Raw genomic sequence first — 57,671 nt, forward strand, 5'->3', positions numbered from 1 at the left:
CGTCGGGGTCTCTCGGTGCTCACCACGAGGGCCACCCCGGCGACGATGACCGCGCCGCCGAGCACCACCCGCGCGGTGACCGGCTCGGCGGCGAACAACGCGCCGAGCGCCACCGCGACCACCGGGTTGACGTAGGCGTACGTGGAGGCCAGCGAGATCGGGGCGTGGTGCAGCAGCCAGACGTACGCGGTGAAGGCGACCAGCGAGCCGGCCACCATCAGGTACGCGAGCGCGAGCCACGACCGGGTGGTCACCGCGCCCAGGTCGAAGCCGCGCAGCTCGCCCCGGCCCACCGAGAGGAGGGCCAACGCCGCCGCCCCGGCGAACATCTCGTAGACGGTGGCGACGAACGGATCGGCGGGCATCCGGATCCGCCCGGAGAGGAAGGAGCCGACCGACCAGCAGGTGGCCGCCGCGACCACGGTCAGCGCCCCGGCGAGCGGCACGGCGTCCGCCCCGCCGGTCGGCAGCACCAGCAGCACCAGGCCGACGAAGCCCAGCGTCACCCCCGCCAGCGTCCACGACCGGGGCCGGTCGCCGGTGACCGTACGCAGCAGCACCACCAGCAGCGGAACGGTCGCCACCAGCAGGGCGGCGACCCCGGACGGCACCGCCACCCCCACCGGACCGGACTCGGCGAGCACCACCAACCCGTTGCCGCAGGCCAGCAGGAGAATCCCGACCAGCGCGGCCGAGACGAGCTGTCGCCGGTCCACCCGCAGCGCGCCCCGCCCCCGCCGTGCCCGCAGCACGACCGCCAGCACCAGGCCGGCGGCGGCGAACCGGGCGGCCGCCGAGCCGAGCGGCGGCATGGACTCCACCACGATCTTGATGCCCAGGTAGGTGGAGCCCCACAGGACGTAGACCAGCAGCAGCGCGGTCCAGAGCAGGGCCGGCGTGGCAGCAGCCGGACGACCCGCCCCGGCGGCCGGGCCGGGCCGGGTACCTGCGTCGACGGGCGGCTGCGCACTCGGTGGAGGTGGGCTCATCGGTGGACACGCTACGGTGACGTCGGCGTCGGCGTCCCCGGTTGGTGGCCGGCCTCTCACCACTCGCACGGGAGGCGTGCATGGCGAACTACGGACCACCGGGTCGCGGCAACCCGGACCCGTGGCACGGGCGGTACCCCGACGAGTCGTACGGTCCGTCGGCCGGGTCTGCGGGGCAGGAGCCCTGGGCGGACGCGTACGGCCCGCCCACGCCGGGGCACGGCCCGGTGCCGTACGCCGCCCGGAGCGACGGCACCGCCGGCCCCTCCCCGTACGCGGAAGGTCCCGCCCCGCCACCGCGACGCCGGCGCGGGCGGGCGGCCCCGGTCGTCGCGGTGCTGGCCACGGTGACGTTGCTGGTGCTGGTCGGCGGGGCCGCGGTGCTCTACCTGCTCGACCAGGACGACAGGAAGCCCGTCGCCACGCCGAGCGGGCCCGCGCCCGCGGCCCGGACCGACCCGCCGGAATCCCCGGCGGGCGCGACGGCCGCCGCGCCGAGCACACCCGCCCCCGAGTCCTCCACCGATCCGCGCTTCGTCAAGGCCGGCCAGTGCGTCCGCAACGACGGGCCGGCCGGCGGCAAGCCCAAGCTGCTGATCAGCGAGTGCGCGCCGCAGACCTACGAGGTGCTGCGCCGGATCGACGGGGCGACCAGCGGCGAGAAGGACGCCGCGGCGAAGTGCGCCAAGGTTGACGGCTACACCAACTGGTACTTCTTCGACAGCGAGCTGGACACCCTCGACTTCGTGCTCTGCCTGAAGCAGCGCTGAGCCACCGCACCCCTGAGGAAGAGATGACGACCTACGGATCACCCGCACAGCCGGACGACCCCTACCAGCGCCCGCCCGGCACCCCGGGCGGCCCGCCCCCCATCGACCCGACCCTGCCGGAGTGGGGGCAGCCGCCGGCCGCCGCGCAGTGGGGCCAGCCGCAGCCCGGCGGCGAACCGCAGTGGGGCCAGCCGCCGTACGGGGGTGAAGCGCCGGCCACCCCGCAGTGGGGCCAGCAGGACCCGGCGTGGAACCAGCCCGCGCAGCCGCCGGCCCCGGAACCGGGCTACCCCCCGCCGCCCACGTCCGGGGCCGGGTACCCGCCGCCCACGTCCGGAGCCGGGTACCCGCCGCCGACCTCCGGGGCCGGATACCCGCCGCCCACGTCCGGAGCCGGATACCCGCCGCCCTCCTCCGGGGCCGGCTATCCGCCGCCGCCCGGGGTGCAGCCGCCGGCGGGCCAGGGTGGATACCCGCAGGCGGGTCCGTATCCGCCGGCCGGGCCGGCACCCACGCCGGGCAACCAGTGGGGCGCCCCGCCGCCGGGGCCCGGCGGGTACGCGATGCCGCCGGCCGCTCCGCCCGCGAACAAGAGCGGTGGCAAGGTCGCGCTGATCATCGGTCTGGTGGCGGTGCTCCTGCTCTGCCCGTGCCTCGGCCTCGCCGGCTGGGGATTCTGGCAGGCCGGCGACGACGACCCGGTCGCGGCCCCGACGGGGAACGCCCCCGCCGGCCCGACGGGCCAGCCGACGAGCCAGCCGACGGCCCAGCCGACGAGTGAGCCCACGGACGAGCCCAGCGCGGAGCCGACCACCGCCGCACCGAGCCCCAGCAGGAAGGAGTTCGCCAAGGGCGACTGCGTGGTCAACGACGGCACGGCCAGCAAGGCCGAGCTGCGTAAGGTGCCCTGCGGCCCCAACACGTACGAGGTGCTCCTGCGGATCCCGGGTACGGCGGACGGCGACCGGTGCAAGACCCGGGCCCCGGAGGCGACCGCGAACTACGTGCACGACAACTCGATCGACTTCCTCGACTACGTGCTCTGCCTGAAGAAGCGCTGATTGCCAAAACTAGGGCTGTCTAGCATGGACGCTAGACAGCCCTAGTTTTGTGTCGAGACCGATCCCGGTGACCCGACACGCCGGTTGCCCCATCTACGGATGTCTAGTCCCCCAGCTAGACGGCCCGATACTGTGCGATGCGTGGATCCGGTCCGCAACCCGTACGCCCCGGGCGCCGGTCAGCGTCCCCCCGAACTCGCCGGGCGGGGGCGCGAGCTGGACGTCTTCGACGTCGTGCTGGAGCGCATCGCCCGGGGCCGGCCGGAACGCAGCCTGATGCTCACCGGCCTGCGCGGGGTCGGCAAGACGGTGCTGCTCAACACCCTCCGCTCCCAGGCGATCAACCACCTCTGGGGCAGCGGCAAGATCGAGGCCCGACCGGACCAGTCGCTACGCCGCCCGATCGCCGCCGCGCTGCACATGGCCGTCCGGGAGCTGGCGCCCCGGCACCGCGCGCCCGACCGGATCGACGCCTTCCTCGGCGTGCTCAGGGCGTTCGCCCAGCGGACCGCGCCGACCGGCCGCGGCACCGCCGCCCCGAAGCTGCGCGACCGGTGGCAGCCGGGCATCGACGTGCCCGCCGCCACCGGCCGCGCCGACTCCGGCGACATCGAGATCGACCTGGTCGAGCTGCTCACCGACGCCGCCGCGGTGGCCGCCGACGTCGGCACCGGCATCGCGATCTTCATCGACGAGATGCAGGACCTCGGCCCGGAGGACGTCTCCGCGCTCTGCGCCGCCTGCCACGAGCTGTCCCAGCTCGGCGCGCCGCTGATCGTGGTGGGCGCCGGGCTGCCGCACCTGCCCGCCGTGCTCAGTGCGGCCAAGTCGTACTCGGAGCGGCTCTTCCGCTACCAGCGCATCGACCGGCTCGACCGGATCGCCGCCGACCAGGCGCTCTGCGCGCCGGCCGAGCGCGAGGAGGTCGAGTACGAGCAGAAGGCGCTCGACCTGCTCTACGAGAAGTCCGGCGGCTATCCCTACTTCGTCCAGGCGTACGGGAAGGCGACCTGGGACCACGCGCCCCGCTCGCCGATCACCGCCGCCGACGTACGGGTCGCCGCGCCCGAGGCCGAGGCCGAGCTGGCCGTGGGCTTCTTCGGCTCCCGCTTCGAACGGGCCACCCCGGCCGAACGCGAGTACATGCGGGCCATGGCCACGCTGTCCCTGGTGGAGGGCGAGGCGGACGGCGGGGGACGTGACGACATGGACGCCGCCGTGCCGACGGCGGAGATCGCCCGGGCCCTGGGGCGCAAGCCGGCCAGCCTCTCCCCGGCCCGGGACGCGCTGATCAAGAAGGGGCTGATCTACTCCGGTGAACGCGGCACGGTCGCCTTCACCGTCCCGCACTTCGGCCGCTACCTGCGTACCCAACCGGCCTGACCGGCCACCACGGACCGCGCCGGGCGTCAGACCTTGGACCAGGGCGGCGGGAAGAGCACCTCGCCGCGCGGCGGCGGACCCTCGCCGCTCGTGGTCGGCGGCAGCACCAGCGCCTGCCAGGGATCGCCGAGACCCGACCAGGGGCTGGTCAGGCCCATCCGGTCGGCCCGGCCGAAGCCGAACCGGTGGTAGTAGCCCGGGTCGCCGAGCACCACCACCAGCCGCTCGCCCAACTCCGTGGCCGCCTCGATGGCGGCCTGCACCACCGCCGTGCCGAGGCCGATCCGCCGCCGGTGCGGCGCGACCGCCACGGGGCCGAGCGCCAGCGCTGGCGCGGTGTGGTCGTCGGACTTCACCCGGACCCGGGTGAGCAGGGCGTAGCCGACGACCTCGCCGCCGTACTCGGCGACCATCGCCAGCTCCGGCAGCCAGGCGTCGCTGTCCCGCAGCTCCTGGACCAGCCCCACCTCGGGCGGCGCGGTCACGTCGGGGCGGGCGAACGCGCCGGCCAGCACCCGCCGGACCGCGCCGGTGTCGGCCGGGTCCTCGGGTCGCAGCCGTAGCGTCGTCACGCGGGGCACGTTACCCCTCACAGGCCGTCCATCAGCGACGGTCGCTCGAATCGGCGTGGCGCGAGGTGCACGTCCGCCGATCCGGATCGGCGGTTGCGGGGGTAGCCGGGCCGACGACGGGGTATGACTGACCCATGAAACCCGTACGTTCCCTCGCCCGCGCCATGCTGAGCGGCATCTTCGTGGTCAGCGGGTTCACCAACCTCCGGAACCCCGGGCGGCTGGTCCCGGCCGCGAAGCCCGTGACGGACCGGGTGACTCCGCTGCTGGAGAAGGCCGACCCCCGCATCCCCACCGACACCGAGACGCTGATCCGCGTCAACTCGGCGGTGCAGGTCGGCGCCGGGCTGATGCTCGCCACCGGACGGTTCGCCCGGCCGGCGGCGCTGGTCCTGGCCGGCACGCTGGTCCCGGTGACCCTCGCCGGGCATCCCTTCTGGAACAACGACGACCCGGCGGCGCGGCGCAACAACCAGATCCACTTCCTGAAGAACCTCGGCCTCTTCGGCGGGCTGCTGCTCGCCGCCGCCGACACCGGCGGCAGGCCGGGGCTGCGGTGGCGGACCGGTCACCGGATCGGCCACTCCCGACGTTCCGTGCAGCGAGCCGTCCGTACCGCCCGCAGGGAGGCCCGGATCGCCGTACGATCGGCAGCGACGGCCCGTCGACTGCCTGGCTGACCTGCGTCGATACCTCCCCCCGCCCGGGCCTTCACGTGTCAACGCCGCGAATCACCTGAACCACCCGACAGGCGTTAACGCGGTGGAAATGTCAAAAACATGTGTGGGATCGGACACGGTCGCATAACGCGGGAGGCATTAACGTGAGGCGCCGTTCTAGGCTCCGTGCAGGACCTGGACGGGTAGGACGACCTTGGTACGGGGGTGGCCACGCCATGCCGGCGACCGTCGGAAGACGGGTGGACCGCCTCGCCCCAGTCCGTCGCGTAACGCGTGGGATCGATCGTAGGACAGTCGTACGGGCTGGCATCGTGGCCGCCGTCGCCTATGCCGCATGGCTCGCCATCGGTGCTTTCGGGCGGCCGTACAACTTCTTCGACATGAAGATCTACCACGGCGCGGTGGTGTGGTGGGCGAGCGGTCACGAGCTCTACGAGTTCATCGCACCCGGCACCACCCTGGGCTTCACCTACCCGCCGTTCGGTGGTCTGGTGATGCTGCCGATGGCGCACCTGCCGGTCGAGCTGGCCGGGATGGTCAACGCGCTCGCCAGCATCGCCGCCCTGGCCGTCGTGCTGGCCGGGCTGCTCCGCCCGATCGTCGACCGGCTCGGCTGGCCCCTCTGGTTCACCGTGGGGATCGCGACGCCGCTGGCGGTCGCCGTCGAGCCGGCCCGGGAGACCCTCGGCTACGGCCAGGTGAACCTGCTCCTCTTCGCACTGATCATGGCCGACCTGATCGGCCTGCGCTGGCGGGCCCGCCGGGGCACCCACATCCCCCCGACCGACGGCCCGCTGCTGCGCTTCGTCTACAGCGGGGCGTGGGCCGGTGTGGGCATCGGCCTGGCCACCGCCGTCAAGCTGACCCCGGCGCTGTTCATCGCCTACCTGATGATCACGCGGCAGTGGCGTGCCGCGACCACCGCGATCGGCACGGTGATCGCGGTGACCGTCGGTTCCTTCGCGGTCGTCGGCACCGAGTCGCGGGCCTACTTCGGCGGCGTGCTCTGGCAGACCGAGCGCGTCGGGGCCGCCGACATGACGCCCAACCAGTCGCTGGCGGGGCTGCTGGCCCGGCTGTACGACTCGATCGAGACGCCCGGCCTGCTCTGGCTGGCGTTCTCGGTGCTGATGCTGGCGGTCGGTCTCTCCCGCGCCGTCAACGCCCGCGCCGACGGCGACGAGCTGACCGCGTTCACGCTGGTCGGCCTCACCGCCAACGTGATCAGCCCGATCTCCTGGACGCACCACCTGGTCTGGGTGATCCCGGCGATCATCGTGCTGGCCGACGCCGCCGTACGCCGCCGCGAGGCCAGCCGCGGGTTGGCGCAGCGGGCCGGCCAGGGCGGGTACGGCGGGCCGCCGGGGGTGACGGGGCTGCGCCCACCGATCTGGTACCCGACGCTGACCGGGCTCCGGCACGGCGTCGCCGCCGTCGGGCTCTACCTGCTCTTCCTGGTCTCCCCGATCTGGCCGTACGAGCACCAGCTCCCCGAGGTGTCGCACTACCAGGACGGCCTCTTCGGCGCCCTGATGGAGAACTCCCTGGCGCTGGCCCTGATCCTGCTGGTCGCCGCCCTGCCGTGGCGCCCCGGCGCCGAGCCGGCCTTCTACGCCGACCGGTTCGGCCGGCAGGCCGCGCCGAGCCTGCGCCGCTGACCGGATGGGCCGCCCCTCAGGGGCAGTTCACCCACTCCTCGGTGCCGTCGGCGAAGACCTGTCGCTTCCAGATCGGCAGCCGCGCCTTGACCTCGTCGACCAGTCGGGCGCAGGCCGCGAACGCGGCGGCCCGGTGGGCGGTGCTGACGGCCGCCACCAGGGCCGCGTCGCCGATGTCGAGCGGGCCCACCCGGTGCGACACGGCAACCGCGTACACGTCCGGGTCGGCGGCTATCTCGGCCGCGACCTCGCGCAGGATCCGCCCGGCGCTCGGGTGGCCCTCGTACTCCAGGCTGGTCACCGCCCGGCCGTGGTCGTGGTCGCGGACCACCCCCTGGAACGAGACCACCGCGCCGGCCCGGCGGTCGGCGACCGCCGCCTCGTGCGCGGCGAGGTCGAGCGGCCGGTCGGTGACCTCGCCGAACGTCGCGGGCCGGCCCGACGCGTCGGTCGTCGGCGTGGTCACCAGGCACGCTCCCCGGGCAGCAGCGGCAGCGGTACGAGCGGCACCCGGTCCCCCGGCTCGCCGGAGGTGCCGGGGCGGATGACGGCGAACCCGTCGGCGCCCGCCAGCCCGCGCAGCATCGCCGAGCCGACGTGCCGGACCGGGTGCGCGGTGCCGGCCGCCCGGTCCACCCGCACGAGCGCCAGATGGGTGTACGCGCCCCGGCCGCGCACCGGCTCGGCGAGCGTGACGTGCGGCAGCACCGGCATCGGGCGGCCCGCCAGGCCGGCCAGCAGCGGGGCGACCAGCGAGACCAGGGCGACGATGGCGGACTGCGGGTTGCCGGGCAGCCCGGCGACGAACCGGACCCGGCCGTCGGCGTCGACCAGCCGCGCCAGCAGCATCGGGAAACCGGGCCGCACCGCCACCGTGTTGACCACGTAGTCCGCGCCGAGCGCCTCCAGCGTGGGATGCAGGTGGTCGACCGGCCCGTGCATCGTGCCGCCGGTGGTGCACACGAGGTCGGCGGTGCTCAGCGCCGCGCGCAGGGCGGCCACGTGCGCGGGGAGCGTGTCCGCCACCGGTCCGACCACGTCCGACGGGCGGACCAGGCAGCCGTACCGGCGCAGCCAGGCCGGCACCGCCGGCCCGAGCGCGTCGCGCACCCGCCCGGCGCCGGGCGGGCCGGCGGTCAGCAGCTCGTCGCCGAAGACCAGCAGCGCGGCGCGGGGCTGCCGCCGCACCAGCAGGCTGTCGTGCCCGCAGGAGGCGGCCAGGCCGATCAGCGCCGGGTCCACCGGCGTGCCGGCGGGGACCAGTTCCTCCCCGGCGTACGCCTCCTCGCCCGGCTCGCGCCACTCCGGCGCCGGCCGCGGCGTGCCGTCGACGAGGCCCTCCGGCGTACGACGGGACTCCTCCACCCGCAGCACGGCCGTCGTGCCCTCCGGCACCATCGCGCCGGTGGCGATCTCGACGGTCGTCCCGTCGTCGGTCAGCGGGGCCGGGGTGCCGCCCGCCAGCACCCGCCCGACCGGCCGCCACGGCCCGGTGCCGCGCACGGCCCAGCCGTCGACGCTGGAGGTGGGGAAGGCGGGCAGGTCCGTACGGGTGGCCAGCGGCTCGGCGAGGGTGTGCCCGTCGATCTCGGCGAGCGGCCGGCTGACGGCGGGGAGCGCGGCGGCCAGGCCGACCGCGTACACCCGGGACCGGGCCTCCTCCCAGCCGGCGGGCGGGGGCGCGGTGGCCGGCTCGGCGGCCGGGGCGGTTTCCGTGCTCACCGGCCGAGCCTAACGGTGCGGCATGCCGGCCGCGCCGTCAGCGGCGCCGCGCCCACCGGTTGGTCGCGGCCCTCCCGCGTCGTCAGTGGTCGCCGCCGCGGAGCTGGTCGACGGCGTGGCGGAGGATCGGCCCGAGCACGGCGAGGCCGTCCCTGGCCCCGCCGGTCGACCCGGGCAGGTTGACCACCAGCATCCGGCCGACGACGCCGGCGAGCCCCCGGGAGAGCGCGGCGGCGGGAACCTTGTCGCGGCTGTGCGCCCGGATCGCCTCGGCGATGCCGGGGATCTCGTGATCGAGCAGCGCCCGGGTCACCTCGGGGGTGCAGTCGGAGGGGTTGATCCCCGTACCGCCGCTGGTCAGCACCACGTCGATCCCGTCGGCCAGGGCGGCGCGCAGCGCCTCGCCCACGGGCTCGCCGTCGGGCACCACCACGGGCCCGTCCACCTCGCAGCCGAGGTCGCGCAGGCCCGCGACGAGCAGGGGACCGCTGGTGTCCGCGTAGACCCCCGCCGCGGCCCGGTTGGACGCCACGACGACCCGGGCCCGGATCACGGCCGCTCCTGCGGGCGGACCCACAGGCCGGTCTTGCCGCCCTCCTTGCGCAGCACCCGGACCGCGTCGACGCTGGCCGCCGGGTCGACCGCCTTGACCATGTCGACGAGCGCCAGCCCGGCGACGGCCACCGCGGTCAGCGCCTCCATCTCCACGCCGGTGCGGTCCGCCGTCCGCGCGGTGGCGGTGATCTCGACGGTGTCGTCGGTGAGCGTCAGGTCGACCGTGACGCCGTGCAGGGCGATGGGATGGCAGAGCGGGATCAGGTCGGGGGTGCGCTTCGCGCCCATGATGCCGGCGAGGCGGCCGACCGCCAACGCGTCGCCCTTGGGCAGCCCGTCGCGGCGCAGCAGCTCGACGACCTCTGGCGTGGTGCGGAGCCGGCCGGCGGCGACGGCCAGGCGGCCGGTGACCGCCTTCGCGGAGACGTCGACCATGCGGGCCGCGCCCGCCGGATCGACGTGGGTGAGCTGCGCGGGATCGGTCACGCCCGCGAGCCTATCTTTCCGGTACGGGTGCAGGGGATCACCGGCGCGGGCACACGGCGTCGCGCGCCGGGCGACGGTCGGCCCCGCACCGGCTGAACCGACGTGCCTTTCGATCGCGCGACGGCCGCGACTCCGGGCGAGTGGGCCACCCCTGTCGCGAATTCGGAACGCGTTTCCGGCCCGTTGTCCCGCGGCCGTTTCCATCCCACTTCATGGACCGGGCCGATAGCCCTCCCTTCCCGGTGGACGGTGGCTCGGCATGCCGTCCTCGAACGACGGACGTCATTGACTCCGCAACGCCACGGAAGCGATCATCACCATCGGGAGAATCTTCCGGCCGTATCGATCGGGGCGGCAACGGGCAACATACGGAGTGCATCTTGCTCCGGTCGTTCCGTGACCTCGCCGGGAGCGGCGGCAGGCGGTGAGCGCTGACGGAACCACCCGGGCGGATGGGCGCACCGGCACGGAAGCGGTGGCCCCGACCACGCGATGTGCCCAGGACACGGGCCACGACCCGGTGCCACGCCGTCGGCCGCTGCAAACTGCACCGTCGTGTCCGATGCGCCGACGCCGCCACCGGTTCATTATCTAGCGTTAACCGGAAGTCGGCAGAAACACAGCACTGAGTTCCCGGCCAGAAGCAGAAAGTCACGTCGCAGGGCACGGTTCTCATCCATTGCCCATAGTCACATATATCCCTCCATAATTGGCCGAACCGCACTTAGGCTGTCGGCGTCGCGGAACACAGCCGCGCAAGGGCCAACGCGAAACCGGGGAGGGATAGCGATGTCGGCACACGAGTGGAACTGAGCATTGTGGCTGGCGCGTGACCGCGGGTAATCTTGGCGTGCTTTGCAGTCGGAAGCAGTCGGGATGCCGTGACACGACTGAACGTGGGCAAGACAGAGGCCGAGCGGCGGCTCACGCTGCACGTCGGCCTCGTCTGCGTTGCGGCCGCCATCGCGGCCGCCCTGTGTCTCCGCGAGCTGACCCAGCTGGGCTGGTCACGCAACCACCTGACGCTCTCGCTCACTCTGATCTGTCTGGCTTTCCTCGCCATGACGATCAAGTGGCGGATCCGGATTCGCGCGACGGTCCACGCGATCTCCTGGAGTGAGACAGCGATCATCCTGAGCCTGGCGGTTGCGCCAACTCCGCTGGTGATCCTGACCACCGGCATCGGGGTGGCGATAGCCCAGTACCTCGCCAAGCTCCCGCCCTTGAAGGCCGCCTTCGGCGTGGCCAAGACCATGCTGCTGGCGGTGGGCGGCGGAGCAGCCCTCCACGCGGCCGGAGGATCGCCACCGATCACCGACCTGTGGCCGGCCCTCGGCCCGATCGGGGTCGCCTACGCCGTCACGGTGGTCCTCGACGAAGTGCTGACCCTCCCGGTCATCGCACTCGCCACGGGCACCCGGCTCAGGCAACTCTTCCGCGAGGACCTCGGGCTGCGCCTGACGAGCGCGCTGGCGCGCTTCGTCCTCATCGTCACCACGTTGTTCATCCTCCATGGGGACCCCCGGCTCCTGCTGGCGGTGCCGCCCCTCGTACTCAGCCTCCACCTGCTCTACTCCAACCGGGTCAAGGCCCGCACCGAGCAGCAGGCGTGGCAGCGGCTGGCCCGCACCACCGACGCGCTCAACGTCGTCGACCTGGACAAGGTCCTCACCACCGCGGTCACCCAGGCCGCCGAGCTGTTCTCCGCCGACGAGGTGGAGATCGAGCTGCGCGACGGTGGCCGGACAGTACGCGGCGGTGCCGTCGCCATCACGTACGACGGGCCGGCCGGCGAACCGACCGCCGTGGACGGCACCGTGGTCCCCGCCGCCCTGGAGGGGCACGACCGGACGGTCGACGTGGGCGTACTGCGACTGCGGTTCCGGGGGCCCGTGCAGCTCTCCGAACGGGAGCAGTACACGCTGCGCACCTTCGCCTCGGCGCTCTGCACTGCGGTACGCAACGCGCAGGCGTACGCCGAGCTGGCCCGGGTCGCCGACGAGCACGCGTACGCCGCCACCCACGACGCGCTGACCGGGCTGGCCAACCGCCGGCACCTGCTCGACCAGGGCACCGAACAGCTCGACACCCGGCACGCCGACGGGGTGACCGCGCTGGTGCTGATCGACCTCAACCACTTCAAGGAGGTCAACGACACCCTCGGGCACGCCGCCGGGGACCACGTCCTGGTGCAGGTCGCCGAGCGGCTGCGCGACGCCGCCCAGGAGGGGGACCTGGTGGCCCGGCTCGGCGGCGACGAGTTCGCCGTACTCCTGCGGGGTCTGCCGGCCCCCGCGGTGGCCGCGCACCGCGCGGAGACCCTGCTCGCCACGCTGCACGAGCCGTTCGACCTCGACGGCATGCGGATCAGCGTCGAGGCGAGCGGCGGGATCGCCGCCGCACCCGCCACCGGCGGCATGCCGGAGCTGCTGCGCCGCGCGGACGTCGCGATGTACCAGGCCAAACGGGCCGGTCAGCGGACCTCGACGTACGCACCGACCCGCGACACCGCCGACCTCGGCCGGCTCACCCTCGGCGGCGAACTGCCGCGCGCCGTCGCCGACCACGAGTTCACCGTCAACTTCCAGCCCATCGTCGACCTGGGCAGCGGCCGGGTCACCGGCGCGGAGGCCCTCGCCCGCTGGCACCACCCCACCCACGGAATGATCGACCCGCTGCGCTTCCTGGAGGCGGTGGAACGCTCGGGCCTGCTCCCCGCCTTCGCCGAGGCGATCCTCGACCAGGCCCTGATCGCGGCGGGCAGCTGGCGGGACGCCGGCTTCGACGTGCCCGTGGCGGTCAACGTGTCGCCGCGCAGCCTCCTCGACGCCCGCTTCCCCGGCTCCGTGCTCGCCCGGCTGCGGGCCCACGACCTGCCCCCCGACCGGCTGGTGCTGGAGCTGACCGAGACGCTCACCCTCAGCCAGCTCGACGTGGTCGACCGGGTGCTCAGCCGGCTGCGCGACGAAGGGGTCCGGCTGGCGCTCGACGACTTCGGCACCGGCTACTCCTCCCTGTCGCTGCTCTCCCGCATCCCCGTGCACGAGCTGAAGATCGACCGCAGCTTCGTGACCGCCATGGAGACCTCCGCCGAGGCCGCCGCCGTCATCCGCTCCACCCTCGACCTGGGCCGCAGCCTCGGGCTCGACGTGGTGGCCGAGGGCGTGGAGAGCGAGCCGCAGCGCCGGGCCCTCTGGGAGCTGGGCTGCACGGCCGGCCAGGGGCACCTCTTCGCCCGGCCGGTGCCCGCCGGCACGCTCCTCGCGGCGTTCCGGCGCGGCTCCGGGGGCAGCCCCGGCACCCTCGCCCCTCCACTGCACGACGCTGGCGCCGTGATCCGGCTCGCCCCGGGCCGCCGGCCGGGCGGGCGTGGCCGCACCGACCGCCACCTGCCCGCCTGACGCGGCGGCAGGCGCCAACTGCCCGCCTGACGCGGCGACGCGCACCTGCTGCCAGACTGGCCCGCGTGACCGCCGCCCCGACCGCCCGCCGCCGTGGCTGGCAGCGCCTCGACTCCGCCGCCGGCGGCCTCGCCCTCGACCTCGGCCTGTACGCCGGGTCGGCGGCGTTCGCCGCGATCACCGCCGCCACGTCCACCCTGCTCCCGCACCGGGCCTGGGGCGCCGTCGCCGCCGTCGGATACCTCCTCGCGGCCCTCGCCGCGACCGGCCAGCTCCTGCTGCGGCGGCGCGACCCCGGCTCGTCGCTGACCGGGCTGCGGGCCCGCTGGGCGGTCACCGGGTTCGCCTGGTTCGCCACCGCCCTGCTGCCGCTGGCCTGGCAGAGCATCCAACGGGCCGGCGGACGCACCGACCGGGCGCAGGAGGAGGTGCTGGTCGTCGAGGAGTCCGGCCGGCGGCTCGTCGACACCGGCACGCCGTACCTCGGACACGACGCGATCGCCGCCCTGCCACCCGGCGAACAACTGCTCGGCTACACCCCCTACCAGCCGGGAATGGCACTGTTCGGGCTGCCCCGGGCGGCCGTCGACGCCTGGTGGACCGACGCCCGCGTCTGGTTCGCCGTCGGGACCGCGCTGGCGCTCGCCCTGGCCGTCCGCGCCGTCACCCGCGGCGCACGCCGGAGGGCGGACGACCACACCGGCGCCGCCCTGCTCCGGGGCGTACAGGCCGCCACCGTCCTCCCGATCTGCGCGCTCACCCTCGCCACCGGCGGCGACGACCTGCCCGTACTCGCGCTCTGCCTGCTCGCCCTCGCCCTCGCCGCCGCCGGCCGGCCGGGCCGGGCCGGTCTCGCGGTCGGCCTGGCCGGCGCGCTGAAGCTCTTCGCCTGGCCGGTCGCCCTCGTGCTGATCATCTGGGGGCTGACCCGGCGGGCCGGCCTGCGGGTCGCCGCGGGCGCGATCGGCGTGCCCGCCGCCGCGCTGCTGCCGGCCATGCTCGTCGACCGCGACGCGCTGGTCGAGAACGTGCTCCGCTTCCCGCTCGGGCACGGCCTGGTGACCAGCCCCGCCCAGTCGCCGTTCCCCGGTCACCTGATCGCCACCGCGCTGCCCGCCGGCCGCGCCGTCGCCGTCGCCCTCCTGCTCGCCGCCGGGCTGGCCATCGCCGTCCGGCTCGCCCGCCGCCCGCCCCGCACCGCCGCCGCCACCGCCCTGATCTGCGGGTACGGCCTGCTCGCCGCGATCCTGCTGATGCCCACGACCCGCTTCGGCTACCTGCTCTACCCGCTCGCCCTCCTCGCGTGGGCCCCCGCCCTGCACCCCCCGGTTTCCGCGAACCGGCGGGCGGAGGCCGGCGACACGGCGTAGACCTGAGGCATGACCACCTACCGCGACCGCGAAGAGGCGGGCCGGACGCTCGCCGAACGGCTCACCGCACTCATCGGCGCACCGGACGTCATCGTCCTCGGGCTGGTACGCGGCGGCGTGCCCGTGGCCCGGGTGGTCGCCGAGCGTCTCGGCGCACCCCTCGACGTGCTGGTCGTCCGGAAACTCGGCATGCCGTGGGCGCCCGAGGTGGCCTTCGGCGCGCTCGGCCCCGGCGGCGTGCGGGTCCTCAACGACGTCGTCGCCAGTCGACTCACGGAGGACGACGTCGCCGAGGTCGTCCGCCGCGAGGAGGCCGAGTTGGAACGGCGGGAACGGCTCTACCGCGCCGGTCGGCCGCCGCTCGACCTGACCGGGCGCACCGCCGTGATCGTCGACGACGGCCTGGCCACGGGGGCCACCGCCCGCGCCGCCGTCCAGGTCGCCCGTCACCTCGGCGCCCGCCGGGTCGTGGTGGCCGTCCCGGTCGGCTCCCAGGAGGCGTACGAGATGCTGGCCGCCGAGTCCGACCAGGTCGTCTGCGCCCAGCACCCGCCGGAGTTCATGGCGGTGAGCACCTACTACGAGGACTTCCACGAGGTCGCCGACTCCGAAGTCACGGAAGCGCTGACAGCGACTGCGTGACCTGACCGGGTACGGTCGGAGGATGAGCCTGACCTGTCCCAAGTGTCACGGAGAAATGCGCCAGTACGAGCGCAGCGGCGTCACCATCGACCAGTGCGGCGAATGCCGGGGGATCTTCCTCGATCGCGGTGAGCTGGAGAAGCTGTTCGAGGCGGAGGCCAACTGGAGTCGCCAGCAGGGCGCGGCCCCGGCACAGCCCGCCCACCAGCAGGGCGGCTACCCCGGCCAGCCGAGCCACCAGCAGGGCGGTTACCCGCCCCCGCCGCCCCCGCCGCCCGCACCCGCTCCGCACCAGCCGGGCTACGGCGCCGTCCCGCCGCCGCCCCCGCCGGTGCACGGCTACCCGCCGGCCCCCGCCTACGGCCAGCAGCACCACGGCTACCACGGCCACTACAAGCGCAAGAAGCACAAGAGCTTCCTGGACGAGATGTTCGGCTGAGCCACTCCGTCGACCGGGCCGGCTCCTCGACCGGCCCGGTCACCCGTGGTCTGGTGCCACGCCCCGTTCCGCCGCCGTTCGCCGTGCCGAGCGGCGGCGGCCGTGCGACGCTGCGCTCCATGACGCACCGCGGACGACACCTCGCGCTGGCGCAGGCGTACGACGGGATCACCCGCGTCGTCACCGACCTCGACGACGCGGACCTGCAACGGCCCACCCGGTGCCGGGGCTGGCTCGTCGCGGATCTGCTGTTCCACGTGCTCTGCGACGCCCAGCGTGCGCTGGTCGCGCTGGCCAGCCCCGCCGAGGGCCCGCCCGACGTGGACGACGTGACCTACTGGCGCGCGTTCCCGGCCGAGAGGGACGGTGACGGCGCGCGGCACGCCTGGTGGGCCCGCCGCTCCGCAGCCGCCTTCGACCGCCCCGGCGGGATCGTCCGGCTCTGGACCAACACCGCACCCGCCGCCGTACGCGCCGCGGGCGCGGCCGACCCCGACGGCCACGTGACCACCCAGGGGCACGTGCTGCGGGTGCCGGACCTGCTCGCCACGCTGACCACCGAGGCCGTCGTGCACCACCTGGACCTGGTCCTCGACCTGCCCGACGCGCCCCTGCCCGGAGTGCTGGCCACGCGGGTCGCCGTGACCACCATGGACGGCCTGCTCAGCGACGACGCCGTCCGACCGGCCGCGTGGAGCGACGCGGATTACCTGCTCAAGGCCACCGGCCGACTGCCGCTCACCGACCGCGACCAGCTCGAACTCGGCGAGGTCGCCGGCTGGTTCCCCCTGCTGGGCTGACCGGCGCGGCCGCCCTCAGACGATGGCCATGTCCACGAAGCGCGACAGGTGGAGCTGCGCGGCCACCGTCACCGTGTCGGTGGGGCCATTTCTGTGCTTGGCAACAATGAAATCCGCCTCCCCGGCACGCGGCGACTCCTTGTCGTAGTAGTCGTCGCGGTGCAACAGGATGACGACGTCGGCGTCCTGCTCGATCGAGCCCGATTCACGCAGGTCGGACAGCTGCGGTCGCTTGTCGGTGCGCTGCTCCGGGCCACGGTTCAGCTGACTGACCGCGATCACCGGGCACTCCACCTCCTTGGCGAGCAGCTTGAGGCCACGGGAGAGGTCCGCGACCTCCTGCTGCCGGCTCTCGGTGCGCTTCGGAGAGGTCATCAGCTGGAGATAGTCGACCACGATCAGCTTGAGGTCGTGCCGCTGCTTGAGCCGGCGCGCCTTGGCCCGGATCTCCATCAGGTTCATGCTCGGCGTGTCGTCGACGAAGAGCGGCGCCTCACTGATCTCGCCCATGCAGCGGGCGAGCTTGGTCCAGTCGTCGTCGGAGAGCTGGCCGCTGCGCAGGACGTGCAGGGGCACGCGCGCCTCGGCCGACAGCAACCGCATGACGATCTCGACCTTGCTCATTTCCAGCGAGAAGATGGCCGCCGCCTGGTTTGCCCTGATCGCGGCGTTGCGCGCGAAGTCCATGCTCGCCGTGCTGTTGTGTGTCGGGATCATCGCCCGACCCGCAAGGTAGAGGTGCTCGGGATTGTCCACCGTGACGCACCGGACCGGCACGCTCGCCACCGGTCGGACGTCGACGATGAAACGGCTGTCCGTCCGGGAGTTGCTCTCGCTACGGCGCCGCAGCCGGTGCGCCTCCCGCTTGCGGGTCAGGCGGAACACTTCGTCCCTCGTCGTGAAGTTCAAGTTGAAGGCGATCGAGCTTTCCGCGGTGCGCCCCTTGACGGTCTTCCGGCTGACCGAGCAGCGGTACCCGAGACTGACGACCAACTCGTGCACGTCCTCGGCGAGGCGGGGGGACGTCGTGGTGAACTGCACGTTCCCGCTGACGGTCACGGTGCCGTCGGTGTCGAGCAGCCCGGCCAGCAGCGCTCGCCGCTGCGCCTCCGAGGCCCGCAGGTACGCGGCGGGGACGTGCTTGTCGCCCAACACCCCGGCCGCCCGCAGGTAACCACGGAAGGAGCCGTAACGCTTGTGGCAGTCGCGGCACCTGCGACTTGCGTTCCAGGCGCTGGCGTCCACTCTCCCGCAGTGGGCGCAACCTTCGCGCCGCGCCGCAGGGACGAGTCCTTTCGACCGGCCCCCACACGACTGGCCGCAGGTATGGATCGCCGGGCCACGAGGCGTGAAGACGGCGTGGCAGACGACGCATTCACGGTCCGGGATCGCGGGCAGCCGCGGCGGACGAATGGTGTAGACCATCGGCCCCGAAGGTCTGACCTCGAAGCCGTCGGACTCGATTCCGGCCAGGATCTCCGGGTCGACGGTGGTGACCCTTCCTTCCGCCGTGTGGCCGTCGCCGAGCCAGACGCCGAGCGTGTACGGCGCAAGCGGGAGTTCGCGTTCCGGAAGGCGGAGTGCGGCGGCGTTTTCGACCGCATGATTGAGTCGTCGGTCGGCCGTGTTCGTACGCAGGGTCGCTCGTATCTGCTCCGTCGTCACCACGTCTTGCAGCTCCGCCGCCGCCAGGCTCTCCGACCACTGCTCGACACGCTCCAGCAACTGGCGGTAGAGACGGCGGGCCGGATAGGCCCTGGCCGGGCGCACACGCGGGCGCCTGCGCATGACGACGGGCGACTCGTCGGCGATGTCGCGCGTCACCCGGTGGGCGGTGTGCGTGAACTCCGGGCCGAGCACGGCGGCCAGCTCCGCGATCGTGACGTCGTCGCCGGGCGCCGCGCCGGCGGCTGCCCGGTGCAGCCGTTCGATGGCCTCGGGAGACCAGTGGTTGCGGCGGCGGGCGGGGGCAGCGCGGCGGCTTGCCCGCGTAGTGGTCTTCCACAGGTGTTCACCGTCGGCGACGATCACCGAGCCGTCGGAAAACTCGACCTCGTAGCACGGCCGGTCGTGCCGTACCTCGAACGCGGCGGTGACCTTCGTCGGCAGGCCGTCAGCGCTCAGCAACTCGTCGCCGACCTTCACGTCCCCCATGGTGGTCCAGCCCGTCGGCGTGGGAAGGGGGGTGTCCAGCGCGAGCGCCTTACCCAACCCGGGGCGTCCGGCGACGATCACGAGTTGCCCCGCGTGCAGGCCGTTGAGCAGGCGGTCCAGGTCGGTGAAGCCGGTGGGGACGCCGGTCATCATGCCGCCCTGGGCGCCCACCGCCTCGATCTCGTCCAGTGTCGGCTGGAGCATGTCGGCGAGTACGGCGAAGTCCTCGCTGACGCGGCGCTCGGTGATGTCGTAGACCGCCTGCTGGGCGAGGTCGACGACGTCGTCGACGTCGCGGCTGCCGCCCTGAGCCGTGCCGTAGCCCAGCTGCACGATCTTGGTGCCGGCCTCGACCAGACGCCGCAGGACCGCCCGCTCGCTGACAATGCGGGCGTAGTAGGCCGCGTTCGCGGCGGTCGGCACGCTGGCGATCAGCGTATGCAGGTAGGGGGCGCCGCCGATCCGGACGAGATCGCCGGAGTTGGCCAGGGCCGCCGCCACAGTGATGGAGTCGGCCGGCTCACCCCGGCCGTAGATCTCCAGGATGGTGTCGAAGATGGTGGCGTGCACCGGCCGGTAGAAGTCGTTGGTCTTGAGGATCTCCACGACGTCGGCGACGGCGTCCTTGGACAGCAGCATGCCGCCGAGGACGCACTGCTCGGCGGCGATGTCCTGGGGCGGGGTCTTGTCGAACTGGCCGTCGCGCTGCGGCGGCGGGGACGCGTGCCCCCCGCCCGATCGCGAGTCCGCCCGCATGTCGTCGGTGACCGACACGGGTCCCCCCTCCACTGCGTCGGATCTGGATCCAGCCCTGTCGCCGGGATGGACAACCTCGACCTGCCGGTCGATCGGGGGTCATCGCACGACCGGTCGGGGGCCAACCATACGGAACCCGAGGTCAGCCCCTCAACCACGTCGGTGGACGAGCCTCGGGACAACCTGTGGACGCCGGGGGACAAGCATGTGCGCAGGGTGTGCACAGCCTGTGGACAACGGCTGGGGAATTCTCCGCTGCAAGGTGCTGACCTGCGGAAACACAATCCCCAGCCTGTGGACGGCAAGTTTTCGGTCGAACTGCGCGGTCGAACGTCCCGTACTATCTCCAGCGAACGGCTACACCTGCACAGCGGATTGCGCAATCGGTTGAGAAGGGTCACGCTCCGGCCGTGAGTAACCGGGACTGGGGACGCGGAGAGGGCGGTCCGCGCGAGCCGGTCGCCTCCTGGGACGATCCCGCCGACCCGGCACCGGTCGATCCGTACGAGCACGCTCCCGCGCGGCACCGCACGCCGAGCCGGCGCCGGGCTGTCGAGCGCGGGCAGCAGGAGCCGGTCGACAGCTACCTGCCGCGTTGGGCCCTGGAATCGGGGATCCGCAGCGCCGACGGCGGTGGCCGTCACGCCGCGCCCGACGACGAGGTGGGGATCGAGGCCCACCAACCGCACTCCGGTGCCTGGCGGGCCACGGAGACCACGAACAGCTGGCACCGGGTCAGCGAGACGAGCTGGCGCGAGACCCCGGCGATCGACGCTGTTCCGCAGTCGGAGCACACCGGAGAGTGGACGTTCGGCGCTGCCCAGCAGTCGGAGCACACCGGGGAGTGGACGTTCGACCGTCCGCAGGAGCGGGGATACTCCGGGCGGCGGCGGGCCGAGGACGACCCCGTCTCGGGCTCGGCGCCGCCGAGCCGGCCGAGGCGCCTGCCGTCGCAACGCCCGCAGGTCGTCTGGTCCGGCCTGGAGGAGGCGGACGCGTCCGGGTCCGTACCGGATCGGGAGGCCGAGCGGCCGGCCCGCCGGGGCCGGCGGGCGGCGGAGGACCGCCCCGCCGTCGATCCCTGGGACCGGGAGTCGCACCTCGCCGCGTCCGAGAGCCCACCCTCCCCTCCGGCGGTGGACGCGTGGGACGCGTCGGGTGTGCACGCGTGGCACCCGGCCGGTGAGATCGACCGCTGGGACCACGCCGACACCGGCCGGTGGGACCGGGCCGACGACACCGGCAGCTGGGACCGAAGCGACGGCACGGGTCGGTGGGACCGGACCGACGGCACCGGTGAGTGGCGCCGGTCCGACGACACCGGCGCGTGGGAGCGATGTTCCGACGACGGCGGGTGGGACAGGACCGCGCCGGGCTCCGGCGGGGGCGCCGTGCAGGAATGGTCCTGGCCGGGGCAGGACGACCGGAGCGAGGGTTTCTGGTCGGGCACCCGGCTGGCGGGCGACGATCCCCGCTGGATGGACCCGCCGGCGTCGGCGCCCCGGTCACCCGTGGTGCCCTACTCCGCGCCGCGGCCGCGTCCCGCGCCGCGTCGGCGCGTAGCCGAGCCGGTCGGTGCCGCGACGGCGTCGGCCGTACGCCGTAGGGCCGGGACCGCCGGGGCGGGGGCGTGGGGCCGTCGTATCGAGGACGACCTGCTCGATCCCGATCCTGGCGGTCCGTGGCGGTCGCTGCTCTACACGGTCGCGTGCTATCTGGTGCCGGCGGCGCTGATCTTCGTCTGGTTGCTGACCCTGGACGGACAGGTGCCGGCGGGGTGTGTCACCGACATCAGCGGAGGGGGTTGCGACTCGCCTCGGGCGCGGGCGCTTGGCTCGCTGGCAGCGGGCCTGCCGCGCTTCGGGTTGGCGCTGGCCAGCAGCCTGGTCGTGGCGCTGCTGCTGCGCCGGGTCGGTACGACGTGGCGTTCGGCCAGCGTCGCGCTGGCGGCGGCCGTGGTCGGCGGCGGTCTCTCGACGGTGATGATCAGCGCGGTGACGGGCCAGCCGATCGGCTGACGATCAGCGCGACGACACGACCATGCTGCCGCTGCTAGCCGAAGGCACTGGCTGGTGATCAGCGTGGCCGGCCGGTGGCTGACGCACCGCCGCCCTGGTCGGCCCGCACCGCGACGAGCTGGCCGACCGCGCGAGCGGGAGCGTACGCCGCAGGCCGTACACGAACAGGGCCCGCACCGGTCGGTGCGGGCCCTGTCGTGGTGCTCGGGTGAGGTGTCAGCCCTGGACGACGTTGAGGTCGAACTTGGCGCTCACCTCGGGGTGCAGCTTGATCTGCACCGGGTAGGAGCCGGTCGACTTGATCGGACCGGACAGTTCCAGCCGACGACGGTCGAGGACCGGACCACCGGCGGCCTTGACGGCGTCGACGATCTCGGCCGGGGTGACCGAGCCGAAGAGCCGACCGCCGTCGCCGGCGCGGGCCTTCAGGCTGACCTTGAGGCCCTCGAGCTGGCCCTTGACCTCGTTGGCGTGGCCGAGGTCGCGGATCTCACGGGCCGAACGGGCCCGCTTGATGACCGTGACCTGCTTCTCCGCACCCTTGGTCCAGGCGATCGCGAAGCCCTGCGGCAGCAGGTAGTTACGGCCGTAGCCGTTCTTGACCTCGACGATGTCGCCCGGGGCACCGAGGCCGGACACCTCCTGAGTCAGGATGATCTTCATATCGGTGCCTCCTCTCAGCGGGCCGTGGCCGTGTACGGCAGGAGCGCCATCTCACGGGCGTTCTTGACCGCACGGGCGATCTGCCGCTGCTGCTGCGAGGTCACGCCGGTCACCCGCCGAGCGCGGATCTTGCCGCGGTCGGAGATGAACTTGCGCAGCAGCGCGGTGTCCTTGTAATCGATATAGGTGATCCCGTCCTTGTCGAGCGGGTTCACCTTCTTCTTCGGTTTGCGAAGTGCAGCGGCCTTGGCCATTGCTCGTGCTCCTGGTTTGCGATCGCGGGCGCTCGGCGCCATTAGAACGGGGGCTCCTCGTCGAAGTTGCCGCCACCCGAACCACCGCGCGAGGGTGCCGGTGCAGCCGAGGCCCAGGGGTCGTCGAAGTTGCCTCCGCCGCCGCCCTGGCCACCTCCACCACCACCGCCACCGAAGCCGCCGCCACCGCCGCCGGAGCGGGACATCTTCTGCACCTTCGCCGTGGCGTAGCGCAGCGACGGGCCGATCTCGTCGACCTCGAGCTCGATGACGGTGCGCTTCTCGCCCTCGCGCGTCTCGTACGACCGCTGACGCAGCCGGCCCGAGACGATCACGCGGGCGCCCCGCTGGAGCGACTCGGCGACGTGCTCCGCCGCCTGCCGCCACACGGTGCACGCCAGGAAGAGCGGCTCGCCGTCCTTCCATTCGCCGGAGGCCTTGTCCATGAACCGGGGCGTCGAAGCGACCCGGAACTTGGCGACCGCCGCACCGGACGGGGTGAACCGCAACTCGGGGTCATCGGTCAGGTTGCCGATGACCGTGATGGTGGTGTCTCCTGCCATGACCATCTCCTCGCGCACTCATCAGTTCTGCCGTACAGGCTCTCAGAGCCCTCCGACAGTGCCGATGAGGCTGATCCGGGTGGACCGGGGTTGAATGCTTTAGCGCATCTCCGGCCGGATGACCTTGGTGCGCAGCACGGACTCGTTGAGCCGCAGCTGACGGTCCAGCTCGGCCACCGCTGCGGGCGTCGCCTGCAGGTCGATGACGGCGTAGATGCCTTCGGCCTTCTTGTTGATCTCGTACGCGAGGCGCCGGCGGCCCCACACGTCCGTCTTCTCGACCGAGCCACCCGCAGTCCGGATCACGTTCAGGTACGTGTCGAGCGACGGGGCGACGGTGCGCTCCTCGAGGCTGGGGTCGAGGATCACCATGACTTCGTAATGACGCAAGACGTGCTCACCTCCTGTGGGCTAAGCGGCCACGGTCCTTCCGTGGCAGGAGGTCGTGCGTCGTGGCCCGCGCCGGTTCCGGGGGAACCCGGCCGTACGCGGACAACCGGACCAGGATACCCGGTCCCGACGATCATGCCCGGGGTGGTCGGCGGGGTCCTTCCACCGGGCGAGGCGACGGGGGCCCGCGTCGACGTCGCTGTCGATGCGAGCCCCCGTACACGAGGCCGCGGGGCGTCCCGTCCGCATTCCTTGGGTGGGACCTGGGGAGGAACGACCACACCGATGAGGTTGGACCGGGGACGCCCCGCGGAGCTTTATCGTGTTGTTACCTGACGTTACAACGGCTCTTGCCCCTTGTCGGGGGAAATGGCGGAATTCTCCGACAAATTTCCCGATGAGCCCGGTTCCGTCAGGGCGGGCCCCCGCCGCGCCGGGCCGCGCGACGGGGTGCCCCCGCTCTCGGGCGGTTCGACGCGCCTCCGGGACGGGCCGACCAGCGGCCGTTCCGGGCCGGCTGCGGCAACCGTGGATCCCACTCGCATCAACGACCGCCGCCGCTGGGAGGTGACGCGAGGAACGGCGAGTCCGCCACCGCCGTCATCCCGGCTGTCGGCGACGCGACGTAGGCTCCCGTGCATGCGTATCGGAGCCCACGTCGATTCGACCGACCCGGTGGCGGAGGCGACCGCCCGAGGGGCCGAGGCCGTGCAGTTCTTCCTCTCCGACCCCCAGGGGTGGAAGGCGCCGAAGCCGCGGGAGGACGCGGACCGGCTGCGGGCCGCGGGCGTCGACCTCTACGTGCACGCGCCGTACGTCATCAACGTCGCCACCCTGAACAACCGGATCCGGATCCCCAGCCGCAAGCTGCTGCTCGGGCACGCCCAGGCGGCCGCCGCCATCGGCGCCAAGGGGCTGATCGTGCACGGCGGGCACGTCAATGCCGGCGACGACCTGGCCGTCGGCTTCGACAACTGGCGCAAGACCTTCGCGTACGCGGCGGACTCCGGCGGCTTCGGCGTGCCCGTCCTGATCGAGAACACCGCCGGCGGTGACAACGCCTGCGCCCGGCGGCTCGACGCGCTCGCCCGCCTCTGGGACGCCGTCGGCGATCACGAGGTGGGCTTCTGCCTGGACACCTGCCACGCCCACGCCGGCGGCGAGGAGCTGCTCGGGCTCGTCGACCGGGTCAAGGCGATCACCGGCCGGATCGACCTGGTGCACGCCAACAACTCCAAGGGCGCGTTCAACTCCGGCCAGGACCGGCACGACAACCTCGACGGCGGCACGATCGACCCGGAGCTGGTGGTGGCGGTCATCCGCGCGGCCGGCGCACCGGTCATCGTCGAGACCCCGGGCGGGGTCGACGGTCAGGGGGCCGACATCGCCTTCCTACGCGACCGGCTGGGCACGGGGAGCCCGGCGGCATGACGACCGAGCAGTCCGCCTCCGGCAGCCCCCGTCCCGACTCCGCCGCCGAGAAGGCCGACGCCGCCGGGAAGACGGAAGCCGCCGGAAAGACCGACACGACCGGCGCCACGACCGGCCCGGCCGCCGCCAGGACCGGAGGGGCCCGATCCAAGGCTGGGGCGGCCGAGCCCAAGGCTGGAGCAGCCGAGCCCAAGGCTGGGGCGACCGAGCCCAAGGCCGGTGGAGCCCGGCCCGGTGCCGGCACGGCCCATGCCGAGGCCGGGGCACCCGCCGGGGCGGTCGGGTCCGACGGGACCGGCGCGACCGGCGTGACCGAGACGGAAAACGGTAAGACCGACGACACGGCGGGCGGGGCCGACAAGACCGCAACCAAGGCGGGCAGGGACGACGCCAGGGCGGGCGCAACCGACAAGGACGACGCCAAGGCCGGCGGAACCGACAAAGACGGCGCCAAGGCGGGTGCACCCAGCAAGACGGACGCCAAGGCGGGCAAGGACGGCGCCAAGGCGGCCGGCAAGAGCCAGGACGGGGGTAACAAGGAGGGCAAGCCGGACCGGTGGGAGGCCTTCGCGTCCGCCCCCGAACCGGTGCCCTCCCGGCTCGGGCGCGCCGTGCGGGCGGTGGGCCGCCGGCTGATCCACGAGTGGACGCTCGCGACGCTCGCCTCGCTGGCGTTGGCCGTGCTGCTGACCTGGCCCACGCTGCGCTACCCGCGACACACCCTGCCGCAGGACTACTGGGACCCCAGCCTCCAGGCGTGGCAGATGGCCTGGTCGGGGCACATCCTGCTGACCAACCCGGCGCAGATGTGGCAGTCGAACACCTTCTTTCCGGAGTCCTGGAGCTTCGCCTTCTCCGACACCCTGCTCGGCTACGCCCCGGCGGGCATGATCGGCACCGGTCCCGAAGCCGCCGTGCTCCGCTACAACATCATGTTCGTGCTGGCCCACGCGCTCGCCATGCTCGGGGCGTACGCGCTGGCCCGTCAGCTCGGCGCCGGCCGGATCGGCTCCGCGGTGGCCGGGGCGAGCTTCGCGTACGCGCCGTGGCTGCTGGCCCAGGCCGGGCACCTGCACGTGATCTCCAACGGCGGCATCCCGCTGGCGTTGGCGATGCTCGCCCGGGGGCACGGCTGGTCGTTGCGGCACGGGTACCGTCCCGAACGCCGGCACGACGGCTGGGTCTACGCCGGCTGGTTCGTGGCGGCCTGGCAACTCAGTCTCGGCTTCGGCATCGGGCTGCCGTTCGCGTACTTCCTCGCCGGGACCGTGCTGGTCGCGGCCGTCACCTGGTTCCTGCGGCGGTGGGTCGTCCGGCCGGTCAAGCGCCCGTTCGGCCGCCGGTTGCTGATCGCGGACCTGGTCGGCGGCCTGTTCTTCGCCGGTGTCGGCGGCCTGCTGGCCATCCCGTACTTCAAGGTGGCGGGGGCGCACCCGCAGGCGGAGCGTTCCATCGGCGACATCGGCGTCTACTCGCCGCCGGCGGCCGGCTTCTTCACGGCACCCGCCGAGTCGCGGGTCTGGGGCGCCCTGCACGAGGGCGCGCGGGCGGCGCTGCCCTGGCACCCGGAGATGACCCTGCTGCCCGGCTTCGTGCTCTACGCGCTCGCCGCCGGCGGGCTCTTCTTCTCGGTGTGGAAGCTGCGCCACCGGCTGCTGCTGCTCACCGGGGTGGTGGTGACGATGGTGCTCGCCATGGGCACCCGGTTCTTCGACGGCACCTTCACCTACGTGCCGCTGTTCGACCACCTGCCCGGCTGGAACGGCATCCGCACCCCGGGCCGGCTGATGCTCTGGACCACGCTGCTGCTCGGGCTGCTCGCGGCGGGCGCGGTCAGCGCGTTCGCCACCCGGGTACGGGAGGTCTACGCCGAGCGGATCCCCTCCTGGCCGAGCCCGTGGCTGCGGCTGGCCACTCTGCTGCCGCTGGTGCTGGTGCTCGGCGAGGGGCTGAACGCCACGCCGCACCCGGTCGTGCCGTCCCAGCCGGCCGCGATGCGCACCGTGGAGGGACCGCTGCTGGTGCTGCCGAGCAGCCAGAGCCTCGACCAGCCGGTGATGCTCTGGTCCACCAGCAAGTTCCAGGACCTGGTCAACGGGGGCAGCGGCTTCACCCCGCGCCAACTCGACGACGTACGCCGGGTGACGCTGGCCTTCCCCGATCAGACCAGCGTCGACTACCTGCGCGTCCTCGGCGTACGCAACGTGCTGCTGATGCGGGACCACATCGTCGGCACGCCGTGGGAGGTCACGGTGGACGCACCGGTCGACGGGCTCGGCATCACCCGCGAGGAAGTAGGGAACATCGTGATCTACCGCCTGTGACCCTCATCACCCTCACGTTGACCTCGCAGCAGCCTCCCGGTCGTCCGATCCCCCGAAGAGCTTGCGGGCACCGGAGAGGATCGCCAACACCGCGACCGTGAACAGACCGAACAGCCCGTTCAACCACCAGTCGACCATGTTGGCGGAGAAACACAGGTTCCCCGGTGTGCAGTCGGTGTCGCCGAGCTCGAACCTGCCAGCGATGATTCCGGCAGGAAAGCAGAGCAGCGCGACACAGCCGCCCAGGCCGAAGAACCACCCGGACGCCCGCCGGACGAGGGCCAGGCCGAGCCAGACCGTGACGAGCAGCGCGGGCAGGATCGCGTCGACGGCGCTCACACCGGTCGACGGGGAAGGGACCCCCGACAGGGCGCCATCAGGACGTCACTCGCCGGCCACCGTCCGCCCGCCCCCGCCCCCGCCGCCGGCCGCGGCCGAGCTGGCCGCCAACTCCGTCGGTTGCGGCGAGGCCGGGGCTGGTCGACGCCAGCGAGCCACCCAGGATGCGTCCCTGGTGCCGTTGAACACGCCACCGTCTGGATCGTCCGGATAGGTCTTGCGGACCGCGTCCAGTTCGGGGTTCAGGATCTCCCGGACGACCAGCACGCAGAGCACCACGACGGTGGCCAGGCGCAGCGTCGACGCCAGCACGAAGACGCCCTCCGGGAAGACCGGCTTGCTGGTCGCCGCGCCGAGCAGCTCGCCGTAGAACGCCACGAAGTAGCAGACCTCGGCCACCTGCCAGGCGAGGAAGGCGCCCCATTTCGGGCGGGCAAGCACCACCAGCGGCAGCAGCCAGAGCACGAACTGCTGCGACCACACCTTGCTGAAGATCAGGAAGGCGGCGACCACCAGGAACGCGAGCTGGGCGAGCCGGGGCCGGCGCGGGGCCAGCAGCCCCAGCGCGGCCACCCCGAGGCAGGCCAGCCCGAAGAGGGCGTACGACAGGGTGTTCAGCGTCGGGATGTTGGCGTTGAGCCACTCGAACGGCCCGAGGTCGGCGGGGTTGGCGTTGCCGAACTTTCCGTCCAGGTAGCGGCCGATGTACCAGAGGGTGCCCCAGTCGATGGGCCGGGTCGAGTTCAGCTCGAAGAAGCGGTCCCAGTTCTCCCGGTAGGGAATGGCGACCGGAAGGTTCACGAGGACCAGGGAGACGAGGGCCGCGCCGAGGGCGGTGAGGGCGGCGCGGAGCCGCCCGGCGCGCAGTCCCAGCACCAGGATCGGGCCGAGGATGAACAGCGGCCACATCTTGGCCGCCCCGGCGAGACCGAGCAGGACGCCGGCCGCCAGTGGTCGGCTGCGGGCCCAGGCGAAGAGGCCGAACGCGGCCAGGCCGATGGCGAGCAGGTCCCAGTTGACCGTGGCGGTGAGCATCAGCGCGGGGGCGAGCGCGAAGAGCGCGGCGTCCCATGGTCGCCGGCGGCGTAGGGCGAGGAGCATCGCCACGGTGGCGACCGCCAGCGCGCCGAGCACCAGCGCGTTCAGGTTGTAGAACCACATGCCCTGGTTGAGCCCCGGGTCGTTCTGGCCGAGGGCGTGCACGGGCAGGCCGAGGGCGCCCATGAAGTAGCCGGTGAGCACCGGGTACTCGACGGGGTGGTCCTGGTAGGGCACCGCACCCTCGTTGAGCCGCTCGGCGTAGTAGAGCGCCAGCACGTCGGTGTAGCAGAACCGGGTGTACTGCACGTTGTTCTGCCAGGCGCCGTCCTGGCAGGGCGACTTCTGCACCCAGTGCAACGCCAGGGTCAGGCAGACCAGGGCCAGGACGATGCGGGTCGCGGTCCAGAACCGGTTCTCCCGCCCGGCGGGCCGGTCCAGGGCGACGGCGTGGTCGCCCAGCGGGCCGCCGATGGCGCCGGAGAGGCCCCGGACGAAGCCGTCGGAGCGGGACGGATGGTCAGGGGCACCGGCGTCGTCGATGCCTCGCGTCGACTGCGTGCTCATGAAGGTGCATCCTGCCGTACATCGGGCCTCCGCGTCCCCTCCCTCTCACGACACGTCGATACGCGAAACGCCGCCGGCGGCCGGAGAGGTGCTCCGGCCGCCGGCGGCGTTCGTCGATCAGTCGTTGTCCGGTCTGGGTGTCAGGCTCGGTAGCAGCCCGCCGCCGCCACCGTCCCGGCCGGGGCGCGGATCGGTCGGGGTGGTGGGCGCGGTGGGCCCGCCGGGGCCACCGGGGCCACCGGGGCCACCGGGGCCACCGGGGCCACCGGGGGGATTGCCACCGCCGTTGTTGCCGCCGGGCGGGCAGAGCAGCTCCAGCGGACCGCAGTTCGGCGGGCCCGTCGGAGGCGGCGGGGGCGGGGGCGCCTCACCGTTGCCGGTGTTCGGATTGCCGACGTTCGCCGCAGGCGGGAAGTCCTTCTTCTCCCATTTCTTGACCTTGTGTGCCTCGTCCATGAACCGTTCCCAGATGGTGCCCGGCAGGTTGCCGCCACTGATCTTGTTGCCGTTCTTCAGCTTGAGCGGCTTGCGGTCCTTGACGTTGCCGACCCAGACGGCGGTGGCGATCTGCGGGGTGTAGCCGATCATCCAGGCGTCGCCGTTGTCGTCGCTGTCCGCCTTGAGTTCCCAGGTGCCGGTCTTGGAAGCGGCCTTCCGGCCGTCGTCGAGCTTGTGGTCGACCCGCGCCGGGTACTGCTCCAGCACCGAGGTCACGTCCGCCACGACGTCCTTGTCGATGCGCTGCTCACCCTTGAGGGAACCCTCGTCGGCGATCTTCTTCCACTTGCCGGTGGCCTCGTCCCTCTTCTCGACGGAGTAGAGGAAGTGGGCCTTGTGGTAGCGGCCCTGGTTGGCGAAGGTGGCGACGCCGTTGGCGTGGTCCAGGACGGTGATCGGGTACTGGCCGTAGCCGATGACGTGGAAGAACGGGTTCGGCGCGATGTCCTTCGGGTCGGTCTTGGTGAGGTCGTAGCCCTTCGGCGGGTCGGTGTCCGACCGCCACATCATGCTGACCCCGGCCTTGGCCGCCATGTCGACGACCTTGTCCGGGCCGATCGCCTCGGTGACGTGGTAGAACGGCACGTTCAGCGACTTGAGGGTGGAGACCGTCAGGGTGCAGGAGTTGCCGCACTCCGGGTTGTCGACGCCGGCGTTGCTGACCTTGAACTTGGTGTCCTTCGGGGTGAAGGCCTTGCCCTTCCAGCGCGACTCGAGGGCCTTGCCCTCCTTGAGCGCCGCCGCCAGCGTGTAGATCTTGAAACTCGAGCCCGGCGGGTGACCGCCGTAGGGGTTGCCGGAGGAGTCGATGTTCCTGCCGGCGTAGTCGGTGCCGGTGCCGTTGTCGCCGCCGTAGTAGGCGAGCACGCGACCGTTCTTCGGCTCGATGGCGACCACCGCCGCCATCAGGTTCGGCGGCTGGCCGGCGAGTTCAGATCCCTTGGTCCTGCGCTGGGCGGTCTCGACCGCCGCCTCCTGGATCTTCGTGTCGATCGTGGTGCGGATCTTGTAGCCACCCGACATGAGCGCCTGGGAACAGAGCGGCTTGGCGTCGGTGATCTGCTCCTCCTTGTCGACGCAGATGCCCTTGTCCCGCATCTCCTGCTTGACGTAGTTGATCACGTTGCCGTACGGGGTGTTGACGCCGAAGTCGATGCCGGCGCCGCCCTGGTTCGGCTTCTTGGGCATCGGGTACTCGGCCAGGGTGGGCGCCGCCGGCTTGCCCGGGGCGTTCAGCCAGCCCTCGGCGACCATGCCGCCGATCACGTACTCCCAGCGGGACTTGGCTTCGGCAAGGTTCACCGCCGGGTCGTAGCCCTTGTGGCCCATGCCGGCCTCCGGCTGCTTGATCAGCGCGGCGAGGACCGCGCCCTCGGCCACGCTCAGCTTGTTCGCCGGCTTGCCGTAGTACGTCTGCGCCGCCGCCTCGATGCCGTGCGCGCCCCGCCCGAAGTAGATGATGTTCAGGTAGTGCTGCATGATCTGCGGCTTGGTGTACTCGTCGTTGAGCTTGGAGGCGAGAATCGCCTCCTTGACCTTCCGGGCGTAGGTGTCGTCCTTCAGGTTGTCGAACGCGTTGCGCGCGTACTGCTGGGTGATCGTCGAGGCGCCCTGCTTGCTGCCGCCGGAGACGTTGTTCCACGCGGCCCGGACGATGCCCTTGTAGTCCACACCCGAGTGCTCGTAGAAGTTGCGGTCCTCGGCCGCGGCGACGGCGTCCTGCACCCACTTCGGGATCTGGTCGATGGTGACCAGGGTCCGGTTCTGCGTGCCGACCTTCGCGATGATCGTCTTGTTGTCGGACGCGTAGAGGGTGGTCGCCTGCGGCGGCGTGGTGTCCTCCGGAAGGACCACGTTGGTCGAGTAGTAGGTGAAGCCGACGACGCCGAGCCCGGCGAGCATGATGAACACGGCGAAGGCGGCGATCAGCATGTTGACCCGCTTGCGCTTCTTCGCCCGCGACGCACCGGCCGGGTTGCCCGCGCCGCGCCCGCGCCGACCGGGGCCGGTCGGCCCGCCGGGCCCACCCGGGCCGCCTGCGGCCGGCGAGACGCTCGCCCGGGCCGAGGCGCGGCCGCTGACGCCGCCGACCGCCGCCGATCCGACGCTGGCCCGTCCGGCCGGGGCGGCGCCGACGGCGGCGGAGCCCACCGAGGCGCGACCTGCCGGCCCGCCGGCCGGGGAGACCGGCACCGAAGCGCGACCCGAGCCCGCCGCCCGGCCGACGCCGGGCGCAGGCGAGACCGGCACGGCCCGGCCGGGCGCCGCCCGACCGACCGAGGCCGAACCCACCGAGGCGGAGCCCACCGAGGCTGTTCCGGCGCGCGGCGGAACGGCTGCGGACGCCGAACCGGGAACGGAACCGCCGCGCGGCGGAACGGCGGCCGAGCCGCCGACCGAGGCCCGCCCGCCGGCGGCGCGGGGCGCGACCGAGGCGCGGCCCGCGGGTGCCGTACCGTCCTGTGCAGCCGACCAGCCGCCCCCGGAGGCGTCACCGCCGGGGTCGCCGTGCTGGCCCGGAATCTGGGCCCGCCCGCGCGGGGAACTGGAATCGCCGTACGAGTTCATTCCTCACACCCTGCCGTCGCGGTGGGACGCGACTGCGCCGCCACCGGTTTGCCGTGAGATGGGACACCTGTCGAGGGCGGCACGTGCGTGCCGGTCGACAGGTGCCACTTGCGAATCAATCGGGCCAATCAGACCAACGATCCGTCGGTCTCCCCAGGCGTGCGTGCGCTGGCCGGGGTCGGCCGATCGAGCGAAGATCACCGTTGCGCCTCTCGCCTCCGTCGACTGCCCGCACCGTTACCCGAGGCGGCCGCGCCGCCCACCGCGTCCTGCTCCTGCCCACCCTCCGGACTCCCGGTCAGGCCGTCCCGGCCGAGCAGGTACTGCTCGACGAGATGGTTCCAGTCACAGCCGAGGCACACCTCCACCACGAAGACCTGGAACTCACGCACCGTCATCGCCAGCACCGGCAACTCGGCCAGTGTCCGGGCCTGGCCGGCTGACTGCTTGAGTTCGTCGCCGTAAATGTAGTGGACGTGGGTCAGGTTCTCGCTCCGGCAGATCGGACACCGCTCGTCGGTCGGCTCCCCGTGGAAGCGGGCGGCGTTCTTCAGGTAGGGCGAGGCGTCGCAGACGTCGTACGTGCCGACCCGGCCCGCGAGGAGCTCACGCAGCACCGCTCGCTTCCGGAGCGAGTAGTCGACTACCTGGCGCTGCGTACGCATGCGGAGAAGGGTACGCGGTCTCGTCGGACGGGGCGACCACGGTGACGATGCGTGACCGGAGAACCTCGGAGCGGGGGTTTGCCCTGATCACGGCGATCCGCTAGCGTGCGATGTATCGGTCCGATACATCGCGGCGGTTACCGCTCCGCGTAGAGGGTACAGAGAGGATGGCCCGTGCTCGAGCTCGCCATCCTCGGCCTCCTGCAGGAGTCTCCGATGCACGGCTACGAGCTGCGCAAGGAGCTGACCGCCAAGCTCGGTGCGATCAGGGCGGCGATCAGCTACGGCTCGCTCTATCCCACGCTGCGCAGGTTGCAGGCGGCGGGATGGATCACCGAGGCCGCGGAGGCACCCGCCACGGTCGAGGAGGTTCCCGCGCTGACCAGCCGACGAGGTCGGGTGGTCTACGAGATCACGGCGGAGGGCAAGGAACGCTTCGCCCAACTGATCGCGCAGACCGGGCCGGAGACGTACGACGACACGGGTTTCGGCGTGCACTTCGCGTTCTTCGCCCGGACCGACCAGGCGACCCGGCTCCGCATCCTCGAGGGTCGCCGGCGAAAGATCGAGGAACGCCGTGAAGGGCTTCGCGACGTGCTCGGCAGGGCGGCCGAGCGGCTCGACGCCTACACGCTGGAACTGCAGCGCCACGGCCTGGACGCCTGTGAGCGCGAGGTCCGCTGGCTGGAGGAGCTCATCGCCAACGAGCGCTCCGGCCGTGCCCCGACGGTCCCGTCAACCGGGACGGCCGGCGGCCGACGAGAAGACAACAGCCCGCCTCCGCCTGGAGAGTCCAGGAAAGAGCGGCCGTGATGAAGAAGAAGGAGGCAGACGCTATGGGCTCCGTCCGCGTCGCCATCGTCGGTGTGGGTAACTGCGCCTCGTCCCTCGTACAGGGCGTGGAGTACTACCGGAACGCCGACCCGAACGACCGCGTCCCGGGTCTCATGCACGTCACCTTCGGCGATTACCACGTTTCGGACGTGCAGTTCGTCGCGGCGTTCGACGTGGACGCCAAGAAGGTGGGCATGGACCTCGCCGAGGCGATCGTCGCCAGCGAGAACAACACCATCAAGCTCTGCGACGTGCCGCCGACCGGCGTCACCGTGCAGCGCGGTCCGACCTTCGACGGTCTGGGCCAGTACTACCGCGAGATCGTCGAGGAGTCCGACGCCAAGCCGGTCGACGTCGCCCAGGCGCTGCGCGACGCGCAGGTCGACGTCGTGGTCTCGTACCTGCCGGTCGGTTCCGAGCAGGCCGACAAGTTCTACGCCCAGGCCGCGATCGACGCCGGTTGCGCGTTCGTCAACGCGCTCCCGGTCTTCATCGCCTCCGACCCGGAGTGGGCCAAGAAGTTCGAGGACGCGGGCCTGCCGATCGTCGGCGACGACATCAAGAGCCAGGTCGGCGCCACCATCGTGCACCGCGCGCTGGCGAAGCTGTTCGAGGACCGGGGCGTCGAGCTGCTGCGCACGTACCAGCTCAACTTCGGCGGCAACATGGACTTCATGAACATGCTGGAGCGCAACCGCCTGGTCTCGAAGAAGATCTCGAAGACCCAGTCGGTCACCTCGCAGATCCCGCACGAGATGAGCAAGAGCGACGTGCACATCGGCCCGTCGGACCACGTGCCGTGGCTGGACGACCGCAAGTGGGCGTACATCCGCCTGGAGGGCCGCTCCTTCGGCGACACCCCGCTGAACGCCGAGCTCAAGCTCGAGGTGTGGGACTCGCCGAACTCGGCCGGTGTCATCATCGACGCCGTCCGCGCCGCGAAGATCGCGCTGGACCGGAAGATCGGCGGCCCGATCCTGTCGGCCTCGTCGTACTTCATGAAGTCCCCGCCGGTGCAGTACGCCGACCACGACGCGCACGCCGCCGTCGAGGCGTTCATCGCCGGTGACGCCGAGCGCTGACGCGCCGACACCAGCACCATCGAGGGCCGGGTCCGCACGGACCCGGCCCTCGCCGCGTCCAGCCCTTCCGCAGCCGTACGCGCAACGGCCACCGGCCGCACACGGGGTCGAAGGGACGGCGACGCGCCGTTACGCTGACCGACGTGACGTCCCTCCCTCATGGCGGCGCGCGACGGGTCGTCGGGGCTTTCGCCGTCGCGGTGCTCCTTCCGGTCCTCGTCGGCTGCGCGGCACCGGGATCCGACCCGACCAGCGCGCCGGCCGGCGGCGTGGCACCGGCCGACGGCACCACGACAGCCGGTGGCACGGCACCGGCAGCCAGCACGGCACCGGACGGCGGCGTCGGCTCGGCCCGCCCAGTCACCTCCCCAGCGCCGCCCGAGGCCGACTGCGTCAGGGCGGGCACGCCGGTCGCGCGCCCCGGGCAGGTCGCCCCGTCCGGTGGCGGGGTCCCGGCCGTCACGTCGCGTCCACCCGGCACCCGACAGCCGCTGACCGACGAGCAGCGCCGCGCGGAGGAGTTCCGCCGCCAGCAGGCGGCCAACGACGCCTTCCGGCAGCGTGGGACGCTCGGCGAGGAGGCGGCCAGCGGCGCCCGGGCCTGCGCTGCGGACGTCAGGAAGAGCCTCAAGCTGCTGACCGCCGGCGGCCGGGACGAGCCCGGGCAGGAGGCCGTCCGGCGGGCGATCGTGGCGACGGGGCTGACCGGGGTCACCGTGCGGCCACCGGGTCGGCTCGACCTCGGCCCCGTCGACGGGCTGGTCTTCGCGGGCTGGACCGGCCGGGCGTGCGTCTTCGGCAGCGTCCGGGCGGGCGACGTCACGGTGGAGATCGGCACCCGCATCGCCGACGGCGGCTGTCTGCCCGCCCCGAGCTGAACCGGGCGGGTGCGGGCGGGACCGCGTCAGGACCAGGCGCGGCGCAGGGCGACCCCGGCCTCCAGCTCCAGCAGCTTCACCTTCCGGTCCAGGCCGCCGCCGAAACCGACCAGCTTGCCGCCGGCACCGACGATCCGGTGGCACGGCACGAGCACCGGGATCGGGTTGCGGTTGCAGGCCACCCCGACCGCGCGGGCGGCACCCGGGTCGCCGAGCCGGCGGGCCACCTCGCCGTAGGTGAGCGTCTCCCCGTACGGGATGCGGGTCATCTCCCGCCAGACGCCCCGTTCGAAGTCGGACCCGCCCGGCGCGGCCAGCGGCACCGCGAACCCGGTCAGCTCGCCCGCAAAGTACGCCCGCAGCTCCGCCAGCGCCTGTCGGGCCGCCTCGTCGCCCGGCTCCTCGGTCGCTGCGTCGACCCGGCCGAAGTGGGCCCGGCACACGTGGGTGCCGTCGGTGGCGACGGAGAACTCGCCGATCGGGGAGTCGAGCACGGTCCAGCGCATCTCCCCATTGTCCCCGGTGCCCCGACAGTGCCTCCCGCCCGAGCCGCCGGACGGGCCGCCGGGCATCCGGGTCGCCGACGAGAGGCGGCCGGGCCGGTCAGCTGCCGACGGTGGTCAGGGGTTGCCGAGGACAAGGGTGGCTCCTTCTCGTCGATGTCGAGATCGGCGCCCGATCCGGATCTTGTCAACATCTGGATTGCGGGCGACGGCAAAGTTCGGACGCCGGGGAGCGTCAGAGCTACCGGAGGTGGGCGGTGACCGAAGGGACCGACGGGGAGTTCACCGCGTTCGTCAACGAACGGGGAAACGTCCTGCTGCGCATCGCATACGCCCTGGCCGGCGACCAGCGCGGCGCCGAGGACCTGCTGCAGAACGCGCTGGCCAAGGCGTACGCCCGGTGGCCCCGGATCCGCGGCGACGCCGAGCCGTACGTGCGGCGGATCCTCTACCACGACCAGGTCTCCGGATGGCGGCGCCGGTCCCGGCGGCCCGAGGTGCCGGTCGCGGTGCTGCCCGAGCGGGTGGGCAGCCGGGACAGCGGTCAGGACGCCGACCTGCGGATGCTGCTGCGCGACGCGTTGCTGTCGCTGCCGCCCCGGCAACGCGCCGTGCTGACCCTGCGCTACCTGGAGGACCTCAGCGTCGAGCAGACCGCCGCGCTGCTCGGCTGCCGGGCCGGCACGGTCGCCAGCCAGACCTCGAAGGCACTGGCCAGGCTGCGGCAACTGGTACCCGTCCTCGACGACAGCGTCACGGAGGAGGTCCGATGAACGGCTCCGGGGAGGACGTCCTGCGTTCCGCCGTACGGGAGATCGCGGCCGAGGCCCGGGCGGCGCCCGACCTCGCCGACCGGGCCCTGCGCCGGGGCCGACGGCTGCGTCGCCGTCGCCGCACGACCGCCGCCGGAGGCGCCCTAGCGGCGCTGGTCGCCCTCGTCGGGCCGTACGCCTGGCTGCGACCCGGCGCACCCCCGGACACCGCCACCTGGGCACCGGTCGTCACCCCGGTGGCGACGGTGTCGGCCGCCCCGCGCACGATGTCCGTCGTCCCCGCGCCGACCGGCGACTGGACGCGGGTGGTCGTGACGCTGCCCGGCGGCTGGGTGCTGACCGGCGCCACCTCCACCGGCACTCCCGCCGTGCAGGGGTACGCCCTGGACCGCGAGAGCGGCCGGTACGTCGCCGCCGACCGCCGGTACGAGGAGACGTGGGCCGCGCCCCGTGGCGGGACCGCCGCCGTCGTCGACTACGAACGCGCCGGCCGGATCGGCCTGCTCGACCTGGGCCAGGGGACGGTCCGCTGGATCCGCACCGGCAGCCACATCATGACCCCGCACTGGTCGCCGGACGGGCGGCGGTTGGCGCTGACCCTGCTGGACAAGGAGAGCGCCAGCTTCTCCCTCGGCGTGCTCGACGCGGCCACCGGCGCCTACCGCACCTTCCCGGTGGACACCGACCGGTACTTCTGCACCGACCGCTGCTTCTTCACCTGGAGCCGGGACGGCCGGGAGGTCGCGCTCCAGCAGACCGATCCCGGTGCCCCGCGCTCCGAGTCCCGGCCGCACGCGCGCCGGGGCGTGCAGTTCTTCTCCGCCACGAACGGCCGGCCGACCCGGTTCGTGCCCGTCCCGGGCGACCCCGCCGGCCCCTGGTCGTGGTCGCCGGACGGGCGGCTCGTGGTCGTCAAGGGCCAGGACGGCCCGAAGCTGGCGGAGGTGGCGACCGGGCGGGTGATCGGCCCGGCTCCCGCCGAGGACGCCGTCTGGGTCGCCGACGACCGGCTGCTGCACCGCGCCGGCTGGACGGCCGAGATGGTGCTGGTCGACCTCGACGGTCGGGAACTGGCGCGGCAGGCCCTCCCCGCGTCGCTGGAGGTCAACCTGACCCTCGCGATCGCGCCCCGCTGAGCGGCCCCACGTCGCGCCCGGCTGAACGGCCCACGTCGCGGCCCTGCTGAGCCGCCGGCGTCCCGGCCGACGTTGCGGGGCACCGATACCGTGCAGGCCGTGGCCACGGGGACGCTGATCTTCCTCATCATCGGCGGCGCGGGCGTCGCGGTACTGGCGCTCGCCCTGCTCGGCGGCGAGCTGCTCCACTTCGGCAACCCGGACTTCGACGGTCCGGTGTCGGTGGAGGCGGTCGCCGGGTTCACCGGAGCGCTCGGCTTCGGCGCCGCGATCGTCAACGAGCTGGTCGGTGGGCGTACGCCCGGCATGATCGCCGTGGCCCTGGCCGGCGGCGTCGTCGCGGCCGTGCCCACCGCCTGGGCCGCGGCCCGGCTGAGCCGGGCGGCCCGCGACATGCGCACCGACCCCACCCCCACCCGCCACCACCTGGTCGGCGCGCTCGGCCTGGTGGTCACCCCCGTGCCCGCCGACGGCTACGGCGAGGTCCGGGTCCGGGTGGCCGGCCAGCCGGTCAAGCTCAACGCCCGCGCCGACCGGCCGATCCCGGTCGGCGCCCAGATCTTCGTGGTCGAGGCGCTCAGCGAGACCAGCGTGCACGTCGAGACCTACTGAACCCCCTCATAGAAAACAGGACGGTCACATGCCCCTTCTCATCGCCATCGGCGGCGCGGTCCTCCTCGTCCTCGTGCTCGTGCTCTTCGTGCTCTCCCGCATCAAGGTGGCCGGGCCGAACGAGGCGTTCATCGTCACCGGCCGCAAGGGCCGCACCACGCAGACCGCCGACGGCGGCCGGTCGACCGACAACTCCGGGCAGAAGGTCGTGCTCGGCGCGTCCGTCTTCGTCCTGCCCGTGGTGCAGAAGCTCCAGTCGCTCGACCTGTCCAGCCGGCGGATCGACGTCGGCATCAAGGGCGCGGTCAGCAAGCAGGGCATCCGTGCCGACCTGCACGGCGTCGCGATCGTCAAGGTCGGCGGCACCGAGGACGCCATCCGCGCCGCCGCGCAGCGCTTCCTGCACCAGCAGGACGAGATCGAGGACTTCACCCGCGAGGTGCTGGCCGGCGCGCTGCGCTCGATCGTCGGCCGGCTCACCGTCGAGGAGGTCATCCGGGACCGGGCGGCGTTCGCCAGCGCGGTCGCCGAGGAGGCCGAGCACTCGATGACCAACCAGGGCCTGGTGCTGGACACCTTCCAGCTCCAGGACATCCTGGCCGAGGGCTCCTACCTCCAGGACCTGGGTCGGCCGGAGGCGGCCCGGGTGCTCAAGGACGCGGCCATCGCCGAGGCGCGGGCCCGGCAGCAGGCCGAGCAGGAGCGGCTGCTCGCCGAGGAGGCCATCGCCGAGGCCAACCGGAACCTGTCGCTGAAGCAGGCCGCCATCCAGGCGGAGATCGACGCGGCCAAGGCGAAGTCCGCCGCCGCCGGGCCGCTCGCCCAGGCCGAGCGGGACCAGGCGATCCTCTCCGAGCAGCAGAAGGTCGCCGAGCGCAACGCCGAGCTCAAGCAGCGTCAGCTCGACACGGAGGTGCGCAAGCCGGCCGACGCCGCCCGGTACAAGGTGGAGCAGGAGGCCGAGGCGTCCCGCAACGCGGCCGTACTGAACGCCGACGCGCAGCGCCAGGCCGTCATCGCCGCCGCCCAGGCCGCCGCCGAGCAGGCCCGGCTCACCGGTGAGGGCGAGCGGGCCCGCCGGGCCGCGCTGGCCGAGGCCAACGCCATCGAAGGCGCCAAGGAGGGTGAGGCCGAGCAGCGCCGCCGCTCCGCAATCGCCGAGGCGGTCGAGCGGGAGGGTGCGGCCGAGGCCGCGGCCATCCTGGCCAAGGGGCAGGCCGAGGCCGACGCGATGGCCCGCAAGGCCGAGGCCTTCGCGGCGTACGGCGAAGCCGCCGTGCTGGACCTGCTGGTCAAGGTGCTGCCGCAGGTCGTCGAGGCGGCCAGCGCCCCGATCGGCGCGATCGACAAGATGACCGTCATCTCCACCGACGGCGCCTCGTCGCTGACCAAGTCGGTGGCGGGCAACGTGGCCCAGGGGCTCCAGCTCGGCAGCGACCTGACCGGCATCGACCTGGCCGGCCTGCTTGGCAAGCTCGGCTCAGCGGCGGCGACCACCGGCAACGGCAAGCCGCCCGTCGACGGCACGGCGGTCGAGACCCGCTGACGCGATCCGGCAGCGGTCGGATCCGCTGAGCGCGACAGGGCGCCGTCCCCGGCCGGGAGCGGCGCCCTTCTCGTGTCGTCCGGGCGTGGCCCGCGTCGGACCGGCTCCCTGAAGGCCGACAGATCCGTGGCGCCCTGGCCGGGCTACTCGACGATGCCCTCGTCGCGGGCCCAGCGCAGCAGCTCCGCCTCGGCCTCGTCGCGGTCCAGCGGGCCGCGCTCCAGGCGCAGCTCCTTGAGGTGTTTCCAGGCCTGTCCGACGACGGGTCCCGGCGGTACGCCCAGCAGCTCCATGATGGCGTTGCCGTCCAGGTCGGGCCGGACCCGCGCCAGGTCCTCCTCGGCGGCGATCCGGGCGATCCGCTCCTCCAGCGCGTCGTAGTCGGCGGCGAGCTGGGCCGCCTTGCGGCGGTTGCGGGTGGTGCAGTCCGACCGGGTCAGCTTGTGCAGCCGCGGCAGCAGGTCACCGGCGTCGGCGACGTATCGGCGCACCGCCGAGTCGGTCCACTCGCCCCGGCCGTAGCCGTAGAAGCGCAGGTGCAGCGCCACCAGCGCGGTCACCTTGGAGGTGATCTCCTTCGGGTAGCGCAGCGCCTTCAGCCGGGCCTTGGTGAGCCGGGCGCCGACCACCTCGTGGTGGTGGAAGCTGACCCGGCCGTCCGAGCCCACCGCCTTCGTCGCCGGCTTACCGACGTCGTGCATCAGCGCGGCCATCCGCAGGACGAAGTCCGGCCCCTCCGTCTCGTACGAGACGGCGTTGCTCACCACGGTCAGGGTGTGCTCGTAGACGTCCTTGTGCTGGGCGTGCTCGTCGATCTCCAGCTTGAGCCCGGTCAGCTCCGGCAGGAAGCGCTCGGCGAGCCCGGTGTCGACCAGCAGCCGCAGCCCGGTGATCGGGTCCGCGCCGCAGAGCAGCTTGGTGAACTCGTCGCGGATCCGCTCGGCCGTGATCCGGTCCAGGTCGCCGGCCATCCGGGTCATCGCCGCGTACGCGTCGGGGTGCACCGCGAAGCGCAGCTGCGCGGCGAAGCGGGCCGCGCGCAGCATCCGCAGCGGGTCGTCGCCGAACGACTCCGCCGGGGTGCCCGGGGTGCGGATCACCTTGGCGGCCAGGTCGTCCAGCCCACCGTGCGGGTCGGTGAACCGGTGCTCGGGCAGGCTGACCGCCATCGCGTTGATGGTGAAGTCGCGCCGCCGCAGGTCCTCGGCGAGGTCGGTGCCGTACTCGACGATCGGGTTGCGGCTGACCTGGTCGTAGGACTCGGCACGGAAGGTGGTGATCTCCAGCCGCAGCCCGTCGCGCTGGCACCCGATGGTGCCGAACTCCCGGCCGGTCTCCCAGATCGACTCGGCCCAGCCGCGCACGATGCGCAGGGTCTCGTCGGGGTGCGCGTCGGTGCAGAAGTCGAGGTCGTCGCCGAGGCGGCCGAGCAGGGCGTCGCGTACCGAACCGCCCACCAGGTGCAGCTCGTGGCCGGCCCGCGCGAACCGGCGGCCCAACTCGTCGGCGACCGGGGAGACCCGGAGCAGTTCGGCAACGGCGTTGCGCTGTGCGGCGGTGAGTTCGCGGCGGTCGGCGGCGTGGGGAGCGGAGGCTTCGGACATGGGAGCGCCAGACTATCGGTCCCGACGGGGATGCGGTCCGCCGGGCGCGGGTAACGGGTGGCCGTTGACTATCGTCTGTGACGTGCGGGCCCGGGCCCGGCTCCGACGTTCCCCTGCCTTGGAGGCGACAAGATGAGCGGCGGTCTCTACCGCAGCGCGAACGCCGCACAGGGCGGCGCACCCGGCGGCGCGACGCCCGGCGGGCCGTCGGACGGCGCCACGTTCATCTCCGCCGAGCCGCTCAACCAGCCGGCCATGGAGTCGACCGCGCCGCCACAGGAGCAGGTGGCCGAGGCCAGCGCCGCGACCAACAGCGCGGTGATGGCCATGGGCAGCCTGGTCAGCCGCGGTACGGGCTTCCTGCGCAACCTGGTGATCGCGGCGGCGCTCGGCGGCGCGCTGGTCGGTGACGCGTACACCACCGCGCAGATCCTGCCCGGGATGGTCTACGAGTTCCTGCTCGGCGGCGTACTCACCAGCGTGCTGATCCCGGTGCTGGTACGGCGGCGCAAGTCGGACGCGGACGGCGGCCAGGCGTACGCCCAGCGGCTGCTCACCCTGGCGGTGCTGGCGCTCGGCGTGGCCGCGTTGTTGGCAGTGCTGTCGGCATCGTGGTTGACCATGCTCTACGGCAGCGGTGAGTCGGCCGGCGAATATTCGAAGCTGGTCACGGGGCTGGCCCGCCTGATGCTGCCGATGATCTTCTTCTCCGGGTTGAGCGCGCTGATCAGCGCGGTGCTCAACACCCGGGGCCACTTCGCCGCCCCGATGTGGGCGCCGATCCTGAACAACCTGGTGGTGATCGCCACCGCCGGCCTCTACATCGCGATCTTCGGCGCGGACATCATCAAGCCGGACGAGATGACGACCGGGCGGATCCTGCTGATCGGCGGCGGCACCCTGCTCGGCGTCGCCATCCAGGCCGCCGGCCTGCTGCCGGCGCTGCGCAAGGTCGGCTTCCGCTGGAAGCTGCGCTTCGACTTCCGCAAGCTCGGCCTGCGCGAGCTGGGCCGGCTCGGGGCGTGGATGTTCTGCTACGTCGCGGTCAGCCAGATCGGCCTGATCGTGCTGTTCAACCTGCTGAACCGGGCGGGCAGGGAGAACGCCGCCGGCCCGCTAATCTACAACAACGTCTTCCTGCTGCTGATGACGGCGCACGGCATCATCGCCGTCTCGATCATCACCGCGCTGATGCCCCGGATGAGCGCGGCCGCCGCCGACGGCCGGTACGCCGACGTGGCGGCCGACCTGTCCCGGGGCACCCGGACGGTCACCGCGGTGCTCGCCCCGATCGCGGTCTGCTACGCCGTGCTCGCCTCCCCGATCTCGTTCACCCTGTTCCGCTGGGGCGCCTTCGACGAGGGCAACGCCACCGCCACCTCGGTGGTGCTGCTGGCCGCCGCGCTCGCCCTGGTGCCGTTCGCGGTCAGCCAGCTCTTCACGTTCGCCTTCTACGCCCTGCCGGACACCCGCACCCCGGCGCTGATCAACATTCCGGTGGTGGCGCTGCGCATCGGGGTGCAGATCGTGCTCTTCGCGGTCTTCTCGGCAAGCTTCGCCGGCGCCGGCATGATGATCGGCAACGCCGTCTCCTACCTGGCCGCCGCGATCGCCTCCGCCTGGCTGCTACGTCCCCGGGTGGGTCGGATCGGCCTCGGCGAGATCATGCGCACCAGCGCGCGGGTCGCGGTCGCGGCGCTCGGCGCGGCGGTGGTCGGCCTGATCGTGGTCAAGCTGCTGCCCGGCGACGACACGCCGAGCCGCCTGGAGGCCGTCGTCCAGCTCGTGGTCGGTGGGGCGGTGATCGGCGGGACGTACCTCGGGCTGGCCATGGTCCTGCGGATCGGCGAGATCACCGAGGTCGTGGGCATGGTCCGCCGCCGGCTGGGCCGCTGACCGAAACCCGTCTCTCGGGGCGGGCGACACGCTGCGGGCGGACTGCACTCTCTGTGAACGAGGATCACCAGCCTGGGGATGCGCCTGTGGATAACTCCGTGATTCGCCGCTCAGGCACCGAAAGGGCCTGTGGATAACCAGCCGTACGGCTGAGCATGGCGGTCCGGTCGGGGGGAACCCGGCTGCGTCGGCGCGATCGCCGCAACGGCCGGCCCCTCCCTGCGGACGCTTGCGGCCAACCTCTAGATTGGCCAGTACATGTGCCAGCAACGTGGCTGACAACGGGAGCAACCGGACAAGTCGGCCGCCTGCCGGCAGCTCGGCCCGGGAGCGGCGCGAAGATGACATGTCGGGGAGACGGCCAACCCGGGTAAGGTCGCTCTCGACGGGTACGGCAGGCGCCGGCGCTCCGCGTCGACACCGGTCGGCCGGTTCCTTCGAAGGCAGAGCGGGAAGCCACATGCCCAGCAGCGCGGGTCCATCGATCGACACGATCACCGAGGGAGGACGGGTGACCCAGGTCGGCGAAGGTCAGGAGGCGGAGGAGAGCGCTCCTCAGGTCATGACCTTCGGTGCTCCCACGGCCGGTGAGATCCTCGCCGAGCGTTACGAGCTGGTCGAGCACATCAACAACGACAGCGCGGGTCGGCTGGTCTGGCGCGGGGTCGACGTCATCCTGCGCCGTCCCGTCGCGGTCGTGCTGCGCTACCCGGGTGGCGACTCGGCCACCGAGATGCTCCAGGGCGCCGTCGCGGCCAGCCGTGTCATCCACCCCAACCTGGTCGGCGTCTACGACGCGATCGACGAGGCCGAGCGGGCGTACGTGGTGCGGGAGTGGGTCGACGGGCAGTCGCTGCGCGAGCTGGTCACCGACGGGCCGATGGACCCGGCGCGCGCCACCACCATCGGCAACGCGGTCGCCAGCGCCCTCGCCGCCGTGCACGCCACCGGCATGGTGCACGGCAACGTCCACCCCGGCACGGTGATGATCAGTGACGACGGCCGGGTGGTGCTGGCCGACGCGCGCACCGACGGCGCCGACAGCCAGCAGAGCGACGTCCGCGCGATCGGCGGGGTCCTCTACTTCGCCCTGACCGGGCACTGGCCGCACGCCGAGGCCCCGCTGCGTGGCGCCACCGCCGGCCACGGCCGGGCCGCCATCCCCGACGCCGTACGCGACGCGGCCGGCGCGATCGCCGCCCCCCGGCAGGTGCGGGCGGGCGTGCCGGCGTACCTCGACGACCTCACCATGGACCTGCTGGACGCCGAGATCGAGCCGCCCTCGTCGGACGTGCTCGCGGCCGAGCTGGCCCGGCTGGACGTGCCGGCCGACGAGCAGTTCCTCGACAGCGCCGGCCCGCTGCGCTTCGCGGCCGACACCGGCGAGGAGCCGTCGCCGCTCGCCGCCGCCGGCGGACGCAAGGTCGCGATCGGCATCGCCAGCCTGCTGGCGGTCGCGCTGGTCGGCCTGCTGATCGGCATCACCGCCCTGGGCGGCGGTGACGACGACCCACAGACCAACCCGGTCGCGGCGCCCTCGTCGAACGCGCCCGCCGGCGACGCCACCCCGGCCGCCATCACGGCCGGGCCGCTGAAGATCAGCACCGCCCGGATCATCGACCCGGAGGGCGACCGGACCGAGGTCCGCAACGCCGACAAGGTGTACGACGGGGACGAGGACGAGGGCTGGGAGACCCAGACCTACCGGGGGCGCGCCAACTTCGGCAACCTCAAGAAGGGCATGGGCGTCTGGATCGACCTCGGCGGCGAGCACACGGTCAAGTCCGTGCAGGTGCTCCTGTCCGCCCGGGGCGCCTCCGCCCAGCTCTACGCCGGCACCACCGACCGGCCGTCGTCGTCCTCCGGGGACGCCCAGCTCTTCGCGGACTACAGGAAGACCGCGATCGGCCAGCCGTTCGAGGAGCACGAGGGCACCAAGATGACCTTCAACGGCTTCAACGCCGACCAGAAGTACCGCTACCTGCTGTTCTGGATCACCGAGCTGCCGTCGAGCGACGGCGGCTACAAGCTCGGCGTCCAGGAGATCACGGTCCAGGGGTCGTGAGGCGGCCACCGCGCTCCGGGCACCGCATCCGCCGGACGTGGTGATGGGCGTACGCGGCGAACGGGTGACCGGTGGACCGGCGGGTCCGCCGGTCTCGTCGTCGGTGCCACCGTCCGGGCCGGCGGACCTCGATCTCCTGCACGCCCACGTGGCCGGCGACCCGCACGCCTTCGCCGAGCTCTTCCACCGGCACCGGGACCGGCTCTGGGCGGTGGCCCTTCGCACACTTGGCGACCGCGAGGAGGCCGCCGATGCCCTCCAGGACGCCCTGCTCTCCGCCCACCGCGCCGCCGGGCGGTTCCGGGGCGACTCGGCGGTCACCACCTGGCTGCACCGGATCGTGGTGAACGCGTGCCTGGACCGGATCCGCCGCCGCCAGGCGCACCCGACGGTGCCGCTGCCGGACGGCGTCCGGGACACCGATTCCGGCACCGGGGGCGTCGAGCCGGCGGCACCCGTCCAGGACCACGACACGGCGCTCGTGGTCCGGCAGGCACTCGCCGATCTGCCGCCCGAGCAGCGGGCGGCGCTGATCCTGGTCGACGTGCAGGGTTACCCCGTGGCCGAGGTGGCCCGGATCCTCGACGTGGCCGAGGGGACGGTCAAGAGCCGGTGCGCCCGGGGCCGGGCCCGCCTGGCGACACAGCTCGGGCACCTGCGCCCCGCCAGGCAGAAGACGGAGCCGCAGGCCACCCCGCAGCGGGCGGAGCCGGCCCCGGCGACGGGCCCGAACGTGCCGGCCGTCACCCGAGGGAACCCGCGGTCGCCCGAGGGCGTCCGATCGGGGTCGGGACGGTCCCGGCGGGATCTCCACCAGGAGGACGCGTGACTGCCGGGGGGTACAGGGAGGTCGACCACGACCTGCTCGCCGACTACCTCGGCGGGGCGCTGGACGGCACCCCGGACGAGGATCTCGTCGCCCGACTGGTCGACGAGGACCCCGGCTGGGCGCAGGCGTACGCGCTGCTGGCTCCGGCCGTGGCGGACGTCCACGCGGACCTGGCCACCTGGGGCGCGTCCGCACCCGAGATGCCGGCCGACGTCACCGACCGGATCGTTGCCGCCCTGGCCCACGCCACGGCGTCCGACCCCGGCACCGCGTCCGACCTCGCCATTGCGGACTCCGCAGGTCCGGGCCGATCCGAGCCGGGCCGGTCGGGGCCCGGCCGGGTTGAGCCGGGCGGCCGGGGGGCGGGGGACGACGCGACGTCCGCCGAGGAACGGCCGGCGGAGGGTCAACCAACGGTCAGAACAGGCATCGGGGCGGTGCCGGCACAGCCGCTCGGCGGGTCCGGGAGACGTCCTGCCGGCGTACCCCGGTCGGAGCCGGGCCGCAGCGGGGCCACCGGGCCCGGGCGACGACGGCGCCGCTGGTCCCGGCTGGCCGGGCCGGTCGCGCTGGCCGCCGTGTCGATCGCGGCGGTCGGGCTCGGCGTCGACCAGCTCACCAGGGACCAGCAGATGGGCGGTGCCGCGGACACGGCGTTGCCCGCGACGACGAACCGTGAGGACGCCGCCCCCGCCGCCACGCCCTTCCGGATCGCCGGCGAGCCGTCGGTGCGCAGCGGAACGGACTACACGCAGGAGTCCCTGGCCGCCCTTCCGTCGTCGCCGAAGGCACGGCCGTTCACCGGCGGCCCGCCCGGGGAGCAGCCCGGCGTCCAGGCGGAGGGCGGGCGGCTGCCCGGCTCCGTCACCGGGCTCGACCGGCTCACCGACCCCGCCGCGCTGGGCGCCTGCATCGCTGAGATCAAGGCCGAGCACGGCAACGGTCCGCTGGTGGTCGACGTGGTCGACTACGCCCGGTTCCAGGGGCGTCCGGCGCTGATCGTGCGCTTCACCGACGCCACGGGAGCGCACTGGGCCTGGGCGAGCGGGCCGGAATGCGGTGTGCCCGGGTCCGGCTCGGACAGCCGCTACCGCACGCGGGTAGGGTGAATTCGCGGTCACCGGCCGTTTGGCCGTCCACGTGACCTGACCCACCGGATGACCGGCTCGGGAATCCCCGGTTCGTACGATGACGTTCTGCACATCGAAGTGCCGGCACCGAGCGGCGTCGGCATCGGATCGGCATCGGTGCGCGCCGATGGCGAACAACACAATCGGGAGACGGCAGTGGACGAGGTCCGCAACCTGATCATCATCGGCTCCGGGCCAGCCGGTTACACGGCGGCGGTCTACGCGGCGCGCGCCAACCTCAAGCCGCTCATCATCGAGGGCGTGCAGTCCGGCGGTGCGCTGATGACCACCACCGAGGTGGAGAACTTCCCCGGTTTCGCCGACGGCATCCTCGGCCCCGAGCTGATGGACAACATGCGCAAGCAGGCCGAGCGGTTCGGCGCGGAGTTCCTCACCGACGACGTGACGCGGGTCGAGCTGAAGGACACCGGCAGCGTGGGTTCCGACGCCGTCAGCACCGTCTGGGTGGGCCAGACCGCCTACCGGGCCAGGGCGGTCATCCTCTCCACCGGCTCCGCGTGGCGTCCGCTCGGCGTGCCCGGCGAGCAGGAGTACCTGGGCCACGGCGTCTCGTCCTGCGCGACCTGTGACGGCTTCTTCTTCCGCAACCAGCACATCGTGGTCGTGGGCGGCGGTGACTCGGCGATGGAGGAGGCCAGCTTCCTCACCCGGTTCGCCGACTCGGTCACCATCATCCACCGCCGGGACTCCTTCCGGGCCAGCAAGATCATGGCCGAGCGGGCACTGAGCAACGACAAGATCAAGGTCGAGTGGAACACCACGGTCGAGGAGATCCTCGGCGACGACGGCAAGGTCTCCGGGGTGCGGGTACGCAACACGCACACCGGCGAGTCCAAGGTCCTCGACGTCACCGGCGTCTTCGTGGCCATCGGTCACGACCCGCGCAGCGAGCTCTTCCGGGGGCAGGTGGAGATGGACGACGAGGGCTACGTGAAGGTCCAGGCGCCCAGCACCCGGACCAGCGTGCCCGGCGTCTTCGCCGCCGGCGACCTGGTGGACCACACGTACCGGCAGGCGATCACCGCCGCCGGCACCGGCTGCGCCGCCGCGCTGGACGCCGAGCGCTTCATCGCCACGCTGCAGGGCTGAACAACCGAAACACATCCCGGAGGAGGGTCATAGTGGGAGCAACGAGGTCGGTCACCGACGCGAGTTTCGCCGCCGACGTGCTGAAGTCCGACAAGCCGGTTCTGGTGGATTTCTGGGCCGAGTGGTGCGGCCCGTGCCGCAAGGTGTCGCCGCTGCTGGAGGAGATCGCCGGCGAGATGGGCGACCAGGTCACCATCGTCAAGCTCAACATCGACGAGAACCCGGAGACCGCCCGCACCTACCGGGTGATGTCGGTCCCCACCCTCACCGTCTTCAAGAACGGCGAGCCGGTGCAGTCGATCGCCGGCGCCAAGCCGAAGGGCGAGCTCGTCAGGCTCATCGAATCGGCGCTCTGAGCAGCACCGACGCGCGTCGACCCCGTACCCGGTCCGCCGGGCACGGGGTCGACGCGTTTTTCCCGACGTGGGGCACCCGGAGCCCCCGGAACGCATAGCCTCAAGCGGGGGCCGCCCGGCCAGCAACCGTCCGTGCAGAGGGGGTCGTGCGTGCGTCCGATCCGACCCGGTGACCGTGGACCCGCGGTGACCGAGATCCGTACGGTGCTGACCGGCCTCGACCTGCTCGTCCCGACGGCACCGGGCGCGGACGAGTTCGACACGCACACCGAACGGGCCGTGCGGGCCTTCCAGCAGTCGCGTGGGCTCAGCGTGGACGGCCGGGTCGGTGCGGAGACCTGGCGGGCCCTGGACGCCGCCCGCTGGCGGCTGGGCGCCCGCACGCTCTACCACGCGGTTCCGGAGCCGCTCACCGGTGAGGACGTCCGCTCGCTCCAGGAGCGGCTGCTGGAGATGGGGTACGACGTCGGGCGCGCGGACGCCATCTACGGCGTACGGACCTCCAGGGCGGTCGCCCAGTTCCAGCGCGAGGTCGGGCTGACGCCCGACGGCTCGTGCGGTCCGCACACCATGAACGCGCTGCGCCGACTCGGCCGCAAGGTCGTCGGCGGGCGGCCGCAGTGGCTGCGCGAGTCCGACGCCATCCGGCAGTCCGGCCCGGCGCTGGTGGGCCGGACCGTCGTCATCGACCCCGGGCACGGGGGCACCGACCCGGGCGTGGTGGTGCCGGACGGATCGCTGCGGTGGACCGAGGCGGATCTCGTGTACGACCTGGCCAGCCGGTTGGAGGGCAGGCTCGCCGCCGCGGGCGTCCGGGTGCAGCTCACCCGTGGGCCGGCCCAGGAGGACTGCCTGCCCGACGTCGACCGGGCGGAGCTGGCCAACTCGCTCGGCGCCGACGTGTTCATCTCGCTGCACGTAGACGAGCACGTCAACCCGGAGGCCGAGGGGGTGGCGACCTACCACTACGGCACCGACAACGGGGTGACCTCGGCGACCGGGGAGCGGCTGGCCGGGCTGGTGCAGCGGGAGATCGTCGCCCGCACCGGGCTGCGCGACTGCCGTACGCACGCGAAGGCGTGGGACCTGCTCCGGCTGACCCGGATGCCGGCCGTACGCGTCGAGGTCGGCTACCTCACCTCGCCCACCGACCGGGCCCGACTGGTCGGCCCCCGGTTCCGGGACAGGGTGGTGGAGGCCGTCGTCGCCGCCGTGCAGCGCATGTACTTCCCCGTCGAGCGCGACGTCCCCACCGGCTCGATCGACGTGAGCGCACTGCGGGCGGTGGTGGCCGCCGGCACGGTCGTCGACTGAGCCGCCTGCCGACTCCCGACCGGACTCCGCCGCCGGGGCCGGACGCGCCGGCGCGGGATCAGCCGGCCGTTGAGCGGGTGGCCGGGGCCGGACGGACCGGGCGGAGCAGCGTCTCGGGGCTCATCGAGCCGAGCAGCTTCTCCAGCGCGTACTCGACGTCGGACTTCCAGCTCAACGCGGTACGCAACTCCAGCCGCAGGCGGGGGAAGCGCGGATGCGGGCGGACCGTCTTGAAGCCCACGGAGAGGAAGAAGTCGGCCGGGGCGACGCAGGCGCCGGCGGGGTCGGCCGCGTCGCCGAACTTGGCGTCGCCGAAGGCCTCGATCGCCTTGATGCCGCGCTTGGTGAGGTCCCGGGCGACGCCCTGGACCAGCATCCGGCCCAGCCCGCCGCCGACGAAGGCGGGCACCACGTTGGCCGTCATCAGCAGCGCGGCGTCGGCGGAGACCGGGGAGGTGGGGAAGGCCATCGAGCGGGGCACGTAGGCCGGCGGGGCGTACAGGACGAAGCCGGCCGGCATGCCGTCGACGTAGACGAGCTTGCCGCAGGAGCCCCACTCCAGCAGCGTCTGCGAGACCCAGGCCTCCTTCTCCAGCCCCGGGTCGCCCGCGGCACAGGCCCGGTCCGCCGAGACCGGATCAAGCTCCCAGTAGACGCACTGCCGGCACGGGCGGGGCAGGTCCTCCAGGGTGTCGAGGGTCAAGCTGACCAGACGTCGCGACATTGGTGTATCCCCACATTAGGCTCGGAGGTGAGACCGGCACGGAACGACAACACCGCCTACCTGCCCCCGACGAGCGATCGTACGCCGCAAACGGACGCTGCGGGAGGGGACTCGCGAATGCCTCTCCTTCCGGGGCGCCGGCCGGGGTCCGCGATGTGGACGCCGGTCACTTCGCGGTTACGCCCCTGGCAGACGGCGACTAGGATCGACACTCGGCGTCCCGCGTCGCCATGGTCGCAGGTGTCCCGGGTACGCCGGGGCGGGAGCCACCCGAGCAGCCATCGAGGTGATGTCATGACCGGCACGACGCTCGACGACTACACCGACCGGTACGCCCGCCGCGTACGAGGCATGACCGCCTCGGAGATCCGTGCGCTCTTCGCGGTGGCCAGTCGGCCGGAGGTGGTCTCGCTCGCCGGTGGCGCCCCCTACATCGCGGCGCTGCCGCTCGACGCGGTCGGCGAGATGCTCGGCCGGCTCGGCGCCGAGCACGGCGCCACCACCCTCCAGTACGGCATCGGCCAGGGCACCCTGGAACTGCGCGAGCGGATCTGCGAGGTGATGGCGCTCTCCGGCATCGACGCCGCCTGCGGCGCCTCCCCGGACGACGTGGTGGTCACCGTGGGCGGGCAGCAGGCCCTCGACCTGGTGGCCCGACTCTTCCTCGACCCCGGGGACGTGGTGCTCGCCGAGGGCCCGACCTACGTCGGCGCGCTCGGGGTGTTCCAGGCCGCCCAGGCGCAGGTCGTGCACGTGCCGATGGACGACGACGGGCTGATCCCGGAGGCGCTGGAGGCGGCCATCGCCGAGCAGGCGCGCGCCGGCCGGCGGGTCAAGTTCCTCTACACCATCCCGACCTACCAGAACCCGACCGGCGTGACGCTGACCGAGCAGCGGCGGGAGCGGGTGCTCGACATCTGCGAGCGCGCCGGCCTGCTGGTGGTCGAGGACGACCCGTACGGTCAGCTGGGTTTCGAGGGCGACGCGCCGGCGCCGCTGCGCGCGCGGCGGCGCGACGGGGTCTTCTACCTCAGCACCTTCTCCAAGACCTTCGCCCCGGGCCTGCGGGTCGGCTGGATCCTCGCGCCGCACGCCGTCCGCGACAAGCTGGTCATCGCCAGCGAGGCGCAGATCCTCTGCCCGAGCGGCTACGCGCAGGCCGCCGTCTCCACCTACCTCGGCACCATGCCCTGGCGCGAGCAGCTCAAGGTCTACCGCGAGGTCTACCGGGAACGGCGCGACGCGATGCTCGCCGCGCTGGACGACCTGATGCCCGCCGGCACTACGTGGACGACGCCGGCCGGCGGCCTCTTCGTCTGGGCGACCCTGCCCGACGGCCTCGACTCCAAGGCGATGATGCCCCGGGCCATCGCCGCCCGGGTGGCGTACGTCCCGGGCACCGGCTTCTACGCCGACGGCACCGGCACCGGCAACATGCGGCTCAACTTCTCGTTCCCGTCCCCGGAGCGGATCCGCGAGGGCGTGCGCCGGTTGGCCGGCGTGATGGAGCAGGACATTGCCATGCGGCGGGTCTTCGGCACGGTCGGCCGCCCCGGAGCGCGGCGCGGGCAGGCCGGCGCGGACACGCCGGGACCCGACTTGGCATGATTCCGGCATGGTTCCCACCGCTGCCGACCGTTCCGTCGTGACCGACTCCGCCGTCACCGCCGACCTGCGGGTGCTGGTGCTCGCCGGCGGGCTCTCCTACGAACGTGACGTCTCGCTGCGGTCCGGTCGCCGGGTGCTCGACGCGCTGCGCGCGGTCGGGATGGACGCCGAGCTGCGGGACGCCGACGTGGCGCTGCTGCCGGCCCTGAGCGCCGATCCGCCGGACGCCGTCGTGATCGCCCTGCACGGCGCCACCGGCGAGGACGGATCGCTGCGTGGCGTGCTCGACCTCTGCGGCGTCCCGTACGTGGGGTGCGACGCCCGCACGTCACGGCTCGCCTGGGACAAGCCCTCGGCCAAGGCGGTGCTCCGCGAGGCGGGCATCCCGACCCCGGACTGGGTCGCCCTCCCGCACGACCGGTTCTCCGAGCTGGGCGCCGTGGCGGTGCTGGACCGGATCGTCGAGCGGCTGGGGCTGCCGCTCATGGTGAAGCCCGCCCAGGGCGGTTCGGGGCTGGGCGCCGCGGTGGTCCGGGACGCCGCGTCCCTGCCGGCCGCGATGGTCGGCTGCTTCGCGTACGACCCCACGGCGCTGGTCGAGCGGTACGTGCCCGGCATGGACGTGGCGGTCTCGGTGGTCGACCTGGGCGACGGGCCGCGCGCCCTGCCCGCGGTGGAGATCGTGCCCCGCAACGGGGTGTACGACTACGCCGCCCGCTACACCGCCGGCCGGACGACCTGGCACACCCCCGCCCGGCTGGAGCCGGCGGTGGCCGGTGCGGTGGCCGACGTCGCGCTGGCCGCGCACACCGCGCTCGGGCTGCGCGACCTGAGCCGCGTCGACCTGATCGTGGACTCAGCCGGCCAGCCGCACGTGCTGGAGGTCAACGTCTCACCGGGGATGACGGAGACCTCACTGCTGCCGCTCGCGGTCCAGGCCGCCGGTCTCGACTTCGGCAGGATGGTCGGCACCCTGGTGGCCCGCGCCGCAGCCCGCCACCCCTGACCGACCGGTCCACCGGCCCACCTTCCGGGCGGGGGTTCAGCGCTGGGGTGCCGCCGCCGGCCGTCGCCCCGTCCGGTCCGCCGCCTCGCTTGCCGGACTGGCGGTGACCACCTGGCTCGCCGCGCTGGCCGGGCTGTCCGCTGCGCGGCCACCCGTAGGTACGTCCTTGGGTGGCCGCCCCGGTTCTACGGCTGGCTGCCCGACCGTCCGGCGTCCGTGGGGGACGCCTCGCCCTCCGACTCCTGCGCCGGCGGGGTCTCCTCGGCGGACTCGATCACGGACACCGCCTCGCCCTCCGTCGGAGCGTCTTCCGCCGGGGGCTGCCCGGTGAAGCTGGAAGGCGCCTGCCACTGGATGCGCGGTGGCTCCGCCAGCGGTCGGCCCCCGAACTCCGCCAGCCAGGCGGCGACCATGGCCAGGTTCTCCCGCCACCGCGCCTCGGAGATGGGCGGCAGGATCGAGTCCCACAGGGAGAGGAAGGTCCCCCGCAGCTGGAGCTGACCGTAGGGCCGGGCGAGGAACCACATGTGCAGGTGCGCCGAGCCGTCGCCCCAGCGGTTGACGTGCACCCGGGCGACCCCGTCGAGGGACCGGATGGCCCGCTCCAGCCGTACGGTCATCACGCCCAGTTCGGCGGCGAGCAGATTCGGCAGGTCGCCGAGGTCGAGATGCGAGCGGGATTCCAGGATCAGCACCATCGGCAGCCCGGTAGGGCGGTCCATGGCGCGTACCCGCCATCGCTCACCCACCCAGATGTAGGCGTCGTCGGGGGCGTTGCAGGCGGTGCAGTCCCGGTTTCCCTCGCCCTTGCGCGGCGGCTCGACCGGGACCGGGTCATCGAGTTGCTTGACACGAAGGTCGCCCTCGAAGGGAAAGGACGGCCACTGGGTGAAGTCCGGAACGGAGGGAGGGGTGTCGTGCACGACGCTGACACTAACCGGTCTCGGCACCGCTGTCCCTACCCGAACGATCGGCCGGACGGCCCCAGTTCAGCCATGACGGGAGCACCGAGAGTGGCTCTGTCCACAGGTATCCATAGGCGCCCACAGGTTGATGAGACGCCGGACACAGGCCGTCATCCACAGGCTGCCACCCCATTTCACGCGGGGTTTCACGTGAAACGGGGGCGCCTGTGGATAACCCCTGTGGATAACTTTCGGGCACGCGAGCACGGATCCTCCGTCGGGGTGGAGTCGTCGGTTCCACGTGAAACGGAGGCACGTCGGGTGGGTTCCGTCATCGCTTCCGCCGCCGTTGGACGCCGTGGTCGGCATCGCCGTGGTTCGGGCTCACCGTTGCATTCAGGATCTTGTCCCCGCTGTCCCAGGTCGTCGCCACGCGAACGACCTGGGCCGTCCACCGCTTCCGCAGCGCGACATGCACCGAACCCCGACCAGTGCCGCGCCGCCCGCGGACCGCGCCCCGCGCAGGGCGGCAGGCGATCGGAGGCGCGGGCCAGCGTGTGGCGGCGGAAGGCACTCATCGGCGTGCCCGCATAGTTGGACGAGCGTCATGACCGGTTGTCATCCACGCCGGTTCGGTACGGCGGGAGGGTGCATCGTGTGCAGCCTGTCCGGAGGGGGGTCTGGGAGCGGAGGGGTGAACGGACGGAGGTAGGGACGGGCCAGTCCTGATCGGTCAGGCAGCAACCGCCGAGCGACCATCCGAACGCGGTGGACGGCGGCAGCATCGACTTACGCGTGTCCGCAGCGGCCGTGGCCACATGGATGCCGGCTGACACTCGACGCAGGACGCGTCCGGGCTGCCGGGCGGGGAGGGTGAAGAGGCCGGGAGACCGAGAAGCCTCGAACCGCTGAGACAAGCGAGATCAGCCACGCAACGGAACGGCCATTACAACCCGGCCCCCGTGAAACAGGCCGTCGGCCGGGCAGGGCACTGAGCGGGCACCTCCCCGCGTCAGCGAGGAGGTGCCGATGCCGGTCCTGTTAGCGACGGGAGGGTCGGCTCCCCCCGCCCTCTCGCGGCGCTGAGCGGCCCTGTCGAGCGGGTCCAGCCCTGTGGGTACCGATACCTGCGCCAGCGCCCTCAACGCGCGCTGAGGGCGCTGGCGCAGGCACTGAGGATCGTCGGTGACTCGGCTGTGGTTTCCTCGGCGGCGTTTCCGCTACCGGCTCACCGAGGGGCGCGGCAGGTTCTGGATCCGGTCAGGCTCCTCCGGGCTCAGGGTCCCGCCCTCGCCGTTGCCCACCCACCGCTTCGCAGATCGCAGGCCCGGCCGGTTTCACGTGAAACGGTCGAGGCGGCTCAAGAACCGCCCTGACCCGATCCCGGGTTTCACGTGAAACGCCGCCACCCGCCCGGATCTCCTGAACGCGCTGATCGAGGATGCGCAACCCGCAGCACATGCAACGGCCGCGTGATCCGGGATCACGCGGCCGGCAGTGGTGCCATTCGCAACGATGCTGGGCCCGATCGTCACGCCGAGCCCCGTTGCGCAACGCGGCGGCGTTGTCCCGCAGGACCGCCGACCGGGGTCAGGCCTCCGGCTCCTCTTCCTGACCGACGCCGATGAGGTCCACGATCCGCTCCAGGTCGTCGACCGTTGCGAACTCGATGGTGATCTTGCCCTTGCTCCGGCCGATGTCCACCTTCACGCGGGTGTCGAACCGGTCGGAGAGGCGGTCGGCGAGATCCGTCAGTGCGGGAGCATGCGGCTTCGGACGACGCTTGGCCGTCTCCTTCTTGCTCGTACCGTCGCTCAGGGCCAGCGCGACGATCTCCTCGGTCGCGCGGACCGAGATCCCCTCGGCGACGATCCGGCGCGCCAGCTGCTCCTGCGCCTCGGCCTCGTCGAGGCTCAGGAGCGCACGGGCGTGCCCGGCGGAGAGGATCCCTGCGGCGACCCGGGTCTGGACCTGCGCGGGCAGATTGAGCAGCCGGATGGTGTTCGAGATCTGCGGCCGGCTCCGCCCGATGCGCCGGGCGAGCTCCTCGTGGGTGGCGCCGAACTCGTCCAGCAGTTGCTGGTACGCGGCCGCCTCCTCCAGCGGGTTCAGATTCGCCCGGTGGATGTTCTCCAGCAACGCGTCCCGGAGCATGGCGTCGTCGTGGGTGTCCCGGACGATGGCCGGGATGTTCTCCCGCCCGACGGCCTGCGCGGCACGCCAGCGCCGCTCACCCATGACCAGCTCGTACTTCTCGTCGTCGAGCTGTCGTACGACGATCGGCTGGAGGAAGCCGACCTCCTGGATGGAGGTCTTCAGCTCCTCCAGGGCGTCCTCGTCGAAGACCTGACGCGGCTGCTTCGGGTTCGGCACGATGGCGTCGACCGGGATCTCGGCGAACCGGGCACCCGGCACCGGGCTGAGTTCGGCCTGCGGCTCGGGCTGTGCCACCACCGGTGGGATCGCCACGGTCGGCACCGGGCCGGTGGGCACCGGTCCCGCCGGCGCAGCCGCGGCAGTGTCAGCAGCCGCCTCCACGGGAGCTGGCGACTCCTCTGCGGTGATCGGCTCAACTACGGCGGTCGGCGCCGGCCCGGTCGGGATGAGCGCCCCCAGGCCCCGCCCCAGACCGCCCCGAGGACGGTTCTTCATGCCACGCCTCCCAGCGACTGTTCCGCACTACGCATTCCGGCCCACCGGCTCCTTGACGCCACGCTCGGCGATCTCCTGGGCAGCTTCGAAGTAGCTCGTCGCCCCCCGCGATCCCGGATCGTAGGTCATCACCGACTGGCCGTAGCTGGGTGCCTCCGAGACGCGGACGTTGCGGGGGATGACCGCCTGGAGCACCTTGTCGCCGAAGTGGTTCCGCACGTCCTGCTCGACGGCGTCGGCCAGCCGGGTGCGCCGGTCGTACATGGTGAGCAGGATGGTGGAGACGTCAAGCTTCGGGTTCAGGTGCTGGCGCACCAGGTTGATGTTGTTGATCAGCTGGTTCAGCCCCTCC

49 protein-coding genes and 1 pseudogene (2 of these 50 running past the window's edge) are annotated in these 57,671 nt (G+C 72.8%); 29 read left to right on the forward strand and 21 right to left on the reverse strand.

What is annotated here, in order from left to right:
- On the reverse strand, positions 1-989 hold the 5' portion of the coding sequence (locus tag OG989_RS06785; RefSeq protein WP_327030022.1) for an EamA family transporter. The gene continues 40 nt to the left of window position 1, outside the view; only the first 989 of its 1,029 coding nucleotides appear in the window; its start codon is at positions 987-989; its stop codon lies beyond the left edge, outside the window.
- A 227-nt stretch (positions 990-1,216) separates the two neighbouring features.
- Here OG989_RS06785 and OG989_RS06790 point away from each other — a divergent pair, with 227 nt between their 5' ends.
- From OG989_RS06790 to OG989_RS06800, 3 genes are all read left to right on the forward strand, one after another.
- Positions 1,217-1,759 (forward strand): LppU/SCO3897 family protein, encoded by a 543-nt coding sequence (locus OG989_RS06790; RefSeq protein WP_192581353.1) that lies wholly within the window; start codon positions 1,217-1,219, stop codon positions 1,757-1,759.
- Positions 1,760-2,322: 563 nt separating this feature from the next.
- Positions 2,323-2,820, forward strand: a complete 498-nt coding sequence (locus OG989_RS31910) for an LppU/SCO3897 family protein (RefSeq protein WP_442791944.1) — start codon at positions 2,323-2,325, stop codon at positions 2,818-2,820.
- A gap of 141 nt (positions 2,821-2,961) precedes the next feature.
- Positions 2,962-4,203, forward strand: a complete 1,242-nt coding sequence (locus OG989_RS06800; RefSeq protein ID WP_327030024.1) for an ATP-binding protein — start codon at positions 2,962-2,964, stop codon at positions 4,201-4,203.
- 26 nt (positions 4,204-4,229) lie between these two features.
- Here the strand turns inward: OG989_RS06800 and OG989_RS06805 are convergent, their stop codons facing one another.
- Positions 4,230-4,784: a GNAT family N-acetyltransferase gene (locus OG989_RS06805; RefSeq protein ID WP_151456335.1), complete on the reverse strand. Its 555-nt coding sequence runs from the start codon at positions 4,782-4,784 to the stop codon at positions 4,230-4,232.
- A gap of 125 nt (positions 4,785-4,909) precedes the next feature.
- Between OG989_RS06805 and OG989_RS06810 the strand changes: the two genes are divergently transcribed.
- Both OG989_RS06810 and OG989_RS06815 read left to right on the forward strand, forming a co-directional pair.
- On the forward strand, positions 4,910-5,455 hold the full coding sequence (locus OG989_RS06810) for a DoxX family protein (RefSeq protein WP_151456336.1): 546 nt from the start codon (positions 4,910-4,912) through the stop codon (positions 5,453-5,455).
- Positions 5,456-5,670: 215 nt separating this feature from the next.
- On the forward strand, positions 5,671-7,113 hold the full coding sequence (locus OG989_RS06815) for a glycosyltransferase 87 family protein (protein WP_151456337.1): 1,443 nt from the start codon (positions 5,671-5,673) through the stop codon (positions 7,111-7,113).
- A gap of 16 nt (positions 7,114-7,129) precedes the next feature.
- Here the strand turns inward: OG989_RS06815 and OG989_RS06820 are convergent, their stop codons facing one another.
- From OG989_RS06820 to moaC, 4 genes are all read right to left on the reverse strand, one after another.
- Positions 7,130-7,579, reverse strand: coding sequence for a molybdenum cofactor biosynthesis protein MoaE (locus OG989_RS06820; RefSeq protein WP_327030025.1), 450 nt, complete (start codon positions 7,577-7,579; stop codon positions 7,130-7,132).
- Positions 7,576-8,835, reverse strand: coding sequence for a molybdopterin molybdotransferase MoeA (locus OG989_RS06825; RefSeq protein ID WP_327030026.1), 1,260 nt, complete (start codon positions 8,833-8,835; stop codon positions 7,576-7,578). The genes OG989_RS06820 and OG989_RS06825 overlap by 4 nt, the downstream gene beginning before the upstream one ends.
- A gap of 82 nt (positions 8,836-8,917) precedes the next feature.
- On the reverse strand, positions 8,918-9,388 hold the full coding sequence (locus OG989_RS06830; RefSeq protein ID WP_327030027.1) for a MogA/MoaB family molybdenum cofactor biosynthesis protein: 471 nt from the start codon (positions 9,386-9,388) through the stop codon (positions 8,918-8,920).
- Positions 9,385-9,876 (reverse strand): cyclic pyranopterin monophosphate synthase MoaC, encoded by a 492-nt coding sequence (gene moaC / locus OG989_RS06835; RefSeq protein ID WP_151456340.1) that lies wholly within the window; start codon positions 9,874-9,876, stop codon positions 9,385-9,387. Before moaC ends, OG989_RS06830 begins: the two co-directional genes overlap by 4 nt.
- A gap of 896 nt (positions 9,877-10,772) precedes the next feature.
- Between moaC and OG989_RS06840 the strand changes: the two genes are divergently transcribed.
- The 5 genes and pseudogenes from OG989_RS06840 (at position 10,773) to OG989_RS06860 (ending at position 16,528) form a co-directional block, all read left to right on the forward strand.
- Positions 10,773-13,277: a putative bifunctional diguanylate cyclase/phosphodiesterase gene (locus OG989_RS06840; RefSeq protein ID WP_370518978.1), complete on the forward strand. Its 2,505-nt coding sequence runs from the start codon at positions 10,773-10,775 to the stop codon at positions 13,275-13,277.
- Positions 13,278-13,342: 65 nt separating this feature from the next.
- Positions 13,343-14,667, forward strand: a pseudogene (locus tag OG989_RS06845) (glycosyltransferase 87 family protein); the annotation flags it as partial.
- The gene (locus OG989_RS06850) at positions 14,657-15,289 is read left to right on the forward strand and encodes a phosphoribosyltransferase (RefSeq protein WP_132235514.1); all 633 of its coding nucleotides are present in this window, start codon (positions 14,657-14,659) and stop codon (positions 15,287-15,289) included. The pseudogene OG989_RS06845 and the gene OG989_RS06850, both read left to right, overlap by 11 nt.
- A gap of 22 nt (positions 15,290-15,311) precedes the next feature.
- The gene (locus tag OG989_RS06855) at positions 15,312-15,728 is read left to right on the forward strand and encodes a TFIIB-type zinc ribbon-containing protein (protein WP_327030029.1); all 417 of its coding nucleotides are present in this window, start codon (positions 15,312-15,314) and stop codon (positions 15,726-15,728) included.
- Between the two features lie 119 nt (positions 15,729-15,847).
- Positions 15,848-16,528 (forward strand): maleylpyruvate isomerase N-terminal domain-containing protein, encoded by a 681-nt coding sequence (locus OG989_RS06860; RefSeq protein ID WP_151456177.1) that lies wholly within the window; start codon positions 15,848-15,850, stop codon positions 16,526-16,528.
- Between the two features lie 15 nt (positions 16,529-16,543).
- Here OG989_RS06860 and dnaB read toward each other — a convergent pair whose 3' ends face one another.
- Positions 16,544-19,471 (reverse strand): replicative DNA helicase, encoded by a 2,928-nt coding sequence (gene dnaB, locus OG989_RS06865; protein WP_327030030.1) that lies wholly within the window; start codon positions 19,469-19,471, stop codon positions 16,544-16,546.
- 377 nt (positions 19,472-19,848) lie between these two features.
- Between dnaB and OG989_RS06870 the strand changes: the two genes are divergently transcribed.
- On the forward strand, positions 19,849-21,456 hold the full coding sequence (locus tag OG989_RS06870; RefSeq protein ID WP_327030031.1) for a hypothetical protein: 1,608 nt from the start codon (positions 19,849-19,851) through the stop codon (positions 21,454-21,456).
- Between the two features lie 216 nt (positions 21,457-21,672).
- Here the strand turns inward: OG989_RS06870 and rplI are convergent, their stop codons facing one another.
- The 4 genes from rplI to rpsF form a co-directional block, all read right to left on the reverse strand.
- Positions 21,673-22,119 carry a 50S ribosomal protein L9 gene (gene rplI / locus OG989_RS06875; RefSeq protein ID WP_151456174.1) on the reverse strand — a complete coding sequence of 149 codons (447 nt, stop codon included), beginning with the start codon at positions 22,117-22,119 and terminating at the stop codon, positions 21,673-21,675.
- A 14-nt stretch (positions 22,120-22,133) separates the two neighbouring features.
- Positions 22,134-22,373 (reverse strand): 30S ribosomal protein S18, encoded by a 240-nt coding sequence (gene rpsR, locus OG989_RS06880; protein WP_007073789.1) that lies wholly within the window; start codon positions 22,371-22,373, stop codon positions 22,134-22,136.
- A 41-nt stretch (positions 22,374-22,414) separates the two neighbouring features.
- Positions 22,415-22,954: a single-stranded DNA-binding protein gene (locus OG989_RS06885; protein WP_199729229.1), complete on the reverse strand. Its 540-nt coding sequence runs from the start codon at positions 22,952-22,954 to the stop codon at positions 22,415-22,417.
- 81 nt (positions 22,955-23,035) lie between these two features.
- Positions 23,036-23,326 (reverse strand): 30S ribosomal protein S6, encoded by a 291-nt coding sequence (gene rpsF / locus OG989_RS06890; protein ID WP_121397433.1) that lies wholly within the window; start codon positions 23,324-23,326, stop codon positions 23,036-23,038.
- A 639-nt stretch (positions 23,327-23,965) separates the two neighbouring features.
- Here rpsF and OG989_RS06895 point away from each other — a divergent pair.
- Entirely contained in the window at positions 23,966-24,757 is a 792-nt protein-coding gene (locus OG989_RS06895) for a deoxyribonuclease IV (RefSeq protein WP_151456172.1), read from the forward strand.
- Positions 24,754-27,081, forward strand: coding sequence for a hypothetical protein (locus OG989_RS06900; RefSeq protein WP_327030032.1), 2,328 nt, complete (start codon positions 24,754-24,756; stop codon positions 27,079-27,081). The genes OG989_RS06895 and OG989_RS06900 overlap by 4 nt, the downstream gene beginning before the upstream one ends.
- Positions 27,082-27,093: 12 nt before the next feature.
- Here OG989_RS06900 and OG989_RS06905 read toward each other — a convergent pair whose 3' ends face one another.
- The 4 genes from OG989_RS06905 to OG989_RS06920 form a co-directional block, all read right to left on the reverse strand.
- Entirely contained in the window at positions 27,094-27,420 is a 327-nt protein-coding gene (locus OG989_RS06905; RefSeq protein ID WP_151456171.1) for a hypothetical protein, read from the reverse strand.
- 45 nt (positions 27,421-27,465) lie between these two features.
- Complete coding sequence (locus OG989_RS06910; RefSeq protein ID WP_327030033.1) at positions 27,466-29,025, reverse strand: glycosyltransferase family 87 protein; 1,560 nt, start codon at positions 29,023-29,025, stop codon at positions 27,466-27,468.
- A 117-nt stretch (positions 29,026-29,142) separates the two neighbouring features.
- Positions 29,143-32,091, reverse strand: coding sequence for a transglycosylase domain-containing protein (locus OG989_RS06915; RefSeq protein ID WP_327030034.1), 2,949 nt, complete (start codon positions 32,089-32,091; stop codon positions 29,143-29,145).
- Between the two features lie 197 nt (positions 32,092-32,288).
- Positions 32,289-32,756, reverse strand: coding sequence for a DUF5318 domain-containing protein (locus OG989_RS06920; protein ID WP_132235496.1), 468 nt, complete (start codon positions 32,754-32,756; stop codon positions 32,289-32,291).
- 174 nt (positions 32,757-32,930) lie between these two features.
- On the opposite strand from OG989_RS06920, the gene OG989_RS06925 reads away from it, so the two are divergent.
- From OG989_RS06925 to OG989_RS06935, 3 genes are all read left to right on the forward strand, one after another.
- Positions 32,931-33,569, forward strand: a complete 639-nt coding sequence (locus tag OG989_RS06925; protein ID WP_121397428.1) for a PadR family transcriptional regulator — start codon at positions 32,931-32,933, stop codon at positions 33,567-33,569.
- A gap of 23 nt (positions 33,570-33,592) precedes the next feature.
- A complete protein-coding gene (locus OG989_RS06930; protein ID WP_089002814.1) occupies positions 33,593-34,672 on the forward strand; it encodes an inositol-3-phosphate synthase in 1,080 nt (359 codons plus the stop codon).
- Between the two features lie 143 nt (positions 34,673-34,815).
- Positions 34,816-35,550 (forward strand): hypothetical protein, encoded by a 735-nt coding sequence (locus tag OG989_RS06935; RefSeq protein WP_327030035.1) that lies wholly within the window; start codon positions 34,816-34,818, stop codon positions 35,548-35,550.
- A gap of 26 nt (positions 35,551-35,576) precedes the next feature.
- On the opposite strand, the gene OG989_RS06940 is transcribed toward OG989_RS06935, so the two are convergent.
- Positions 35,577-36,056 (reverse strand): methylated-DNA--[protein]-cysteine S-methyltransferase, encoded by a 480-nt coding sequence (locus OG989_RS06940; RefSeq protein ID WP_151455442.1) that lies wholly within the window; start codon positions 36,054-36,056, stop codon positions 35,577-35,579.
- A gap of 254 nt (positions 36,057-36,310) precedes the next feature.
- Here OG989_RS06940 and OG989_RS06945 point away from each other — a divergent pair, with 254 nt between their 5' ends.
- The 4 genes from OG989_RS06945 to OG989_RS06960 all read left to right on the forward strand — a co-directional run bounded on the left by OG989_RS06945 (position 36,311) and on the right by OG989_RS06960 (position 40,120).
- The gene (locus tag OG989_RS06945) at positions 36,311-36,826 is read left to right on the forward strand and encodes a SigE family RNA polymerase sigma factor (protein ID WP_327030036.1); all 516 of its coding nucleotides are present in this window, start codon (positions 36,311-36,313) and stop codon (positions 36,824-36,826) included.
- Complete coding sequence (locus OG989_RS06950; protein WP_327030037.1) at positions 36,823-37,962, forward strand: hypothetical protein; 1,140 nt, start codon at positions 36,823-36,825, stop codon at positions 37,960-37,962. Before OG989_RS06945 ends, OG989_RS06950 begins: the two co-directional genes overlap by 4 nt.
- Positions 37,963-38,052: 90 nt before the next feature.
- Positions 38,053-38,574 (forward strand): hypothetical protein, encoded by a 522-nt coding sequence (locus OG989_RS06955; protein ID WP_225852283.1) that lies wholly within the window; start codon positions 38,053-38,055, stop codon positions 38,572-38,574.
- 28 nt (positions 38,575-38,602) lie between these two features.
- The gene (locus OG989_RS06960; RefSeq protein WP_101413437.1) at positions 38,603-40,120 is read left to right on the forward strand and encodes a flotillin family protein; all 1,518 of its coding nucleotides are present in this window, start codon (positions 38,603-38,605) and stop codon (positions 40,118-40,120) included.
- Between the two features lie 143 nt (positions 40,121-40,263).
- On the opposite strand, the gene OG989_RS06965 is transcribed toward OG989_RS06960, so the two are convergent.
- Complete coding sequence (locus OG989_RS06965) at positions 40,264-41,724, reverse strand: CCA tRNA nucleotidyltransferase (protein WP_151455437.1); 1,461 nt, start codon at positions 41,722-41,724, stop codon at positions 40,264-40,266.
- A 132-nt stretch (positions 41,725-41,856) separates the two neighbouring features.
- Here OG989_RS06965 and murJ point away from each other — a divergent pair, with 132 nt between their 5' ends.
- The 7 genes from murJ to OG989_RS07000 all read left to right on the forward strand — a co-directional run bounded on the left by murJ (position 41,857) and on the right by OG989_RS07000 (position 50,424).
- Positions 41,857-43,620, forward strand: coding sequence for a murein biosynthesis integral membrane protein MurJ (gene murJ / locus OG989_RS06970; protein ID WP_327030038.1), 1,764 nt, complete (start codon positions 41,857-41,859; stop codon positions 43,618-43,620).
- A gap of 460 nt (positions 43,621-44,080) precedes the next feature.
- Positions 44,081-45,685: a protein kinase family protein gene (locus OG989_RS06975; protein WP_151455435.1), complete on the forward strand. Its 1,605-nt coding sequence runs from the start codon at positions 44,081-44,083 to the stop codon at positions 45,683-45,685.
- A gap of 43 nt (positions 45,686-45,728) precedes the next feature.
- On the forward strand, positions 45,729-46,514 hold the full coding sequence (gene sigM, locus OG989_RS06980; RefSeq protein WP_151455446.1) for an RNA polymerase sigma factor SigM: 786 nt from the start codon (positions 45,729-45,731) through the stop codon (positions 46,512-46,514).
- Positions 46,511-47,623 carry a hypothetical protein gene (locus OG989_RS06985; RefSeq protein WP_327030039.1) on the forward strand — a complete coding sequence of 371 codons (1,113 nt, stop codon included), beginning with the start codon at positions 46,511-46,513 and terminating at the stop codon, positions 47,621-47,623. Before sigM ends, OG989_RS06985 begins: the two co-directional genes overlap by 4 nt.
- Before the next feature lie 177 nt (positions 47,624-47,800).
- Positions 47,801-48,754 carry a thioredoxin-disulfide reductase gene (gene trxB, locus OG989_RS06990; RefSeq protein ID WP_327030040.1) on the forward strand — a complete coding sequence of 318 codons (954 nt, stop codon included), beginning with the start codon at positions 47,801-47,803 and terminating at the stop codon, positions 48,752-48,754.
- 32 nt (positions 48,755-48,786) lie between these two features.
- Positions 48,787-49,110 (forward strand): thioredoxin, encoded by a 324-nt coding sequence (trxA, locus tag OG989_RS06995; RefSeq protein WP_327030041.1) that lies wholly within the window; start codon positions 48,787-48,789, stop codon positions 49,108-49,110.
- A 150-nt stretch (positions 49,111-49,260) separates the two neighbouring features.
- Positions 49,261-50,424, forward strand: coding sequence for an N-acetylmuramoyl-L-alanine amidase (locus tag OG989_RS07000; protein ID WP_327030042.1), 1,164 nt, complete (start codon positions 49,261-49,263; stop codon positions 50,422-50,424).
- A gap of 58 nt (positions 50,425-50,482) precedes the next feature.
- Here the strand turns inward: OG989_RS07000 and OG989_RS07005 are convergent, their stop codons facing one another.
- Complete coding sequence (locus tag OG989_RS07005; protein ID WP_327030043.1) at positions 50,483-51,148, reverse strand: GNAT family N-acetyltransferase; 666 nt, start codon at positions 51,146-51,148, stop codon at positions 50,483-50,485.
- 294 nt (positions 51,149-51,442) lie between these two features.
- On the opposite strand from OG989_RS07005, the gene OG989_RS07010 reads away from it, so the two are divergent.
- Together OG989_RS07010 and OG989_RS07015 are read left to right on the forward strand one after the other, a co-directional pair.
- The gene (locus OG989_RS07010) at positions 51,443-52,756 is read left to right on the forward strand and encodes an aminotransferase-like domain-containing protein (protein WP_151452749.1); all 1,314 of its coding nucleotides are present in this window, start codon (positions 51,443-51,445) and stop codon (positions 52,754-52,756) included.
- A gap of 7 nt (positions 52,757-52,763) precedes the next feature.
- The gene (locus tag OG989_RS07015; protein WP_151452750.1) at positions 52,764-53,762 is read left to right on the forward strand and encodes a D-alanine--D-alanine ligase family protein; all 999 of its coding nucleotides are present in this window, start codon (positions 52,764-52,766) and stop codon (positions 53,760-53,762) included.
- Between the two features lie 185 nt (positions 53,763-53,947).
- On the opposite strand, the gene OG989_RS07020 is transcribed toward OG989_RS07015, so the two are convergent.
- From OG989_RS07020 to OG989_RS07030, 3 genes are all read right to left on the reverse strand, one after another.
- The gene (locus OG989_RS07020) at positions 53,948-54,685 is read right to left on the reverse strand and encodes a hypothetical protein (RefSeq protein ID WP_225851936.1); all 738 of its coding nucleotides are present in this window, start codon (positions 54,683-54,685) and stop codon (positions 53,948-53,950) included.
- Positions 54,686-56,257: 1,572 nt separating this feature from the next.
- Positions 56,258-57,319, reverse strand: coding sequence for a ParB/RepB/Spo0J family partition protein (locus OG989_RS07025; RefSeq protein WP_327030044.1), 1,062 nt, complete (start codon positions 57,317-57,319; stop codon positions 56,258-56,260).
- Between the two features lie 27 nt (positions 57,320-57,346).
- Positions 57,347-57,671, reverse strand: partial view of a ParA family protein gene (locus OG989_RS07030; protein WP_151452752.1) — the 3' end only. Its footprint extends 980 nt past the window's final position; the window shows 325 of its 1,305 coding nt (coding positions 981-1,305); its start codon lies off the right edge, out of view — the gene reads right to left on this strand; it ends in the stop codon at positions 57,347-57,349.

Source organism: Micromonospora sp. NBC_01740, assembly GCF_035920365.1.
Classification (GTDB): domain Bacteria; phylum Actinomycetota; class Actinomycetes; order Mycobacteriales; family Micromonosporaceae; genus Micromonospora; species Micromonospora reichwaldensis.

Bases quoted from the DNA above. Each gene is read 5' to 3' on its own strand.
- OG989_RS06815 (WP_151456337.1), top strand. From the start codon at position 5,671: ATGCCGGCGACCGTCGGAAGACGGGTGGACCGCCTCGCCCCAGTCCGT.
- OG989_RS06975 (WP_151455435.1), top strand. From the start codon at position 44,081: ATGCCCAGCAGCGCGGGTCCATCGATCGACACGATCACCGAGGGAGGA.
- OG989_RS06930 (WP_089002814.1), top strand. From the start codon at position 33,593: ATGGGCTCCGTCCGCGTCGCCATCGTCGGTGTGGGTAACTGCGCCTCG.
- OG989_RS06965 (WP_151455437.1), bottom strand. From the start codon at position 41,724: ATGTCCGAAGCCTCCGCTCCCCACGCCGCCGACCGCCGCGAACTCACC.
- OG989_RS31910 (WP_442791944.1), top strand. From the start codon at position 2,323: ATGCCGCCGGCCGCTCCGCCCGCGAACAAGAGCGGTGGCAAGGTCGCG.
- OG989_RS06940 (WP_151455442.1), bottom strand. From the start codon at position 36,056: ATGCGCTGGACCGTGCTCGACTCCCCGATCGGCGAGTTCTCCGTCGCC.
- OG989_RS07010 (WP_151452749.1), top strand. From the start codon at position 51,443: ATGACCGGCACGACGCTCGACGACTACACCGACCGGTACGCCCGCCGC.
- rpsR (WP_007073789.1), bottom strand. From the start codon at position 22,373: ATGGCCAAGGCCGCTGCACTTCGCAAACCGAAGAAGAAGGTGAACCCG.
- OG989_RS07015 (WP_151452750.1), top strand. From the start codon at position 52,764: ATGGTTCCCACCGCTGCCGACCGTTCCGTCGTGACCGACTCCGCCGTC.
- OG989_RS06895 (WP_151456172.1), top strand. From the start codon at position 23,966: ATGCGTATCGGAGCCCACGTCGATTCGACCGACCCGGTGGCGGAGGCG.
- OG989_RS06960 (WP_101413437.1), top strand. From the start codon at position 38,603: ATGCCCCTTCTCATCGCCATCGGCGGCGCGGTCCTCCTCGTCCTCGTG.
- OG989_RS06915 (WP_327030034.1), bottom strand. From the start codon at position 32,091: ATGAACTCGTACGGCGATTCCAGTTCCCCGCGCGGGCGGGCCCAGATT.
- OG989_RS06920 (WP_132235496.1), bottom strand. From the start codon at position 32,756: ATGCGTACGCAGCGCCAGGTAGTCGACTACTCGCTCCGGAAGCGAGCG.
- OG989_RS07025 (WP_327030044.1), bottom strand. From the start codon at position 57,319: ATGAAGAACCGTCCTCGGGGCGGTCTGGGGCGGGGCCTGGGGGCGCTC.
- OG989_RS06810 (WP_151456336.1), top strand. From the start codon at position 4,910: ATGAAACCCGTACGTTCCCTCGCCCGCGCCATGCTGAGCGGCATCTTC.
- OG989_RS06950 (WP_327030037.1), top strand. From the start codon at position 36,823: ATGAACGGCTCCGGGGAGGACGTCCTGCGTTCCGCCGTACGGGAGATC.
- OG989_RS06910 (WP_327030033.1), bottom strand. From the start codon at position 29,025: ATGAGCACGCAGTCGACGCGAGGCATCGACGACGCCGGTGCCCCTGAC.
- murJ (WP_327030038.1), top strand. From the start codon at position 41,857: ATGAGCGGCGGTCTCTACCGCAGCGCGAACGCCGCACAGGGCGGCGCA.
- OG989_RS06855 (WP_327030029.1), top strand. From the start codon at position 15,312: ATGAGCCTGACCTGTCCCAAGTGTCACGGAGAAATGCGCCAGTACGAG.
- OG989_RS06900 (WP_327030032.1), top strand. From the start codon at position 24,754: ATGACGACCGAGCAGTCCGCCTCCGGCAGCCCCCGTCCCGACTCCGCC.
- sigM (WP_151455446.1), top strand. From the start codon at position 45,729: ATGGGCGTACGCGGCGAACGGGTGACCGGTGGACCGGCGGGTCCGCCG.
- rplI (WP_151456174.1), bottom strand. From the start codon at position 22,119: ATGAAGATCATCCTGACTCAGGAGGTGTCCGGCCTCGGTGCCCCGGGC.
- OG989_RS06850 (WP_132235514.1), top strand. From the start codon at position 14,657: ATGACCACCTACCGCGACCGCGAAGAGGCGGGCCGGACGCTCGCCGAA.
- OG989_RS07005 (WP_327030043.1), bottom strand. From the start codon at position 51,148: ATGTCGCGACGTCTGGTCAGCTTGACCCTCGACACCCTGGAGGACCTG.
- OG989_RS06860 (WP_151456177.1), top strand. From the start codon at position 15,848: ATGACGCACCGCGGACGACACCTCGCGCTGGCGCAGGCGTACGACGGG.